This is a genomic window from Clostridium puniceum, from assembly GCF_002006345.1.
Lineage (GTDB): Bacteria > Bacillota > Clostridia > Clostridiales > Clostridiaceae > Clostridium > Clostridium puniceum.
Window position 1 is genome coordinate 1 of record NZ_LZZM01000174.1, and the last position, 57,671, is coordinate 57,671.

Annotated in this window: 35 protein-coding genes (1 of these 35 running past the window's edge); 5 read left to right on the top strand and 30 right to left on the bottom strand. The window is 28.2% G+C overall.

What is annotated here, in order from left to right:
• Positions 1 to 754: 754 nt before the first annotated feature.
• The 14 genes from CLPUN_RS13625 to rfbA form a co-directional block, all read right to left on the bottom strand.
• Entirely contained in the window at positions 755 to 1,891 is a 1,137-nt protein-coding gene (locus tag CLPUN_RS13625) for an acyltransferase family protein (protein WP_077847811.1), read from the bottom strand.
• Between the two features lie 398 nt (positions 1,892 to 2,289).
• Positions 2,290 to 3,222: a glycosyltransferase family 2 protein gene (locus CLPUN_RS13630; RefSeq protein WP_077847812.1), complete on the bottom strand. Its 933-nt coding sequence runs from the start codon at positions 3,220 to 3,222 to the stop codon at positions 2,290 to 2,292.
• A 26-nt stretch (positions 3,223 to 3,248) separates the two neighbouring features.
• Positions 3,249 to 4,316: an acyltransferase family protein gene (locus CLPUN_RS13635; protein WP_158078770.1), complete on the bottom strand. Its 1,068-nt coding sequence runs from the start codon at positions 4,314 to 4,316 to the stop codon at positions 3,249 to 3,251.
• Positions 4,317 to 4,338: 22 nt separating this feature from the next.
• A complete protein-coding gene (locus tag CLPUN_RS13640; RefSeq protein WP_077847814.1) occupies positions 4,339 to 6,132 on the bottom strand; it encodes a DUF6056 family protein in 1,794 nt (597 codons plus the stop codon).
• Positions 6,133 to 6,222: 90 nt separating this feature from the next.
• On the bottom strand, positions 6,223 to 7,110 hold the full coding sequence (locus CLPUN_RS13645; protein WP_077847815.1) for a glycosyltransferase family 2 protein: 888 nt from the start codon (positions 7,108 to 7,110) through the stop codon (positions 6,223 to 6,225).
• 11 nt (positions 7,111 to 7,121) lie between these two features.
• Entirely contained in the window at positions 7,122 to 9,272 is a 2,151-nt protein-coding gene (locus CLPUN_RS13650; RefSeq protein WP_077847816.1) for a glycosyltransferase WbsX family protein, read from the bottom strand.
• 21 nt (positions 9,273 to 9,293) lie between these two features.
• A complete protein-coding gene (locus tag CLPUN_RS28105) occupies positions 9,294 to 11,630 on the bottom strand; it encodes a class I SAM-dependent methyltransferase (protein ID WP_198944341.1) in 2,337 nt (778 codons plus the stop codon).
• A 24-nt stretch (positions 11,631 to 11,654) separates the two neighbouring features.
• On the bottom strand, positions 11,655 to 12,914 hold the full coding sequence (locus CLPUN_RS13660; RefSeq protein ID WP_077847817.1) for an ABC transporter ATP-binding protein: 1,260 nt from the start codon (positions 12,912 to 12,914) through the stop codon (positions 11,655 to 11,657).
• Between the two features lie 12 nt (positions 12,915 to 12,926).
• Positions 12,927 to 14,303, bottom strand: coding sequence for an ABC transporter permease (locus CLPUN_RS13665; protein WP_077847818.1), 1,377 nt, complete (start codon positions 14,301 to 14,303; stop codon positions 12,927 to 12,929).
• A gap of 15 nt (positions 14,304 to 14,318) precedes the next feature.
• A complete protein-coding gene (gene rfbD, locus CLPUN_RS13670; protein WP_077847819.1) occupies positions 14,319 to 15,158 on the bottom strand; it encodes a dTDP-4-dehydrorhamnose reductase in 840 nt (279 codons plus the stop codon).
• An 11-nt stretch (positions 15,159 to 15,169) separates the two neighbouring features.
• Positions 15,170 to 16,111, bottom strand: coding sequence for a glycosyltransferase (locus CLPUN_RS13675; RefSeq protein ID WP_077847846.1), 942 nt, complete (start codon positions 16,109 to 16,111; stop codon positions 15,170 to 15,172).
• Positions 16,098 to 17,117 (bottom strand): dTDP-glucose 4,6-dehydratase, encoded by a 1,020-nt coding sequence (gene rfbB, locus CLPUN_RS13680; RefSeq protein ID WP_077847820.1) that lies wholly within the window; start codon positions 17,115 to 17,117, stop codon positions 16,098 to 16,100. The genes CLPUN_RS13675 and rfbB overlap by 14 nt, the downstream gene beginning before the upstream one ends.
• Positions 17,118 to 17,175: 58 nt before the next feature.
• A complete protein-coding gene (gene rfbC / locus CLPUN_RS13685; protein WP_077847821.1) occupies positions 17,176 to 17,724 on the bottom strand; it encodes a dTDP-4-dehydrorhamnose 3,5-epimerase in 549 nt (182 codons plus the stop codon).
• Between the two features lie 160 nt (positions 17,725 to 17,884).
• On the bottom strand, positions 17,885 to 18,766 hold the full coding sequence (rfbA, locus tag CLPUN_RS13690; RefSeq protein ID WP_077847822.1) for a glucose-1-phosphate thymidylyltransferase RfbA: 882 nt from the start codon (positions 18,764 to 18,766) through the stop codon (positions 17,885 to 17,887).
• Between the two features lie 412 nt (positions 18,767 to 19,178).
• Here rfbA and CLPUN_RS13695 point away from each other — a divergent pair, with 412 nt between their 5' ends.
• From CLPUN_RS13695 to CLPUN_RS13705, 3 genes are all read left to right on the top strand, one after another.
• On the top strand, positions 19,179 to 20,561 hold the full coding sequence (locus tag CLPUN_RS13695) for an undecaprenyl-phosphate glucose phosphotransferase (protein ID WP_077847823.1): 1,383 nt from the start codon (positions 19,179 to 19,181) through the stop codon (positions 20,559 to 20,561).
• Positions 20,562 to 20,750: 189 nt separating this feature from the next.
• The gene (locus tag CLPUN_RS13700; RefSeq protein WP_077847824.1) at positions 20,751 to 21,887 is read left to right on the top strand and encodes a glycosyltransferase; all 1,137 of its coding nucleotides are present in this window, start codon (positions 20,751 to 20,753) and stop codon (positions 21,885 to 21,887) included.
• 504 nt (positions 21,888 to 22,391) lie between these two features.
• Positions 22,392 to 24,224, top strand: coding sequence for an O-antigen ligase family protein (locus CLPUN_RS13705; RefSeq protein ID WP_077847825.1), 1,833 nt, complete (start codon positions 22,392 to 22,394; stop codon positions 24,222 to 24,224).
• A gap of 285 nt (positions 24,225 to 24,509) precedes the next feature.
• Here CLPUN_RS13705 and CLPUN_RS13710 read toward each other — a convergent pair whose 3' ends face one another.
• The 6 genes from CLPUN_RS13710 to CLPUN_RS13735 form a co-directional block, all read right to left on the bottom strand.
• Positions 24,510 to 26,084, bottom strand: coding sequence for a cadherin-like beta sandwich domain-containing protein (locus CLPUN_RS13710; protein WP_077847826.1), 1,575 nt, complete (start codon positions 26,082 to 26,084; stop codon positions 24,510 to 24,512).
• A 126-nt stretch (positions 26,085 to 26,210) separates the two neighbouring features.
• Positions 26,211 to 28,058, bottom strand: a complete 1,848-nt coding sequence (locus CLPUN_RS13715) for an N-acetylmuramoyl-L-alanine amidase family protein (RefSeq protein WP_077847827.1) — start codon at positions 28,056 to 28,058, stop codon at positions 26,211 to 26,213.
• Between the two features lie 820 nt (positions 28,059 to 28,878).
• Entirely contained in the window at positions 28,879 to 30,006 is a 1,128-nt protein-coding gene (locus tag CLPUN_RS13720; protein WP_077847828.1) for a cadherin-like beta sandwich domain-containing protein, read from the bottom strand.
• A gap of 131 nt (positions 30,007 to 30,137) precedes the next feature.
• Positions 30,138 to 31,085 (bottom strand): N-acetylmuramoyl-L-alanine amidase family protein, encoded by a 948-nt coding sequence (locus CLPUN_RS13725; protein WP_077847829.1) that lies wholly within the window; start codon positions 31,083 to 31,085, stop codon positions 30,138 to 30,140.
• Between the two features lie 593 nt (positions 31,086 to 31,678).
• Positions 31,679 to 33,406 carry an N-acetylmuramoyl-L-alanine amidase family protein gene (locus CLPUN_RS13730; protein ID WP_077847830.1) on the bottom strand — a complete coding sequence of 576 codons (1,728 nt, stop codon included), beginning with the start codon at positions 33,404 to 33,406 and terminating at the stop codon, positions 31,679 to 31,681.
• A 164-nt stretch (positions 33,407 to 33,570) separates the two neighbouring features.
• Positions 33,571 to 34,017, bottom strand: a complete 447-nt coding sequence (locus CLPUN_RS13735) for a hypothetical protein (RefSeq protein WP_077847831.1) — start codon at positions 34,015 to 34,017, stop codon at positions 33,571 to 33,573.
• Positions 34,018 to 34,261: 244 nt separating this feature from the next.
• On the opposite strand from CLPUN_RS13735, the gene CLPUN_RS13740 reads away from it, so the two are divergent.
• Positions 34,262 to 34,495 (top strand): hypothetical protein, encoded by a 234-nt coding sequence (locus tag CLPUN_RS13740; protein ID WP_077847832.1) that lies wholly within the window; start codon positions 34,262 to 34,264, stop codon positions 34,493 to 34,495.
• 380 nt (positions 34,496 to 34,875) lie between these two features.
• Here CLPUN_RS13740 and CLPUN_RS13745 read toward each other — a convergent pair whose 3' ends face one another.
• The 4 genes from CLPUN_RS13745 to dapA all read right to left on the bottom strand — a co-directional run bounded on the left by CLPUN_RS13745 (position 34,876) and on the right by dapA (position 47,619).
• The gene (locus CLPUN_RS13745; RefSeq protein ID WP_242954131.1) at positions 34,876 to 44,391 is read right to left on the bottom strand and encodes a glycoside hydrolase family 94 protein; all 9,516 of its coding nucleotides are present in this window, start codon (positions 44,389 to 44,391) and stop codon (positions 34,876 to 34,878) included.
• Between the two features lie 201 nt (positions 44,392 to 44,592).
• On the bottom strand, positions 44,593 to 45,879 hold the full coding sequence (locus CLPUN_RS13750; protein ID WP_077847833.1) for a M18 family aminopeptidase: 1,287 nt from the start codon (positions 45,877 to 45,879) through the stop codon (positions 44,593 to 44,595).
• A gap of 179 nt (positions 45,880 to 46,058) precedes the next feature.
• A complete protein-coding gene (locus CLPUN_RS13755; RefSeq protein WP_077847834.1) occupies positions 46,059 to 46,436 on the bottom strand; it encodes a DUF4351 domain-containing protein in 378 nt (125 codons plus the stop codon).
• A gap of 310 nt (positions 46,437 to 46,746) precedes the next feature.
• Entirely contained in the window at positions 46,747 to 47,619 is an 873-nt protein-coding gene (gene dapA / locus CLPUN_RS13760; RefSeq protein WP_198944342.1) for a 4-hydroxy-tetrahydrodipicolinate synthase, read from the bottom strand.
• A gap of 502 nt (positions 47,620 to 48,121) precedes the next feature.
• Between dapA and CLPUN_RS13765 the strand changes: the two genes are divergently transcribed.
• Complete coding sequence (locus CLPUN_RS13765; RefSeq protein ID WP_077847836.1) at positions 48,122 to 49,297, top strand: cation diffusion facilitator family transporter; 1,176 nt, start codon at positions 48,122 to 48,124, stop codon at positions 49,295 to 49,297.
• 273 nt (positions 49,298 to 49,570) lie between these two features.
• Here CLPUN_RS13765 and CLPUN_RS13770 read toward each other — a convergent pair whose 3' ends face one another.
• The 6 genes from CLPUN_RS13770 to ftsH all read right to left on the bottom strand — a co-directional run.
• Positions 49,571 to 50,293: an amino acid ABC transporter ATP-binding protein gene (locus CLPUN_RS13770; RefSeq protein ID WP_077847837.1), complete on the bottom strand. Its 723-nt coding sequence runs from the start codon at positions 50,291 to 50,293 to the stop codon at positions 49,571 to 49,573.
• Positions 50,280 to 50,939 carry an amino acid ABC transporter permease gene (locus tag CLPUN_RS13775; RefSeq protein WP_077847838.1) on the bottom strand — a complete coding sequence of 220 codons (660 nt, stop codon included), beginning with the start codon at positions 50,937 to 50,939 and terminating at the stop codon, positions 50,280 to 50,282. Before CLPUN_RS13775 ends, CLPUN_RS13770 begins: the two co-directional genes overlap by 14 nt.
• Positions 50,940 to 51,000: 61 nt before the next feature.
• A complete protein-coding gene (locus tag CLPUN_RS13780; RefSeq protein ID WP_077847839.1) occupies positions 51,001 to 52,200 on the bottom strand; it encodes a M20 metallopeptidase family protein in 1,200 nt (399 codons plus the stop codon).
• A gap of 198 nt (positions 52,201 to 52,398) precedes the next feature.
• A complete protein-coding gene (locus CLPUN_RS13785) occupies positions 52,399 to 53,250 on the bottom strand; it encodes a transporter substrate-binding domain-containing protein (RefSeq protein ID WP_077847840.1) in 852 nt (283 codons plus the stop codon).
• Positions 53,251 to 53,647: 397 nt separating this feature from the next.
• A complete protein-coding gene (gene helD, locus CLPUN_RS13790) occupies positions 53,648 to 55,894 on the bottom strand; it encodes an RNA polymerase recycling motor HelD (protein WP_077847841.1) in 2,247 nt (748 codons plus the stop codon).
• 336 nt (positions 55,895 to 56,230) lie between these two features.
• On the bottom strand, positions 56,231 to 57,671 hold the 3' portion of the coding sequence (ftsH, locus tag CLPUN_RS13795) for an ATP-dependent zinc metalloprotease FtsH (RefSeq protein WP_077847842.1). 677 nt of this gene lie beyond the right edge of the window; only the last 1,441 of its 2,118 coding nucleotides appear in the window; its start codon lies beyond the right edge, outside the window — the gene reads right to left on this strand; it ends in the stop codon at positions 56,231 to 56,233.

Here is a 57,671-nt window from a genome sequence, read left to right on the forward strand (position 1 = left end):
TAAATTAAAGGTAATTAAGCGCATTATGTATGGCAGATGTAGTTTTGCTTTGTTAAGAAGCAAAATTCTAAATCTCGAATACCTAAAATTCAACTAACATTGGAAAGAACCACTTTCATATTAACATGTACATTTACAAAAGAAGATCTTATAAATTTAGAGAAAAATAATAATATTCTTAGAGTTACTAAACATCAATAACATATACAGATTAATTTAAAAGACTCTTTATTGAAGGAACATGAGTGGGAAATTTCCTATAGAAATATTCTCTAAAAATAAATTTGATATTAGCATCTTATGGTTAAAAAAATTTAGCAATCAGCTGACAAATGTAACGACTTATATAAGAAAGATGGAATTATAAGCTTAAATGATAGCCGAAAATGCCTTCATCCATTCCAGGTAGTGATGCCATTATACAAGCCTTATTTTTCAGGCTTACCCAAAAAAGTCACTTAGCACAATCAATGTCTCATCGTGAAAACCGTTGCACCCCTCAGAATGCTTTGGTGAACACGTGAAGGGCTGTGTTAAAACAAAAATATGCAAAGCCTTTGAAGAACTCAAAAAGTAAAATATACAAGTATATAATATATTACAATAATTATATTATAGATATAATTGGAATCAAAAAAAGATGACTCCTGTTCACAATGAAGAAATCATCTTTTATGTACCTAACACTCTTTTTTATATTATCCTTAAGACATAGGGGTAAGATTATTCTAACACCACTCATTTTATAATGTCTTTATTCATTCATCCAATAATCAAATTTTTTTAATATATGTTTATATTTTGATTCTAATACCTTATTAATTGTTGCATTAAATATTCTTTGGCGAATTAAATCGATTAAAACACCAAAAATAAGTATTAGAACAACTTCTGAAAAATAAAACATAGGCATGTACCACATTTGATTTAATTCTTGACAGCCAGTCCAATCTTTGAATAAAGTTACTGTTAAGTCACGCAACTTTAGATAATCATATTCATGAAACAAATATATTCCTAATGTAGTGCTTGAAATTAAATTTATAGTTTTAGAATAATTAATTTTAATATTTTTAAACATATTAAAGAGGAACAATGCGTCTAATAACATAATCGCCGAATGCCTTCCAGTATTAGCTACTGTATAATAATAAAACTCCATTCCAATGCTAATGTGAATTTCAGGTGCAATATACATTGAAAAAAATATTATAAAAGTGCATGTAAAAAAGCCTATTTTAGCGTATTTTTCAAACCAATTATTATTTTTTTGAGATAAATAAAATTGCAATATATATATATATACTACATAAGCATAATCTTCTATTACACTATATCCAACTTTTGTCATACCATATATCGGTATTATTATTGTTAGAATAATTATAAATTTATGCAATTTATCCTTTGATAATGACAAAAGAAATATATTAAGAAAAGGAACACTTAAATAAAGAAATAAATATGCAGTTATAAACCAATAAAGGTTCGAAAACAAAGGATTAAGGAATAATCCTATATAAAATTGTTTAATAACTGTATTTACTATATTCTGATCGTGAACATAATAGGCTTGATAAATTATAAAGAATATAAAGAATGGAATAGCATAAAATGCCACTTGCAAAATAAGTTCAAATAATTTTCTACTCTTAAACTTACCATCTTTCAAAAAATATGCACTAACTAAAAAGAAACAATCTACCCCCAGAATCCCCCAAGAACCTGTTGATGTTAATACAAATCTATTTAAAGATAACTTATTGGGAGAACCAATAGCCCCAGTACAATGGTATAATACAATAAGTATTATACAAATAATCCGTAATAATTCAAAATTAGAACTTCGCTGTTTTTTATCTGTTGTAATTAAATTTTCTTCTTTTAGCATTCTTATAATTCCTCCACATTCACTTTCTACCCATATTCCACACTTTTCATTCTAGAAAAGCTAACATAAATATTAATAAATAAATTTATCTAAATTTCTTCTTAATTTGGTTAGTAATTTCAAACCTTAGTAGGACAATGTAAGCTAAATTGATTCATAGCCATCTATACCAATATGATTGAATTTAACAATATTCATTTTATCAGCTAAATCATAATTTTGGTTTAAATAGTTTCCTAAACACCTTAATGTTATCTCTTTCTTTTATATCTCACACATAATTATGCTCACTTAAAATATTAACAAAGGTCATTAACAACCCCAAATTATACATTTGATTAATTCATTGTTAATAATATCTTTATTTTATACATAATATCATCATTCTACCAGTTACTTTAATCTATATTAGTCTCTTTAATGATATATATTGGTCTATTTTTAGTTTCAATATAAGTTTTAGCAAGATATTGTCCCAATATTCCTGTGCAAAATAGTTGAATTCCACCAACAAAAAATATAATACAAACTAGTGATGGCCAACCTGCTACGGGATCACCTGATAAGATTGTCCTTAAAATAATAAAGCATATCATTATTAGAGATATTATGAAAAATAGCATCCCAATAAAAGATGAAATTAATAGTGGCATAGTTGAAAATGCTACAATTCCCTCAATGGAATATATGAACAACTTCCAAAATGACCATTTTGTTTCTCCTGCCACTCTTTCTACATTTTCATAAGCTAACCACTTTGTATTGAACCCTACCCATCCAAATATTCCTTTAGAAAACCTATTATATTCTTTCATCTTCAAAATAGCATCTACCATTCCACGCTTCATAAGTCTAAAGTCTCTTGCACCGTCTACTATATCTGTATTAGAAACTTTATTTATTATCTTATAAAAACATTTTGCAAAAAAAGAACGTATTGGTGGTTCGCCTTTTCTATCTACTCTTCTTGTTGCTATACAATCATACTCTTCATTTATTAAATCATTATACATTTTCTCTAATAATTCAGGAGGATCTTGCAAATCTGCATCCATAACTGCAACATAATTACCTGTTGAATTTTCTAATCCAGCATACAATGCTGATTCCTTTCCAAAATTCCTACTTAATGATATGTATTTTACTCTTTTATCTGCATGAGCATAATCTTTCATTATACCTAATGTTCCATCTGTTGAACCATCATTAACAAATATTAATTCAAACTCTACATTATTCATTTTCTCAGATATCCTGCTTATTTCTTTATAGAAGAATGGTAGAGATTTTTCTTCATAATAGCACGGTACCACTATAGATATCTTTTCCATATTAATTTCTCCTTTAATCTAAAAAATCAGATTCTTTTTAAATACCTTTTGCCCTTCTCCACCCAATAACGTTCTACATATCGTGTTACAAAATGTGCTAATATACAAGTAAATAATACTACAAGTGTGCCTACAACTACATATCTTATATATACATTTGAAATACAACGTGATATAGCTTGTATAACCCCAAATTTACTCAACACTTGAACTACAATCATATGCAACAGATACATAGGATAACTTATGCTTCCTAAAAACCTAGTAATTTTATTTTCTATTATACATGAATATCCATATATAGCTCCACATATAATTAATGAAAATGCTATTAACATGCCAATATCTCTACTAAATAATTTAGTTATTAATATACCTAACATCAACGAAGTTATTAAAAATGGTATTTCTATTATGTTCCATGCTTTACCCTTCTTTATTTTACTTATTAATGGTATTATTCTATATAAAACACCACCCATGAAAAAATATGATAAATATATTAATATATTCATATGTGAATTGGGTATTCCATTCCCTATCAATGAACTATAATTATAAGTTATTATTAAGCTTAAAATTAATGAAACAATTAAATAATATTTGTTTTTTGCAATTAATACAAATAATGGGAATACAAGATAAAATATACACTCTATTCCTACAGCCCATGATGCCCAAACAATTAACTCTTGATTTACTGGTAAAAATCCAAACAAAAGTGTGGCCGACATAATTATACTTGTAATACTATATAAGTGATTTTGAAAAAAATAGCTTATAAGAACCTGAATAATTACTACTAAATAGAAAACTGGTGCAATCTTAAAAAATCTTTTTATATAAAAATTTTTTAAGGAAACTTCACTGCTAAATAAACTTTTCTCATATCCACATAGTAAAGCAAAACCACTCAATAAAAAAAACATTCTTACAGATGAATCGAAATTACTTACTATACTATCTAATACTACGGAACCACCTGCAAATCCACACAATGCCCAAACATGAAAGTATACAATCAAACATGCTGAAATTCCTCTTACTGATTCTAGTCCCGAAATAAAAATTTTATCATTTTTATTATTAGTCACATTATCACTCTTTCTATTATAATTAATTTATTTCAAGTTCCTTCTGAGTATACATAACAAAGTTACCATTACTTGTATTATCCTTAATACATATCCCTATCTTATATTTACCTTTCTCCACTATATTATCTAAATCAGATAAGTCCAATGAAAATCCTGTATCATCATAATATCTATTATTATAATACTCTGAAACATCTTTTCTCTTATTTCTATCAGTTGGAAATTCATATGTCTTGTTATCAGATTTTAATAATATACTAATACCATTGTTCTTAGAATCTTTATCTTGAATTGCTGCCCACCCTATTATTTTTAATTGCTGCTTGTTTTGATTATAATCTACATAATCCATCCCATTCATAATTTCTATGTATTTTGCTTCTAACTGTGCTTCATCTATTAAATACTTATCTTCCATAGAATATAATACTTTTATTCCAAAATATCCCTCCAAGTGCTTTAAATTGGACTGTAGATAGTCTTCTCTGGTATTCAGGATTCTATTATTTATATAATTATAAGGTGAAATTTTAACACTACTTTCATTATTATTTTTAGCCTCTTCAATAATATTATAATTATGTTTTATGAATTTATTATAGTCATTATATGTATTTAAAATTATTATATCTTGTTTTATAGTAAACAATAATAATATACCTATTAATGCATATAAAGTAACTTTTATAAATTTATTATTTTCGTTAAGCAATTGTATACTAAAATAAATAACGCATCCCATCATAAAAAAGTCTATTAAAAAGAATGCTCTTGTTTCAATATACGGAGCACCAATTAACGCGCCTGCTGATAATGAAGATGAAAGTAAAAGCATTATATTTATACATGCTATTTTATGAGTATACATATATTTTTTGAACTTCACTTCTTTTATTTTCTTATAATTTAATGTTATATATAATACAAGAATACTTAAAAGTATAATTACTAAACATGCATTTTCAGTAAAAAATCTATGAATTATATTTAATGCCCTATAAATATAATCTTTAATACTTACATTATCAATTCCAAATATCTTTTTATATGTTTGCATTCTAATTGCAGTAGATGGTGCAAAAATCATTATAAAGAAACCTGCTGTTAGTGATATAAATGAACTCCATATCCACAAGTAAACTTCTTGTTTCTTCTTGATTCTATATATAATAGTACACACGTATATTACTATAAAAGTAATTACCGTATTTTCATTTGTTAATCCTGCAAAAAAACCTAATAAAGTATGTACTACAATAAATACTTTTTTATTTTCAAATATATTTTTATTTTCAATTATCATTCTTAAAGGAATAATAAATACTAATAAAATAAATACAGCCCATAAGTAGTTGCCACTTCCAGCTCTCCAAAAAAATATTTCTCCTAATACTGGTTGAAACAACATAATTAAGCAAAAACTCATTATTATGCTTATAATATCATCTCTTTTAGTTAGCCTTAGCTTTCTTCCAAATGCATATATAGGTATTAACAATACATATAATACACTTATAATTGTATTTCCAATATAGTAATATATTTCATCAATACTGCAAAAAATAATGGTAATTTGTTCCCCAATTCTTATGTTCCAATTGCAAGCTTGCTTGACAATCCTATTTACAATCAAACTTATGTGATCTCCTATTGAAACTGGTTCATAATAATGCGAAAAACTAATTAAAGCAAAATCCTCTCCCATCATAGGAGTATTCATATTCATAATCAAAAAGAATAAAGATATCCCTAGTAGTATTAATATTGATACTATTAATAAATATCTATTTTTATATATACGTTCTCTGCTCATTGCTATCTCCTTCATAATCATAACAAGTTATAAAATTAGAGGAAATAGCAGCTAAATATACTGCAATAATTCCCTCATCTTTAATAACAATTAACTTCCTAACTTTTTCATAATTTTCTTTAGGATTATTTTTAATAGGTTATCGTTGGTCCAATATTTATATAAATATGTATTCTTAATAAACAATTCTACACTATCCTTCGATAGATTTTGATTAGTGACATTCTTTGCCTTAATTTGATTAAAGAAATTACTTAAAACTAAATTTACTTCTTGATCTGCAATATCACCCAATTCCCTAAAACTATTATCATTATGTAATCTATAGTAATATTTAGTTTCTTCTAAGTATAAAGGTTCTTGAATAAGTGCAGCTCTTAAAATAAAATCCCAATCATGAATATATTTATACTTTTCAAAGCCTATTAACCTATTATATAATTCTTTAGTAAATACCATATTCCCTGTTGATATAGCAACATTCTGAATCATTAATGCATGAGATACTTGTCCACATTCGTTAATACGAATTTGTATATCTCTAAAATTCTGCGCTTCTTCCCCTTGTGCAATAATTGATTTTCCATCTATCACCTCAACACTTGAGAATGCAATATTAACATCCTTTTCCTTCATCTTAGGTATAATTGCAGAAAACCTATTGCTTTCATATAGGTCATCTGCATTTATTACAGCAATGTATTTTCCTTTAGCTTGTTGAATTCCCTTATTAATAGTGTAATGTGCACCTTCATTCTGAATATTTTCAATATATTTTATCTGTATAAATCTTTTATTCTCACTATATTGCTTTATAAATTCTTTTATTAAATTCCTACTATTATCTTTTGAAAAATCATCTACTATAATCAACTCTATATTTCTATAATCTTGATTTGCAATTGATTGCAAGCATTCAATTATATATTTTTCATAGTTATATGATGGAACTATTACACTTACTAAATCATCTATCATTATTGGTCCTCCTAATAATTCGAATATAGACTATCTTTAGTTTTTTGTAAATATTCTGTACCATACTTTTCATCTGGCTCTAAATGTGTTCCTTCTGCCCATTCGTTCCAAGCATTTATAAATACATATTGATATTCATCATCATTAAAATTAGTAGTATAATCAATAATTCCTGTTAACCATTTACTATATTCTTCGGGATTAGCATAATTAAATATATTGGAATTAGCTCCTCGTCTTGCTGTATTATCCCAACTTAACATAGTTCCTCTGAAAATTTTATAATTGTCTGGTCTCTTATTTACATATCTTGCTACTACATCTCTATAATCGAAAATGCTACCTCCAAATTCTTTCACTAAATTTGGCATAGTTTTAGATATTTCCCCTGTAATAACACCATGAGGTGGGAACTCTACTGCTGAATCTCCTCCATAAATATTAGGGTCAGTTAATCCAAATGACTGAACTAAAGAAACATGTAATTTATTAATTCCATTTTCCCTACATATTTTTTTCCATTTCTTAATAGTTCCATCCAAATCAGGAAATAATTCCGATCTATAAATAAGTAATAATGGAGCACCATCAATTTTTATGTATCTTTCATCCTTTAATATTGGAATTACATCTTCTATAAAATTAGTATCTGTTTCTTCATTATGTTCTTGTTTTATAAGAATTTCTTTTTCTTGTCCATCCCATCTTCTGCTCCATGTTTCATTGGCCCAACAAATACAGAATGGAAAGTCTAATCCCTTATCTGCTAATAGATTATCCAACGGCTTTTCTAATAGTCTTTTTCCATTAAACCAATAATAATAATAGCAAAATCCATGTATACCATATTCCTTTGCTAATTCTATCTGTTTATATTGTATAGATTTATCCTCTACTAAATTATAATACCCTAACTCACTAGGGACATGAGGTTGATAATGTCCTTCAAAAAGTGACTCTCCCTTTGTTACATTAGTCCACTCTGTAAATCCTTTTCCCCACCATTCATCATTTTCTGGTATAGCATGATATTGTGGTAGATAAAATGCTATAGGTTTTACATTACTTAGCTTATTAGAATTTTTACTTATTCTATAGTGGTATAAAACATTATTAATAGTATGAATATCTGATATATTAATCTTATTTTCTAAATAATCTTCTATTACACTTTGATGTATCACTAAAGCTTTTCTGAATATAACATTTTTATTTCGCTTTTGATTAATAGCATCTTCTTTATATAATGGCGCTATATAGTCTTCTCGTAATATTCTATCTTCATTAAATGTTATTATTTTAGCATTATTATGGTCTAAAGCCTCTTGAACTCGACCAAGAGTTGAACTAGCTAAACAGTCACCTGATGTAAGGATAATATAATATGCATCTCTACTATCTAAATCATTTGATTTAATGAACTTTAATAGATCATCATTTGTACTTAATATTTTTTCGCATTTTATATTAGTGCAGTTCTTCAATAAATCATTATATTCTAGTACTAACTTCTCATTAGTTGGACTGTATACATTAATAATAGTTTTAATTTGTTGATTTTTAATACTTTTTATTGTTTGTAAGTAATAATCCTTTGATATATTATTTGTAGAATTGATAATTAAAATAATATTGTGATTTTCTGAAGGTTCATATTGATAGCTTTCATCTATAAAGAAATATGGCTCTATAATTTCTTGTTCCAGATTACCTGTTCCTACATTATTAAACTTATTAATAATCTTATTATAGGTAAGTCTTATGCCATCGTTTTTTACACTACGAAATACTTTTTCTAAATTCTTATATGAAATTTTACTATTAAAACCTTCTAAGTTTAATTTTTTAATGTCTACTATATGTTCTCCTAATATGTTTTCTTGTTCATCTAAAAACACTACCATGATTTTCTTTATGTTTTTGTGAATTGAATTTATTTCAAGTATCATTCCACTTTCTAGAGCATTATTATTATTCTCAAAATGTCTAAAAACATCATTTCTTCTACTCTTTTGTAATTTATACTCATGTTTTTTTCCTTTACCATCTATAACCTTTATATTAATTGGTTTCTCTGTATGAAATGCCCAACCTTTTAAAATTAAATTAATCTTCCCGTTATTACTTAATAGTTGATTACTTTCAATATTGTATTTAAACATATAATTTAATAACTCCTTATATTAAATTTGATTTCTAATTTTTTTTATTAAAGACATTTCATTATATTTTTGAATTCGTTCAACCTTATCTTTAAGTTCCATTTGAATGTCTTCTATTTTTTTATTGCATTGAATTATTTCTTTTTCTTTTGCCTTTGATTCCTCTAATTTTCCAATTATTTCTTCCTCTTTGCTTTTTATTTCTTCCTCTTTGCTTTTTATTTCTTCCTCTTTGCTTTTTACTTCTTCTTCTTTATCCTCAATAAATTTACATAACTCTACAGCAAATTTTTTAGATATTATTTGTATCTCAAATGTTAATTCTATCTTATTGGTTTCAGGGTTTAAATTTGTCACTATTATTTGAGGATCATCATTAGCAAACAGCAGCGATTTATTATTTAACTGTATTCCATTTGTGTAGTATTCTGCATCAGAATACTTTATATTATCATACCCCACTACATTATCTATCTTTATTAAACTGTAACTATTACAAGGATCAATTCTAACTTGTTTAATATTAGGTTTTATGTGTATGTCTAATACAACTTTATCCCCATCATTAAATAAAGGATAAATTTTATATGAATTTTTTTCACTAAATCCTTCACCATAATCATAAAATATCTGTATCGCATTATTAACAGAGTTAGTCTTCTGATGTTGGATTAATTGTTGTATATCTACATTAGGCTCTGTAGTTTTACCATGTAAATCATTTAATTTTGCTAATCCACCTAGTACATATTCTTCAAAGCACCTTTCCATGCTACCGTATGCTTGCATTTCCTGATCTGTGATACCTAAAAACTTATATAATCCTAAATTCATTAATTCATTTTTTTTATTTGAATTAAATATATATCCACTTATCGCTCTATAAATAATAAAATTAAATGGGATTGGAAAATCAAATGTCCACTCATAATCTATAACATTCCACCTATTACCGATAATTATATTACTAAAAATAAGATCAATATTAGTAATTTCAGTAGCTTTTAAGTAAGAGGGTAATTTTACATCACCAAACACTTTTATAAAATCTTCTGTCAATTCAAAATTCTTTTTCTTTATCCCTAATTCAATAGTATCTACATAATTTTTTATGTCTTCAAATAATTTCTTATAATTTTTTTCAAATAAAATTTGATCTAGTTCTTCTACCAATGTTTTCCCAGGAATGTATTCAAACTTTAAACCTTTTTCTATTATACTACACTTATTAATACATATCTTTGAATCCTTATACGCTTGTGATAATAGATTATAACTTTTATATATCTTGTTAATATGTTCTTGTGATCCAAGTGTAAGTGCTACCTTTTGAACAAATACATTTCCGTCAGAATCTTTGATTATATCTGTTCTAATTTTAAACTTATCAGCTCTTTCATTCGAATATTTAGAATATATAATATTATCGCTTGAATCTTTCCCTTTTTCTAACATAACTAAATATGAATTAGAATATATGTCGAATATGCCTTCCTTTATTATAGAGTCATACGCTTTGCTTTCATCAAATAAAATCATACGCTCAGCATCAAAATTCCGCATGTTATTGCTTAGTTCACCCTTCTTAGGTAGGTAATCATCTGAATAAATGCTATTTGGTAACTTGTAATCTGGATATGGATAGTAGAACTTGTAATTATCAAATCCACTGGACTGTATAATTCCTTCTAGTTCTTTTTTTGAAAAAGTCTTCACACCATGTGTATTAGGATATCCTTCTATACTTTCAAAATATCTCCCTACATGATCTTCTTTGCACCCTGCCCAATATTTTAGACCTAATTTATTCTCTATTGCAATAATAATCTTTCCATTTTCCTTTAAATGCTTGCTAATTATTTTCAGAAAGTTTTCATAAGGTTTTTCACTTGATATATAAGATTCTCCATATTCAAATACCCCTATAAGAGTAATATAATCATATTTTTCTACAATATCTTTTTCTATATATTCAAAATTACCTACTAGAATTTCTATATTATTTTTATTCTTATTTCTATATGCATTAATAAGACTTCGTTTTTTTGATAAATCTATACATGTTACTTTCTTTGCTTTATCTGCCAACGTTCCTGTAATTGCTCCACATCCTGATCCTATTTCGAGTACTGTTTGTTGCTTGTTAATTGGTACCCATTCTATTATATTAGTCCTTAAATGGGATAAATGATACATTATTGGCCAATTATTACGTTCTTCAATAATTTTATTAAATTCTTCTTCTGTATTATTTTGTACAATATCTAAAAGTTCATCTTCAACTTCCCCATCACTATATAAATCTTCACCTGGATAATATCTATAGTCTAAAAGTACATTTCCTATTTTTTCATTCATATATATTCCTCTCTTAATCCTTTTCTATTTTATTCTTACATCAGAATTCATATCATAATACCCCACTGAATTTTTACTTGCTATAACAGTAATATTACATACATCATAAAGCCTATGATATACAGTAAATTCTCCATTCTTAAACCCAGTACAGCCCAATGATAATAGATGTTCTCTACCTTGTAAATTCATTTTTTGTGTAAATGTAACTTCTTTTACTTGCCCTACCTTTGATACTAAAACATTTATTTTTTCTAGCATTGTATTAGTCCCAGTAATATCAGTTCCTTTTAGGTCCTTGATTGTAAAAGCAAAAATAGGATCTTGAATTATTTCATTAAAAATAACTTTCATTTTAATAGTGAATGTTTCACCTTTAACTATATTATTGGTTATTGTTCCATTATTATCAATTACAGCAAAATCTACTATTTCGGCCAACTTACTTCCATACTCTATTTTACTAGGATTAATATTCATTGATTGCTTCCATATTCCATCTTGCAAATTTTGTTTATTTTCATCATCTTTTTTTATAGGATCATCTAGTTGATTTACTAAAACCTTTTTATATATATCAATAACTTCTTTAGTTTCTCCTTCACTTAGCTTACACCCTTTATTTAACAATATAGCTCTATCACAATATTTGCTAATGCTTCCCAAGTCATGACTTACAAATAGAATTGTTTTTCCTTGCTTCTTAAACTCTTCAAACTTTCTATAACATTTAGCCTGAAAAAAAACATCACCCACTGAAAGTGCTTCATCAACAATTAATATTTCTGGTTCGATGTTAATAGCTACTGCAAATGCCAACCTTACAAACATACCACTTGAATAAGTTTTAACGGGTTGATTGATGAATTCTCCTATGTCTGCAAATTCTATAATACTGCTTAATTTTTCATCAATCTCCTCTTTTGTAAAACCCAACATAGTTCCATTTAGATAAATATTTTGCATGCCAGTATATTCTTGATTGAAACCTGCACCTAACTCTAATAAAGCTGATATTCTTCCATTAACTATTACATTTCCTTTACTAGAATTTAATACACCTGTTATAATTTTTAATATTGTTGACTTACCTGAACCATTGGTTCCTATTATTCCTACCGTTTCACCTTTTTTTATTTCAAATGATATATTATTTAATGCATAATGTTCTCTACTATATATTTTTTTTGTTAAGCTTAATGATTCTTTCATTCTATCCGCTGGTTTATCATATAACTTATACATTTTACTTAATTGTTCTACTTTTATAGCTATATTATTCATTCTTTTCTCTCCCTACAGTACATCTGCAAAATGTGGTTTTAATTTCTTAAATATCATTGCTCCAACAATAAATAATCCCAATGTTATTACCCAAAAATATACTGTTTGAAAATATCTTTGGAAGAACCAAATATGATTTATAATTGTATCTCTATATCCTTCTACTACATAATACATTGGATTCAACTTTACTATCCATTGCAACTGTTTAGGCATTATTGTATAACTCCACATTATTGGAGTCATCCACATACCTATTTGTAAAAATATATTTATTATTTGTCCAAGATCCTTTAAAAATATTACTATTGCTGATGTTGCATATGATATCGCAAGCACCATAAAAAATGTACAAAATGAGTAATATATCAGTTGTATTGTATACTGTGATGGATAAAATCCATATATTCCTGCTACAATGAATAAGAAAACTATAAATACTAAATGCACAAATACTGCCGATACTATTTTTACTATTGGCAGTATACTTATTTTAAATACCACCTTTTTTACTAGATAACTATATTCTAACATGCAATTTGTAGCATTAAGTAATGCTTCTTGAAAGAAAAACCATGGAACTAATCCTGTCATGAACCATACTATAAATGGCACATCTTTTATTGGTGATCCAGATTTCAGTCCAAACTCAAATACAAACCAATAAACCAGTATAGTTACTACCGGTTGTATAAACGCCCAAGTTATACCTAAATATGAACCGGCGTATTTAGTTTTAAAATCATTTTTTGATAAGCTCCATATCAACGTCCTATTATTATTTAATTCTTGAATTAATGAAATAACACTTTTTGATTTTTTTAAAACTATTAATAATAGTATATCTACCATTATACAAATTCCTACTTTAAGTATATTATTTATTATATTTTCATATTCAACAAGTTCCATTACTATATTAGAATCCACATTATATATTATATACGGATCTGTACCTGTTGTTTCAATATCAAAAGATGTCTCAACTTTTTTTATTTGCCCAATTTGAAATTGATTATTTTTATCTAAAATTTGATTTACATCTAAATCTATACTTTTCCCTAATTTTGATAATTTAATGTCTGATATATTTATATGTGACTCTTGATTTCCTAAATCAAATCTCAATTCTTTCATATCTTTTGGAATTGTATACTTTAGTGTTTCTTGTTTTTTTACATCTGAATAATTCGCTTTTTGGGATTGTTCTTCTGTCCATGATGCATCATTTCCATAAAATACTTGATATGTATCCTGCTTATCAGATGTTAGTTTATAACTTAAAGTTATATTTCTATATTCCAAATTACAATATTTAAATACTAATATATTTGATATAATCATTAAAAAAAATAATATTACTAATTTAACAAATTTTTTCTTATTCATATTCTTATTATCCTCTTATCTCAACTCTATTAAATATCTATCCAAAGCATTTTTCCAACTAGGTAACAATTCAAATCCACCATCCGAAAGACTCTTCTTAGAAAGCCTAGAATTAAAAGGTCTAACAGCCTTTGTTGGATACTCGCTTGTAGGAATAGGATTTATCTTACAATTTAAATTTGCCTTCTTCATAATTTCTGCTGCAAATTCTGCCCAAGAACAAAAACCTTCATTAGTTGCATGATATACTCCATACTTTTCAGATACAGCCATATCACATAAAAGTGGCGCTAAATCAAAAGTATATGTAGGGCTTCCTATTTGATCACACACAACATTTAAACTTTCCTTTTCTTCACCTAATCTAAGCATTGTATTAATAAAATTATTCCCATTAAGCCCAAATACCCATGAAATTCTAACTATAAAATATTTATCTAAAATTTCTTTTACTTTTAATTCACCTTCAGATTTAGTTTTTCCATATACTGAAAGTGGCTTTATGTTCCCATCAACCTCAAATGGCTTATCTCGGTGCCCATCAAATACATAATCTGTAGATATGTAAATCATCTTAGAATCCGCTTTTTTACAAGCCCTTGCTATATTTTCTGTTCCATATACGTTTACCTTAGTGCAAATTTCCTCTTCATCTTCTGCTTTATCAACTGCTGTATATGCAGCACAATGTATAACACATTCTGGCTTTAACCTTGAAATATACTCATTAACCGCATTTCTATCTGTTACATCTAATTCAGCTTTACCAATTCCTACACATTCAATATTTCTTTTTTTTAATTCTTTTACAACATCAAACCCCAGCTGTCCATTAACTCCAGTAACAAGTATCATCTTTTATCATCTCACTTTAATTTTTTAATTATTCTTTTAAATACACAATTAGGCATATACTTCAATATAACTTCAAAATATGCTTCTTTTTTACTTAAATAACTGTATTTTAAAATTCTAAATATTCTTTTATTTGTTCTAGCCTCATAAAACTTTTCAATACTCTTTAAATTTTCACCTTTTAAGACCTCTTTAAATTCGGCTAACCTCTGCTTTAAAGGCTTTAATCTTATATTATAATAATCTTTTTTAGTATAAATACCTGTTAAAATTCCTGTCTGGTTATTCCCATGTATTCTATATCTTACAAGTTGTTTTTCTACAAAAACTATTTTACCATAAAAACCAGCTATCATAGCAATCCACTGGTCATGAACTGTAACTTTTGAAAATGGAATAGTACTTTTTGCGATTTTATTAGATACCAGCATACTACAACCTGCAATACAGTTACTAAAGAATAATTTATCAAACAATTTTTCTCCATATATGTATTCTAATCTAGGTCTAACTGTTCTTAAACTTTCAGCCGAAGTTTTAGAATCTTTATCTATAACTGACATATCACTGTAAGCAAGTACTGCATTTTCTTTTTGAATCAATTTTATTAAAATTTCTAACTTATCAGCTTCCCAAATATCATCTTGATCACAATATGCAGAAAAATCACCTTCTGCAACCTTGGTAAGCTCTTCAAAGGCTTTATTTGAACCTTTATTTTCAGTCCCTCTTATTAATTTATATGAAAACTTTGTAATATAATTTTTTATAATCTCTTCATTTATAGGACAATCAGGGCAGTCATCATAAACTAATAATTCTATATTTTCATATGTTTGTTCATTCAACGAAATCAGCTGTTCTATAAGCCAAGATTCCTTTGGCTTATAGACAGCTAATAATATAGATACTAATGGTTTATCACCTACTATTAGAGAACTATCTATCTTCATACATGTTCTTATAGTAGTTTTGATATTCACCACTAATTATATTTTCCCACCAAGATTTATTATCTAAATACCACTTAATAGTCTTTTTTATTCCTTCATCAAAGGTTGTTGTAGGAAGCCATCCAAGTTCATTATGAATCTTTGCAGGATCTATAGCATAACGCATATCATGTCCTTTTCTGTCCCCAACATATTTAATAAGTTCTTCTGATTTCCCTAATTCATGAATTATTGTTTTTACAACTTCTAAATTTGTTCTTTCATTATGTCCACCAATATTATAAACTTCACCAACTCTGCCCTTATGAATGATCAAATCAATTGCACTACAATGATCCTCTACATATAACCAGTCACGTACGTTTTCACCTGTTCCATATACAGGCAGCTCTTTATCCTTTAATGCATTTGCTATCATAAGAGGAATTAACTTTTCTGGAAAATGATATGGTCCATAATTATTAGAACATCTTGAAATTGTAACTGGCAATCCGTATGTTCTATAATATGCACCAACTAAAAGATCAGCAGATGCTTTACTTGATGAATATGGACTCGAGGTGTGTATTGGAGTTTCTTCTGTAAAGAAAAGGTCTAGTCTATCAATAGGTAAATCTCCATATACTTCGTCAGTTGATACTTGATGATATCTCTTAATACCATATTTTCTGCAACCATCCATAAGCACAGCCGTACCAATAATATTAGTCTTTAAGAATATTTCTGGATTTTCAATAGAACGATCTACATGACTTTCCGCAGCAAAATTAATTACCATATCTGGATGTTCTTTTTCAAACATATCATATACAGCATCTCTATCTGCTATATCTAGCTTATAAAATGAAAAATTCGGATTATCTTGTACTTCCGCTAAAGTCTCCATATTTCCTGCATATGTTAAAGCATCAACAACTATTATTTTATAATCTTCGTATTTATTAAGCATATAATGAACAAAATTTCCACCAATAAATCCTGCTCCACCTGTTACTACAATTTTCATTTTTCCACACTCCCTTTATTCAATGGACGATTGATAATTGTCACCTGTCAATTGACAATTATCTATAAATATAAGTACAATCACTATCCTTAAGTAATGGTGCCTTTTTATCTTTTTCTGAAAGAATTGGATTTTCTATTCCCCATTCAACACCAATTTCTGGATCATCGAACTTAATGCTTCTATCACTTTCATAATTATAATAATTATCTGTTTTGTAAACAAACTCAACATCATTTGTCAAAGTTACAAAACCATGTCCAAATCCTCTTGGAATAAAAAACTGCTTTTTATTTTCTGCTGAAAGCTCAACAGCTACCCACTGCTTATATGTTGGTGATTCTTTTCTTAAATCAACTGCAACGTCTAACACTGCACCTCTAACACAACGTACTAATTTTGCTTGAGCATGTTCACCGTTTTGAAAATGAATTCCTCTAAGTATCCCTTTTCCCTTTGAATATGATTGATTGTCTTGTATAAAATCACAAGCTATTTCTGGCGTTTTAATTTTAGAATAAGTTTCCATAAACCAGCCTCTTTCATCTCCAAAAACTTGAGGCTCAACAATGTACACACCTTCTAATTTTGTTTTTGTTAGTTTCATATATACTCTCCTTTTTCAAGTGATCATCCAAATAGATATTTGACAATTAAATATGAAATATCTATAGGAATTTCTTAAAATCTCTTCTATCAAGAAAAACTTTTATATTTTCTCACTTAATTATCTCTGCCAATTATTAAATTCTCCTATCAATTGTCAATTAATAAATAACTTTTCCTTCAGCAACATTTTTTAAATGCTGTCCATAAGGACTTTTCCCATATTGCTCTGCACTTTCCAGTAGTGTTTCTTTATCAATCCAGCCATTTTTGTAAGAGATCTCTTCTAAACACGCAATTTTAAGCCCTTGCCTAGTTTCAATAACTTTTACATATTCAGCCGCTTCTGTTAAACTATCAACTGTTCCTGTATCAAGCCAGCCATATCCACGACCAAGGGTTATCACATCTAACTTTTCATTTTCAAGATAAACCTTATTTAAATCAGTAATTTCTAGTTCTCCCCTTGGCGATGGTTTTAGTTTCTTTGCGTATTCACATACCTTATTATCATAAAAATAAAGTCCTGTAACTGCATAATTAGATTTTGGCTTTACTGGCTTTTCTTCTAAGGATATAGCTTTTCCATTTTCATCAAACTCTACTACTCCAAAACGCTCTGGATCATCTACATAATAACCAAAAACTGTTGCGCGTCCTTTATTTTCTACAGCTTTTTTCAAATGTTTTGTAAGTCCATTTCCATGGAATATGTTATCTCCAAGTATCATAGCACAATTATCATTACCAATGAACTCTTCTCCTAATATAAAAGCTTGTGCAAGTCCATCTGGAGATGGCTGCTCCTTATAAGATAAATTTATACCATATCTAGAACCATCACCTAATAACTTTTTAAAATTAGGTAAATCCTGTGGTGTTGAGATTATTAATATATCTCTAATTCCTGCTAACATCAACGTTGATAATGGATAATAAATCATGGGTTTATCATATACTGGCAAAAGCTGCTTTGAAGTTACCATAGTTAAAGGATAAAGTCTTGTTCCACTTCCGCCTGCTAGTATTATTCCCTTCGTCAAAAATATCACTTCTTTCTAGTATATTTAAAATTTACAAATCATTACTTACAATGTTTATACTTTTATAATCCAACACTAAAATAATACATAGATAAATATAAAATTAACTTTAAATACTTATATGCATTATTTAATACATTATTTTTGCATTCTACCTATAATTTTACCATATTCTAAAAAATAAATAAATGAATTTCATAATATTTGTCTATGGCAGTTATTTCAGCTACAGGAAAATAGCTATTAAATTTGTTATATTAAATCACAATGTTATTCACTTATAAATATCCAAATCAAGTCAATGAAAATCACATAACTATAACTTCAATTTATTGCAAAATTCCTTCTAAAATGATATTATACAGCTAGTTAAGTTAGAAATATTTAATCTCATAATGGGAGGCTTATATTAATGATAAAAGAAAATCAAACTTTGCTAAATAAATTTAATGCTGTTTCAGATATTATAATCTTATTTTTATCAATGATTTTTGCATATATAATTCGTTTTCATATATTTTCAGCAGATACCGATTATATTAAAATAACTACCTATATTAAATTTTCAGTTATTATAGTTCCTATAAATCTTATTATCTTTAACTTTTTTAATCTTTATCATTCTTTTAGAACTACCACCTTCATTAAAGAGTGTACTCAAATTATTAAAGCAAACACTATACTTACAGCAGTTTTACTTTCTTTATTATTTATTTTTAGACTTGTTGATATCTCCAGATGGGTTCTTATTATTTTTTATTTTGTAAACATTACTTTAATTATAACTAAGCGATTTATTTTAAGAAAAACTTTATCAAAATATCGTTCTAAAGGTTTAAATTTAAAGCATGTAATAATTGTTGGTGGTGGCGAGGTTGCAAATGAATATTTAGAAGTCATTAAAGGTAATAGACATTATGGTTACAATTATTCTGGATATGTTGCAAATAATTCAAATTTTAAAGGTGAAAAGCTTGGTAATTATGATGATTTATATGAGGTTTTAAATAAAAATAAACCTGATGAAGTGGTTTGCGCCCTTGACGTATCTGATGCAAAATTTATAGAAAATATAGTTTCAGATTGTGAAAAGACTGGTACTAAGATTTCTATAATTCCATTTTGTTATAAATACATTCCAAGTCAGCCTTATATTGATCAAATTGGAAATATTCCTATTATTAATGTTAGAAGAATTCCTTTAGATAATTTAGGCAATGCATTTACCAAAAGAGCTATAGATATATTAGGTTCTCTTATTTTAATTATCTGTACAAGCCCTATAATGGTCGTTACTGCCATAATTATCAAATGCACTTCAAAAGGTCCTGTTATCTTTAAACAAAACCGTGTAGGTTTAAATAAGACTATATTTACTATGTATAAATTTAGATCCATGAAAATTAACACTAAAGAAGAAACTGGTTGGAGCACCAATGTTGATCCTAGAAAAACTAAATTTGGTTCTTTTATTCGTAAATTTTCTATAGATGAATTACCTCAATTTTTTAATGTATTAAAAGGTGATATGAGTTTAATAGGCCCTAGACCAGAGCTTCCTCACTTTGTTGATAATTTCAAAGATGAAATCCCTCTTTATATGGTAAAACATCAAATAAAACCAGGAATAACTGGGCTAGCCCAGGTTAATGGTTATAGAGGTGACACTTCAATTAAAAAGAGAATTGAATTTGATATATATTATATTGAAAATTGGAGTTTACTAATGGATATAAGTATATTGTTTAAAACAGTTTTTAAAGGTCTTAAAAACAATGAACAACTTATTAAGTAATATTATAATACTTAATCCTATTCAAATATATAAACTCTGATTAATTCATTCTGTTAAAAACATATATAAATTTTTAATTTTATAGTTCAAATAAAAATAGACTATCAGAGTATAGAAGTGAAAACTTATATTAATATATATATTAAATCTGTTTATTTTTTAATCATTTTCTTACTGGAGGATAATAATATGAAGAAAATACTTTTTTCAGCTTCAACCTTATCACATATAGAAAATTTTCATATTCCTTACCTAGAACAATTTAAGAAACAAGGATACATTATACATATTATGGGTAAACCTAATAATAAATCTGCCATTCCATATGTTGATAAGATCATCCCTATTTCCTTTGAAAAAAATATGTTTTCAATTAAAAATATTATTATTTCATTTAGAATTTCTAAAGTAATAAAAGCTGAAAACTACGATATTATAAACCTTCATACAGCACTTGCAGCTTTTTTTACAAGGCTTGGAATAATATTATCGTTCAAAAAGCCTAAATTAGTTATTAATACTGTTCATGGTTATTTATTTGATAGGAAGAGTTCTTTTTTAAAGAAAACAATTATGCTCTTAGCTGAAAAATTCACCAAGTGCGTTACTAACACTATAATTGTAATGAATTCTGAGGATTATGACATTGCCGCAAAACACAAATTTTATAAAGACAATCTATATAAAATAGATGGAATGGGCATAGATTTATCCTCCTTCCAACCAACATCACTTGAAGATAAAATTGCACTTAGAAAAGAACATTCTTTTAAAGATGATGATTTTCTGCTAGTTTATGTGGCTGAATTTTCTAAACGTAAAAACCAAAGATTTTTAATATCTTCAGTTAAAAGACTAATATCAGATGGTTTTACAAATATAAAACTAGTTTTACTTGGTGATGGGGCATTGCTAGAGGAATTAAAAAACTACGTTAAGGAGTTAGGTATTAGCAATAACGTAGTTTTTACTGGTTATACAAAAGATACTTGTACATACTATCAATTATCTGATATATGCGTCTCCTCAAGCCGAAGTGAAGGCTTACCCTTTAATATTATGGAAGCTATGAGTGTTGGATTACCTATAGTTGCATCTAATGTGAAAGGTCACTCTGATTTAGTTGTCCCTAATGAAAATGGATTTTTATTTCAATATAATGATATTGATGAATTTTGCTGTTATATTAAAACCATATATGAAGATAAAAATTTATTAAGTAAAATGAATATTAAAAGCCAACAACTGGCAAAGTGTTACTCATTAGACACCGTTTTACCAAATACAGTTGATATTATTTGTAACGAATATAAATCTCATTTATAATAAGCATGTTTATATTTTAAATGTTCACTGTATATTTTAGAAATACAGTGAACATTTGAAATTTAGCCAAATATTATATCCTACAAGCCATCTCTTAAAACATATAAATCAACTTTTATTACTCCTAAAATATCTTTCATATGCATATTAAATAAATATATTTTACTTAATATGTTGAAATCTGAAATTTTCCTTAGTATTAATGTTAATCTACTAATAGTAATATCCTAATTTATTGCAATAGCTTACTTACAATGCTATAATATTAAATATTTGTATACTAATCTGATTAATTTACAAGAAGCTATAAAATAAAACAATTTTAACCTATGAATATTTTATAAATATTCATTTTGCAACCTAGTTTTACAAAAGCATTATAACTTTTTGTAAGTTAATCACAAATTGGTGATATTCAATAAATAGCAAGTCTACAAACTTATATAATAGGCTTATTATTTTTAATATTTTGTACAAAAATAATAATTAGGATGTGTAAAAGAATTGGAAAGTATTAAAAATACTCAAAACAAAAAAAACATTAATTTTTTCTTTCCCGTTGCATTTATTTTGGCAATCGTACCTTTAATTGTTCGTATGACACCATTAACACCTGACCAAGATACTCTTAATCTATTTGGAGCAAATTCTAAAAGTGATTTGTTTTCTCAAAGGAAAGCTTTTCTGTTACTAATTTTTTGTGTTATTTTGCTTGGTATCAGTGTAGTATTCTTCAAAAGAATATTTGAAAAAAGAGACAAGGTTATTAATTCAATTTTAATTGCAGCTAGTATATTCTTAATTTTTACTTTTCTTTCTACAGTGTTTTCTTCATATAGAGAAGTAGCTATTTGGGGAATGTTTGATAGAGCAGAAGGACTTATTACAATTATTTGTTATTTGATTTTGCTCATATACTCAATTTATGCTTTCAAAACTACAAATGATTATAAATATGTAATTACTCCCATTCTCATTTTAGTTGCTATTAATGCTTTTTTAGGAATTTTCCAATATGCTGGTCAAGATTTAATTAAAACTAATTTAGGTACTAAAATTGTTATTCCTAGTGAATATCAAACTCCTAATTCGAAAATGAATTTACTTTATGAAGCAGGAAAATTATATGGTACTCTATTCCATTACAACTATGTTGGCAGCTTTGTAGCTATTACTTTACCTATATTATTTTGTTTAACAATATTTGAAGATGAAGATATTATGCATAAATTATCTTTAGGAATTGGCACTTTACTTTCTGTATGGTTATTATTCGGAAGTACTTCCCGTGCTGGTATTATTGGTATTTTTGCTGCAACTGTTTTAGGAGTTGTTATATTTTGGAAATTAATTATTCAAAAATGGAAACCACTTTTAATATTTTTCGTTTCTATATTAGTCATAGCTACGGGTCTTAACTTTGCAACTAAAGGTTCTATTTTCGAGAGAATACCAACTTTAGCAAGTGATATATTAAGTGTTTTTAAAGATACTAGTGATTTTGATTATAAAGAACATACTCCAGTTAAGGATATAGTATATACCGATAAAGATGCACAAGTTATATTACAAAATGATACTTTAAAAATGTCTTATGAAAACAATCAATTTATATTTAAAAATTCAAAAGATGAAATTGTACCTTACGTAAAAACTGATAAAGTATATACCACCACTAATGAAAACTTTAAAAACATTACTCTTACCATTGCTAAAATGACTAATAAATCAACTAGAGCAGATGGTATTATTTTAAATATCAACAATCAGCCTACGTTTACCTTTGCTTTAAAAGATAATAACAGCATACATATGTTTAATATAAATATTAATAAAGATGTTGATATAGAATATCCCGAAACTTTTGGTTTCAATGGTAAGGAAAAGCTCGGTTCTGCTAGAGGATATATTTGGTCAAGATCAATTCCTATGATTAAGAATAATCTAATCTTAGGCGGCGGACCTGATACTTTTGCTTTTAGATTCCCTCAAAATGATCTTATAGGCAAATATTATGCATATGATGTCCCTAATATGGTGGTAGATAAACCACATAATCTTTATCTGCAAATTGCCTTAAATAATGGTTTTATTGCATTGTTGGCATTTTTAGCTATTATGATTATTTATATTGCTGATAGTGTTAAATTATACGCTTTCAAAAAATATTATGAGAAACCTCAAGTATTTGGTTCTGTAACCTGTCTTGGTGTTGTAGGATATTTATTTGCTGGACTTTTCAACGATTCAGTTGTCAGTGTGGCTCCCGTATTTTGGATAGTCTTAGGCATTGGAATTGCACTTAACTATATGAATAGAAAATCTTTAAAAGCATAAATATTTCACTCTGTAACTTTTACCGAATTAGTCTATAAACAGGAATCTAATACAAGTTTTAATTAATAAATTTTATAGTTTGCATTATTAAAGCTGTATAGTAAATTTGAATCAATAAACTTTTGAGAATGTATATTAAATTGTTAATTATTCATACTATAAAATAAGTTTTATAGATTTTTGATACTTCAAAATTTCTATACTTTGCTATATATATTAATAAAAAAGGAGTTATATCAAAATAGAATTTCCATTTTGATATAACTCTTTTCCTTATTCTTTTTACTATACCATAGCTCCATCTTCCCCTAAGCGATATCCACTTACCTTTATATTCGAAGCCATTACACCACCTGGATAGAAGTAATACCATTTCCCATCATTGTTTTGGAACCATCCTGTTTTTATAGTTCCATTAGCATTGAAATAGTACCACGAGTTGCCTATATATTTCCAACCTATTTGCATAGATCCATCTTCATTTAAATAATAGGTATTTGCACCTTCATATTGCCAGCCTGTACGCATACTTCCATCAAATCCAAGTTTATACCACTTACCATAACTTTTATCAAAAAACCAACTATTTGTCATAGGTTTTCCTAGGTCGTCATTGTATGTCCATTGACCATTGCTATTTTTTACCCATTGATTGGCTTTAGCTGCTGAATTTGCAGTATTAGTATTTCCTGAATTAGAATTACTGCTATTGTCAGTAGTAGTATTTGTGTTATTGGCATTAGTACTATTAGTCGTGTCTGTAAAAGTTCCTCTATTTACAACAATAGTATATGTTCTTTCTTCGTAATCATCATCATCACTATCTTCATCGTTATTAACTTTTACCTTAATGATATTTTTACCTTTTTGTAAATATACTCTTGAATTATAATTAGCATCTTTAACTTTATTACCGTTAACGCGAACAACATCATCATCATCATCTGGTTCTGCTTTAACTATAACGTTATCATAATCTTCTTTGACATTTACCTCATAATAAGTAACCTTAGGTCTATAGTTTATGTCAATTCCAGAGTCATATAATTCTAAATTATCTAAATAAATAGAATCTTGACTTTCATCAATTTCGCCAGCTCCAGTATTTGTTGAAGGTGCTTTTACACCTCTGTATATATTTAAAGTATATGTTCTCTCATTATCATCATCATCTTCCACTGTTATTTTAATTACATTTTTCCCTTTATCTAAAGTTACCCATCTTTTGTAACTATCATCGTCATCTACTTCTGTTCCATCAATTTCTACAGTATCATCATCATCATCTGGTTCTGCTTTAATTCTCACTTCATCAACAGAATCAGCTACTTCAATATTATACGTTCTTGTATTTCTAGAAAATGAAATGTCAGTTCCACTTACAGTTATATCATCTAAGTAAACATCATCATCGTCATCATCATCGTCATCGCTACTTGAGGAAGTTCCTCTAGTTATATATAAATAATATGTTGCTGAAGTCTTATCTCCACTTGGGTCTTTTACAGTTATTTTTATTTTATTTCTTCCTTTATCTAAGTCTACAGTTTTTTCACTTTCTCCTGTATCTGCAGTGTCTCCATCGATAGAAATCTCGTAATCACTTTCTTTACCTTCAGCTGTAATTTTAACTTCATCAACACTACTTTTTACCTTTACAGTAGCACTTGATTTTGTACTTGAAAATTTTACAGATCCTTTACTTGTATCTAATGATTTAAGAAGTGCATCATCACTAGACTTAAAAGATGCTGCATATGCTTCTTCTGTAATCAAATTAATATGACTTGCTGGTTCTATTGCTGCAAAAGCAGAAATTACAAGTAAAGATGAAATTATTCGTTTAATTATTTTACTCATATTATTGTCCCCCTCTTAAATATAATTGTGATTTATGTCTTTATATACAAAAAGGATGAGGCTTAGCCTCATCCTTTCTTAAATTGATAAACTATATTAATATATAGCTTGTCAATTATTTAAATACTATTGAATCCAAGCTCCTGAAGCTCCTAATTGATAACCATCAACAGTTGTGTTAGCTAACATTGCTCCTGATCCTGCTAAGTAGTACCAAGTACCGTTGTCATTGTACCAACCAGTAGCCATAGCTCCATTACCTTTTAAGAAGTACCAAGTACCATTGTCATTGTACCAACCAGTAGCCATGATTCCATCAGCTTTGATGTAGTACCAAGTACCGTTGTCATTTACCCATTTGCTAGCAACTTTAGCACCATTTACATCGTAGAATGTCCAACCTGTTGCTTCTTGCTTCCAACCTACTGTAGCTGGAGTAGTTACTCTTGGTTCGATAGTGTCACCATCAGAAACTGTTTGGTCTTTACCTTCTTGAACAGTTGTGTAAGCATCTTCTCCATCTTCCCAAGCTATTAATGAATCCTTGTTGTATACATCAAGTCTGTCGAATGATCTGTCAGTCTTGTATTGAACCTTGAATTCATCTCCATCAAACATAGAGATTTCTCCATCATCAATTGTCCAAGTGTTTCCATCAACATCTATAGATACTGATTCAAATCCTAATGATGCATCTGCATCATCATCTTCATCTAAAGTTACGATAGTCATATCGATATCTTCACCTAATTTAGATTTTAATTCTGTAAGATCTGAACCTGTAAGTTTAGTATCTTTAGCAAGATCACGCTTATCTTTTCCTAATTTTAATTTATAAACATGTACAGTATCTTTATCTTCCATAAGTGTTACATAAAGAACTCCGTCTTTTACTGCATATTTAGATGGTTCAGTTTGACCATCAATTTGGCTTGTTAAAGCTTTGAATGCTACATCGTTGTCGTCATCTACATCAAATATAGAACCATCATCTACTTGCCAAGAATCAACACTCTTTGGAACGTAAGCTCCATCTTCTTTTGAACTGTCTCTTTCTTTAGAAATCTTTTGAATGAAGTATTGAGGTGTAACTACTTTTGCAGCATCCTCACTAAAATCAAATGCTCCATTTACTACTGGATAATAAGTAACATCTACTGTAGCAAGAGCATAGATATAATCTTTATCTTGAGCTAATGACTTAAGACCTTTTAAGTCAACTTTTAAAGCTTCATCTTTGTATATTTTTCCGAATTGTTCTATTACTGTAGCTTTATTTTTTCTTGCATTGTATACTTTTAAGTTAGCTAAGTAAGAAGCATCAATGTATTTTCCAGATGTATTAGTGAATCCAGTAAATACTGAACCACCAAAATAAGAAGCTCCACCAGCAGTTGTTGTAATTACAGCTCCATCAACATCATCTAATGTAGAATTTGCTGAAGTTGTAGTATATTGATACCAAAGTTCACCAAATTGGTTTTTGAATAATCTTTCTGTACTTACATCACTGTCAGTAATTTTATGGTCATCATCTGAAGTGTTATTGTATCTTTCAGCTTTCTTTAATGCTGAAATTAATTTAGCTTTAGCTGAAGCTTCTTGATCTTCTGGAGTATCTTCATCAGCAATTTTACCATTTGATAAATCTACTAAGTATTCATCACTGTTACCATTTTCAGTAACATAAGCATACTTTTCTCCATATTTTGTAGAGTTAGTGTGTAATTCATAATCTTCTAAATCTTCGATAGCTTTATCTTTTTCACCTTTTCCGCCATTGTACCAGATTCCAGTATCATCATCATCAGTTCTGTAACCATAGTAAGCATAGTTACCGTTGTCGAAAGCAACACCTTCTGTAACAGTACCATCTTTAGTTCCTAATTTTTCTACTGCCATAGCTGGTACTACTGACATGATTGATGCAGCAGCTACTACTAAAGCTGTAATTTTATTTGCTCTTTTAAACATAAATTTCTTTCCTCCTAAAATTTTAAATTCAGATAAATTATAGCATTATTGTACAACCCTGTAAAGTTATATAATACTATCAAATTCATATTTTTATATAAATGGTATATTAAACTATTATTTTAATATGCAATTTATATAAAATTTTATTCGTCATGATAGTATACCATATTACATATGGCATGTACATAAAATACCATTACATCTTATAATTTTCTATATTTCCTAGACGACCCTAAGTTGTCATTAAATAATACAAACTTAAATTTTGTTTTTGGTACTTTTTTAAAATTATTTTTAGATATTTTAGAAATTAATTTATTAATTTCCTATGTATCCTTTAATTACTACATCATATAATACAACCTAGTAATTTATTTTTGGTACTTTTTTTAGATATTTTAGAAATTTATTTTATTTATTCCTGTAATTCCTTTAATATCCTCTATTGACACTATATAATACAGTAGTCCAATTTATTTTGGGTACCTTTTTTAATCAAACAGAATTTATTTTTATTATTTTTTATTCTAATATTTTTAGTTATATACATATGTTTTTATAAACAAACTGCATACACGCATTTACTGGATATAGATTTAATTTGTTATTACTAAAATACATACGAATTAAATGTACATAAATTGTACGTATTTTTATTAGAGCATATATAAAAAAATTAAGAAGCATTTAAATAAGTGCTTCCTAATCTTTTATTTAGTAAATACTATGATTAAATTTTAAATTTTATTCTACAACAAAACTATAGATAATTTTATGGTAGTCCAAAATTTATATAGTCTTGTCCTACTTAATAAATCTATTTAGTAACCCAAGCTCCACTTGCGTCTACTTTGTATCCATCAATTATAGTACTAGCTGCCATTGATCCATCGCTATATAAGTAATAGTATTTGCCTCCTGTTAATATCCATCCTGTTTGCATATTGCCATCTACTCCTAAGAAGTACCATTTTCCATAGTTTCTATCGAAGAACCATGTATTTTTTAATGAGTTTCCTTGAGAATCATTATATTGCCATCTTCCATTTACTTGTACCCATTGGTCCGCTTTTTTAGTCACAACAGGAGTAGTAGCAACTCCGTCTGTAACAGTTCCTGTTTGTGTTGCTGCTGCTCTAGTTATCTTTAAAGTATAATCTCTTTCATCATCATCGTCTTCAAGTTCTATTTTTATTTCATTTACACCAGTTTTTAAAGTTACTGTCTTTTTATAATTATCATCACTATCTACATCAGTTCCATCAATTGAAACATCATAATCATCATCCTCTGGCTCTGCTTTAATTACTACTTTATCAACGTTACTCGCAACATTATAGTTGTAAGCAACCTTTGAATTAGATAAAGCGATACTTTCACCATCTACAGTAAGTTTATCTAAATAGATATCATCATAGTCATCAGCGTCGTTATCATCTGAATCACTATCACCTTTATATTCTATTTCGATTTCATACTCACCTATTGAATTAAAATCATCATCATCATATGTTACCTTTTCACCTGATACATCTTCATCATATATTTTTATATAAATAGTTTTATCACCTGATATAGAAATTTCTTCATCTACATCTTTACCCTTAGCGTTATCTGAATCTGATGTAAACACTTTAACATACTTATCCTTTACTCCATCGATGTCAATATTAATCTTACTTGATGAAGTTTTAGCATAATAAGTTTCTCCTTCTTCTACGTCATCATCATTTACTTTTTCATCGTAATCATCATCTTCATAAAGTCTTATCTTAGATCCACTTCCATCTTTTAAATTTAAGCTATCAAATTTATCATCATCATTTTCATCAGATGATGCATAAGCTTTTGTAGTTAATAAGTTAAAATTTGTGGCTGGTGCTATTGCTGAAACTGATCCTAAAACTAATGCTAATGCTATTATTTTCTTTATATTCTTATTCATATATACTCCTCCATTTTGAACCTAATGTTCCATTTTTTCTTTAATAATATATTATATTTTACCACTAAAATCATAATTATACACTTAAATTATTATTAATTTTTCCTTAAATTAAGCGGCTATGTGATTTTTTAGTTTGCTAAAACTCCGTCATTATTCAATTGATACCCATTGACAGTTGAATTCTTAATCATTTTTCCTGTTGAATCTAGATAATACCATTTACCATTTGAACCATCAATCCATCCTGTTTTCATAGCTCCATTATTATCAAGGTAGTACCAATTTCCATCAGAATCTTCAAGCCAACCCATTTTCATTGCTCCGCTTTTGTTTAAATAATACCAATTTTTATTTATAGAAACCCACCCTGTTTTCATTTCGCCATTGTCATTAAAATAATACCAATTGCCGTTATTTTGGAACCAGCCTGTAGCTCTAGCTCCATCTTCTTTTAAATAATAGTTTATTCCTGTACTTTTATCAAACCACCACATATTTTTTAGAACTTGTCCTGTTCCATCCAAATATTTTAATTTTCCGTCAATACGATCCCATGTATTAAATTTATTTGTTGAATTGTTTATTGTAAAGGTTTGAGCGCTTGTTGCAGTTGTATTTTTGTTAGTATCAACTACCTTTGCTACATCACCTCTATATATGTTTAATACATAAGTTTCATCGTCATCATCACTTTTAACATATATTTTTACAGTATTGTTGCCTTCTTTTAATTTTACAGTTGCTTCATAGTCATCTTTTTCTTCTACATAAGTATTGCCAACTTCAACTATATAATCATCATCTTCTGGTTTTGCTTTAATAGTGATTTCAGAGGTATCTTTTTTAACACTTATATTATATTCAGTATTATCTTTGTCAAAATCAATATCCCCTTCGCTTAAATATATTCCAGATAAGACTGCCTCTTCATAATAGTCATCGTCGTCATCGTCATCATCATGAGATGATGCATAAGCTTTAGTAGTTCCTAATACAAAATCATTTGTTGGTAATATTCCTGAAACTGCGCCTAATATAAGACTTGTGGCAATTATAAGTTTAATCTTTTTATGCATATTCTTCCTCCTTAAATATCTTTCTATTATTATATATTTTTCTCAATTTTCATAAGTTTTAATGTATTGCTATATGAAGCCTGTTAACTTATATATAGTTATATATTATAAAAATACTCTAAATTCAAATAAGCATCTAAGCTTAATTTGCTAAAGAATTTATCTTACAATATATATAGCAAAATAACCTCTATATATTTTTTCTTCATTTATATATACTCAATAAATGGCATAAATTTCAAAATACTTATGAATATATAACTATTATACTACATATTTCTAAGTATACTATATAGTTCTAAATAATTTGTTAGCGAATTATTAATTTTTTATAAATCTTTTTACTCTAAAGTTCATATAACTTTGGGATTATGTATAACGCTATAATAATATTTAAAGTGCATAAAAATAACTTATTGCCCTGAGGTTTGTTGTAGCTAAAGAAAATTTTTATAAAATCACTAAATTGTAAAAAATAGTAGTTTTTAATTAAATTTAATATATAAGCGGGAAAGCATGACAAAGCCTTCCCGCTTATATATTTTTTTACTCTTTAATAATCCATTATAACTCTTGCTTAATTAAATTATTAGTTAATTTATTAAAACTCCATTAATATTAAATTTATATACTTTTCCATCAATTGTTTTAGTTCCTGTTGCCATTGATCCATCTGAATTCAAATAATATTTTAAAGTAGAACTGATTAACCAGCCCTTTTGCATTACGCCATTTGTATTTAAAAAGTACCATTTTCCATCCTCATTAAACCAGTCTGTCTTCATTGATCCATCTGAGTTCAAATAATACCAGTTTTCAATAGTTTCAGTATTAGCACTTGTCCCACCATTTGAATCAGTTGTATTGTTTTGGGTTACAACTTCCTTATACCAGCCTGTCTTCATTGCACCGCTTTGAGAATCTAGATAATATTTCTTTCCATCTACTTCTTGCCATCCTGTTAGCATAGCTCCTCTATTATCTAATAGGTACCATTTTTCTTTATCTTTAAACCAGCCAGTTTTTCTAAGCCCATTTTCATCTAAATAACAATATACATTGGCCTGCTTATCAAAAAGCCATGAATTTTTTAATACCTCTCCATTTTCATCATTATACTTCCAGCCTTCTGAAGTCTCGACCCAGCCACTTTTTACACTTGATGAATCATCTGTGTTTTCAGTGTCTTCTACTTTACCTCTATTTATAGTTAAGGTATATGTTCTTTTTTTATCATTAACTTCATCTTCAACTACAACTTTTACAGTGTTTTTTCCTTTTGATAAAGAAATCTCCTTTTCATAATCATCACTGGATTTTATTTGTTTATCATTAATGGTTACTAAGTATTGATCATCTTCTGGCTCTGCACCTATTGTTATTTTACTTACTGCTTCATCTAAATCTACTTTATAGCTTGTATCATCTTCTGAAAAATCTAAATCTCCTTTACTTATTGTAAGATCATTTAAATATACATCATCTTGATTACTTGAAGAGCTGCCTCTTGTTATATTTAAGGTATAAGTTCTTTGATTATCATCTTCATCTGTAACCTTTACTTTTATTTCATTTTTACCAGACTTTAAGTCTACAGTTTTTTTATAGCTATCACTTTTCTCTACTAAAGCTCCATCTATTCTAACTCTATCATCTTCTGATTCTGGCGATGCTGTGATTTTTATTTCATCAACAGCTTCAGCCACCTTTACATCATAGGAAGTTCTTTGTTTTAAAAAGTTTATGCTTCCTTTACTTAGTTCAAGCTTTTCTAAATATATTTTATCCTGATTATTATCTTCATCAGAGCTTTCTGTTGTTTTCAGTACATTTATTGTGTACTCTTCTTTACATACTCTCACATCTTTTTTATCATCCTTAGCTTTTCTATAATCTGATAAAGATGCATAAGCTCTTATATAAATAGTTGTATTTCCTTTTCCAAGTGAAATTTCTTCTCCTGGCTTTATTCCTGTCGCATCAGATTTATCTGATGTAAAGATCCTAACTATATAATCGCTATCTTCTGGTGCTGCATTTATTTTTATTCCGTCACTGTCATCTGTGAGTTTTACGTAATATTCCTTATCATCACTTAATTTTACATTATCACCATTAAAGCCATCTCTTAAATTAAGAGTATCTCCATCAGTTGACTTTATAACTAATGTCTTTAATTCTTCATCACTTGGATTATATGAAGCTGCATAGACCGTTTTAGTTGTAATATCTAAATTACCACCTGGTACTATGGCTGAAACTGCTTCATAACCACTAAGAATAAGTGTAAGTGCAATTATTCGTTTTAAATTTTTATTCATGAAACTCCTCCTAATTTATTAAGTTATTAAATTCTCTATTTAAATTATATTATACCTCTTAATATCTGCACATGAAATATAGATAATATTTTTTTATTTAAAATAAGCTAAATATACCTTAGAGAAATCTCCAAGGTATATTAAAAAATTCATTTAGGTATGCCTTACTTAACTTTAACAGCAGAACTTGTAGTAGTTGTAGTAGTTTTGCCATCTAAATCATTAGAAATTATATATGTTGGCTGACTAAAATTATATTCTCTTTCCCCAATAGTAGTTTTATTATATGCCATTTTACCATCCGCTTCAAAATAATACCAGCTACCCTTGTTTTCTAACCAAGCATCATGAGCCATAACTCCATTAGACCATAAATAATACCAATTTCCATTATCTTGAACCCAGCTTACTTGCATTACTCCATCATTTCTAAAATTATACCATTCCCCGTCTACTGATTTCCAACCTTGTGCTTTTACGCCATTTTCTATCCAATAGTATTGCTTTTCAGCATCTTGCTTCCATTCTGCTGAAGCTGCTACTGGCATAACTCCCATTACAGACATAGCAAGTAATGAAGTCATTACTAATTTTTTTACCATCTTTTTCATTATTATCTCCTCCTGTGCAGTATTTGTATTCTTTTACAAAATCAATTATATCATAAATTATGCCATTTATCTCGTAATTAATTGCCATTTTTCGTTTATTTATCCTAACTTTTTATCATTGATTGGTGTATTAATAATATTATTTTTTCAAACAATATTATTGTCTATATATTTTTCTTATTTAATTTTGAAAATACATGAGAAAAAATATATATTTAATTTGTAAACAGTTAGGAGTGATATTATGAATAAAGAAAAAACATCCTATGACGAAACCTTAAAGAATAATTCTGATGAAAAATTAACTGATCCATCTTCATCAAAGGATTCCTATATGGAAAAAATGAAGAAGGTTTATTTACCTAAATCACAAGATGATTTTCATCCAAGTGAAGAAAGTATAGAACAGGTAAATGGCTTAACCTCTGCTAAATCAAATCCTGTAGCAGATGCTATTTCTAGAGATAATCGTAACTAATTAATTTATCCATTAGAAACCAATAGAAATTTATTATTTTCTTGAATAATTTTTCTGTTATTGGTCAGAATTATAATGTACCCCATAATACTGTTGCACTAAAGTTTATCATTTTAATTTAGTGCTTATAAGAAATTTCCCATAAGAGTTATTCTTATGGGAAATTTTGTTTAATTAAAGAAAAGTTATATGTACTTCAATAAAAAATCTACATAAAAATAAAAGAAGAAGAAGATATCTAAATTACTCTATCCTCTTCTTCTCTTAATGTTAAATTATTCTTATTTTTACTATATATTATGTTTTCATAATTGAATTTTGAAGTCCACCATTAACTTATCCTCTTAACTTACTTTAACCTTAGTTAATTTTGTTTAGCTTTAAATTAAATATACATTAATATTAAGCTTTCCTGCATTTCTTGGAATTATTCCATCTTCAATTTCCTTTCCATTTATGAATATTTTTATTTGGTTTCCATCCTTTTCTCCTCTTGAGTGTACATCTTCTTCATTTTCTTTCTTTTCTTTTTTGATTTTATTCTCTCCATTATTGTTAAATTGCTTTACATTATCTTCTTCGTTTACTCTACATTGTTTTGCTTTTGCATCATATTCTTCTTTACTCATTCTAGATACCTTTATATTATATTCTTCACTTTCATTTGTAATCTTAAGCTCAAATTCTTGCCATTCCTTTGGTACACAAGGATTTATAATATATCCCTTATCTTTAAATCTTCTAAGCCCTAAAATATTTTCAATTCCAACCCTATACATCCATCCTGATGCTCCAGTATACCAACTCCATCCGCCACGACCTGCATGAGGCTCTTTTATATAGACATCCGCCGCCATTACATAAGGCTCTACTTTATAGGTCATACATTCTAATTCTGTTCTTGTGTGATTTATTGGATTTATCATATTAAAATATTTTACTGCCTTGTCACCAAGACCAAGCTTAGTTAAAGCTAAGATTACCCAAACAGCTGCATGAGTATATTGTCCTCCATTTTCTCTTACCCCAGGCACATAACCTTTTATATAACCTGGTTCTAAATATGAATTATTAAATGGTGGAGCAAGTAATAATATCATACCCTTATCTTTTTTAACTAAATTTCTATCAACTGCTTCCATAGCTTCAATTGCTCTTTTTCTTGAATTTACTGTTATTCTGTCTTTCGCTGTATTGTTATATATTTCATCTATTTTTTCCTCATTATCCTTTTCAAAAGCGCCTGAAATTATTGACCAGCTTTGAGCTAAGGAATCAATTTGACATTCTGGATTTTCTCTTGAACCTAAAGGTACTCCATCATCAAAATATGCTCTTCTATACCAGCCACCATCCCATGCATTCTTTTCTAAATTTTCTCTTATAAATTCTTTTCTTTCATCAAAATGATTTTTTGTTTTTGTATCCTTTTGAATTTCTGCGATTTCAATAAAGCTGTTTAAAATTGAATATAGAAACCATCCAAGCCATACACTTTCTCCTTTTCCTTCATTTCCAACTGTACTCATTCCGTCATTCCAATCTCCACTTCCCATAAGTGGAATATTGTGAACACCAAATTTCAAAGACTTCTCTATAGCTTTTAAACAATGTTCATATATAGTACCTTCCTTTGAAGATTGATTTACTATTGTATATCTTTCATCTTCACCTTCTCTTAAAGGTTCATCTTCAAGATATGGAGCTGTTTTATTCAAAATTTCATAATCACCTGTAGAATTTATGTATTCTGCTGTTACATAAGGCAGCCATAATAAATCATCACTAAACCTAGTTCTTATTCCTGAATTTACAACTGGATGCCACCAATGCTGTACATCACCTTCCACATATTGCCTCGATGCACTCCTTAATATTTGAGATTTTGGTATTTCGGAATCTACAATGCCAAGTGCCATAGAATCTTGAAGCTGATCTCTAAAACCATAAGCTCCGCCACTTTGATAAAACGCACTTCTACTCAAATATCTACAGCTCAAGGTTTGATATAAAAGCCATCCATTTAAAAGATAATCTAGTGATTTGTCCGGTGTCTTAACTTGTATATTTCCTAGGAAATGACTCCAATATTGTTTTACCTTATCTAATTCAGCTTCTACATTATTGAAATTTTTATATTTATTTATAACTTTTTCTATATTATCTCTTTCTTCTTGGCCAAATAGAATTATTAATTCTTTCTTTTCTCCTTTTTTCAATTTAATACTTGTTTGCGCGGCTAAGCAAGGATCATAAATTCCACCACACCTATTACTCAAATCATCACATTTTAGACCTTTAGGCTTAGAAATTTCACCACCAATACCTATGAATTCTTTATTATCACCAGTAAAACTTAACCTTTCTCCACCTAGAATAGTTAAATAAGCGTCTAATTCACCAAAATATTCACTGTATGGATTCCTTCCACCTATAAAACTACTATTGATTCCGCCCCGCTCTGCATCTTGAATTCTTTCGTAGTCATTATATAAATCTCCATTTATATTATTATATAAATTTCCGCTTATATACGTGGAAATATATCTTGAACTATCATACTCATAAACTCCTAAGACAAGCTTCGCATAATAAAATAATGAAATACTTCTCTCCTCATTGCTTAAGTTTTCCAAGGTAACTCTTTGAATTTTTAATTTTTCTCCTTTAGGTGCAAAAATTTCAAGCTTTCCTTTTAAATCATAAGCTATATGGGTAAATTCAGAATATCCAAAGCTATGTTTTATTAAATAATCGCCTGAATCTCTAACTGGTTTTGGGGATATTGAAAAATAGTCTCCAGAAATCTTATCCTTAATATAAAGAGCTTCACCTTGAGCATCTCTAATGTAATCATTGCTCCAAGGTGTTAACTTATTTTCTCTAGAATTTCCACACCAGGTATACCCTGCCCCTGTTTCAGATATGTGAAAACCAAAATCTTCATTTGAAATAACGTTAATCCAAGGTGCTGGAGTATTTTTCAAATCAGATAATTTAATTATGTAGCTTTTATCTTTTTTACTAAAACCACCATACCCATTAAAGAAATCTAAATTTTCCATGTCATCATTTGTTTCATTAGAATTATCTTCTTCCTTTATTTCTTTATTCTTCTCTAATATTTCTTTATTTTTTTCTAATTGACTTCTTTCTTCTATCCCATCTATCGCTTCTATTTCTTCTATATTTGGCGTATCTTCTGATTTATTAGTTGCTTTCATTCCCTTAAGCAAATCATCACCATTTATTAAATCTTCATCGTGATCATATTCTGAATAAATCACATTGGAATTTACCTTAGTCTTTTCATGTTCCTCTTTAATCTTAGAATTATTTCTCAAAGCTATTTGTGAATTTAATCCCTCTTCTTTTAATTGCATATCCATATATGCATTTAAATTTTTCTCTGAATATATATATGAATTTAAATTATTTTTACAATCTACGTATATTCTTGAAATTCCTATTAATAAATTTTTAACTTCAACGTCCATAGTTGCTTTATTATGAATAAATATTCCACCTGGTTTATTCAAGAAATTTCTTTCATTTGATATTCTTATAGCTTCAACAATATTCTTTTGAAGTGGTTCATCATAAGAAATCTCCTCATTATTATATATAACAAAATCTAATTTAACTCCTTTGAGCTGTAAATAATAATGGAATTTTATCATGTTAAATACCAAGTTTAAGTTCTCTTGCTTTTCGATAACAGCCATTATAATGGGTAGATCTCCTGAAATCCCATAAGCCCATAAATCTTTTTGGTGCTTTTTAATATTTGTAATATGTTCTTCTCTATTTTTCCTGTTATTGCTTAAAAAGAATATGTCACTTGCAGCACTTTGGAATACATTAGCCTTGCCACTTCTTATTCCTAGGTTTTTAAGTTCAAGCTGCGTACTTATACTATAATTTTTAAACACTTTATTAAGATTATTGTAATCATCATTTTCTCTGCACATATCTAAAATTTGCTTTTTAGAATCACATATTCCTGTTATAAAGTAAATTTCTCTTTTTGAATGTGGCTCTAATCTAATTCTAACTCGCATACTCATTATAGGATCTAAGACTGTTCCAACTGTATTATTTAAAGCTTTATCATTATCCATAGCTAAAGGTGATTTCAACTCTCTATTCCTGCCAATAAAATTTATTCTAGAAGTTTCATATGTAATACTTCCCTCTAATTCACCTTCTGCCACTATCTTATTAAATATGTATGGAACCTTTGCACCTTTAACTCTTCCTCTTCTGCTTCCTATTAAAATATTTTCTATTTCATCATATTCTGTTTGGATAAATAAATTAGAAAAGGCTGGATGTACTGCATCAGCACTAAATGCTGCTAAAGTTATTTCCATATAACTCGTTATTTCAATACTTCTTCCTTTATCGCTCAAGTTACTTAAACTTAATTTTCTAACTTCAAAATTTTCTTCTGAAGATATAACCAGTTCCATTTCTGTTTCAATGTTACCATCTTTTCTAGAAAACTTTGCTTTGTCTAAATTAAATTCTGCTTTATAACTATCACCTAAGGTTTTACAAGGTTCAAATGTTGAACTCCAGTAATCATTTGAATTTAAATTCTTTATATAAAAGAACATCCCACTATCATCACTTGTAGAATTCCCCTTCCACCTATAAAGCATGATATCATTTTTTTTCGAATAACCACTTCCACTTGCAGTAATCATAGTTGAATATTCACCATTAGATAACAATAAAAGCTGTGGACTATCTTGATTTACTTCTTCAAATATCCTTGGAACCATGATTTCTCCTTCAAAATATCTATTTTTTACAGAGAAATCTTCATTTCTTTCAAAAATTACATTTTGCGGAATTTTTTCTTTTAATAAAAGTTCTGTTGCTTTTACTTCTGGTAAACTATGAAATCTATTTATTAGAATATTATCCTGTAGAATATTATCTAAAGCCATAAGAGACATTCCTAAATGATGCACCATATAATTAACAACTTTATTAATCTTCTGTGGATTATTTATTGTTTCAAACTTATTGCTATTATCATTATCTACATATTTGTCGTAACTTTGCGCAAAGTTATCCACATTATCCACATCATCCACACTATATTTGTTAATATAACCTATATATTTATCCATTGATTTATCCACTTTTTTTGCATACTTATCCACATAATCCAAGTTGTTATCCACATTTTGTGTATAGTTTTCCCCTATTAATGTGTTATTGTAAAAATCATCATTGCTATTACGTAAGTTTTCTATATATTCCTTCTTATTTGACTTCATATAACTCTCATCTAATATTTGAGTCGAAGATGAGCTTTCAAAACCATTATTATCAGTATTAGTATTAATAGCTTCAGTATATCTACCACTCGATGTTTTAATAATAGATGAATCATCAAAATCTTTATTGCTCTTTGTTTCTTCTAAAAATTCACCTTGTTTTTTATCTAAGTGATGCTCTTGCTTTCCTCCTTTAGGAAGCTTCATTATATATTTTCCCTGTCTTGCCTTAGTATAATCTATAGCTTCAATAAATCCATATCTCCCTAAAGCACCTATTTTTTCAAGTCTTTTAAGATTTTTAATTGCAGTATTTTTAGCAAAAGGCAATGTCATTAAAGTTGAATACGGAGATATTACAAGTTCATCTTCAAGTCCTCTCTTTAAACCAAGTCCAGGTACACCAAAAGCCTTGTATTGATAATTTTCTGATGCATCAAATTCATAAAAAGCAGATTCTGATATACCCCAAGGCATTTTCTTCTGTTTTGCAAAACTTATTTGAGCCTTTATTACAGATTTATAAGTTTGACTAAATAAGGTCTTAGGATAATTTCTCATTATTAGCGAAGGCATGAAATACTCAAACATTGTTCCACTCCAAGATACAAGCGCGTGAGTATGAAAAGCATTAGTCATTGCCCTGCTTAATTTAAAATAATGAGCTGAAGGCACATCATTTTTCGCTATAGCAACAAAAGAAGCTATTCTAGATTCTGATGCCAACAAATCATAATAAGAATTTCCAAGTGAATTTTCTTCTACATTATATCCAATAGAAAATAATTCCCTTGTCTTATCATAAAGAAATTCAAAATTCATTTCTCTTGAAAATTGTTCAATATCCTCTATTATCTTATCTATTTTATCCTCATAACTTTTAAACATATTAATTTTTTGACCTAAAGTTTCTCTAAAGTTATCCCCATTTTTTCTCCTATAATTTTCACACCTGTGGATCAATTCAGTAAGATTTGGGATTCCCTCAAAAAATTCTTTGCTATATAACTTTTCTAAACCTTCAAAGATGCTATCGTAATATTTGATTTTCTTTTTGATTTCATCTATAAGTTTATAAAACCAATAATTTGCCTCTTCATTATCTAATTTTAATATACTTTTATTCCATACATCTTCATATAGATTTCTTTCCACATAACTAAGATGACTTTTTTCTTCATTTAACTGTTGTAATTTATTTATTTTCTCATTATCTTTAAATTCCTCAAGCTTATACAATGCTTCTTTTAAAATATTTATATATTCTCCAATATTAAGCTGCGAAACAAATTTAATTTTAATCGATGAATCTTCCTCTTCAATTATCTTATAAATATCATTTAATGCTACTAATTCTTTTAATCTTATTACTTTATTATCTTTAAGCTCAATCATAGCTTGTTTTAACACCCATAAATCACTTAATAAATTTCCACTATCAACTGTTGATACATATCTTGGCCATAGAGGTTTCTTTGTTTTTGTATCATACCAATTTAAATAGTGACCATTCACTTTTTCTAAACTTTTCATACTATTTAAAGTTTGTTCTATCCTATCAATAAACTCCCACATAGTTATATGACCTAAATCGTATGCTACAACATTTGAAATAAGCCCCATTCCTATATTAGTTGGAGAAGTTCTATAAGCCACACCTTTAAATGGCTTTTCTTGATAATTATCTGGTGCTAAATAATTATTTTCCTCATTAATAAAATCTTCATAGTAAGCATATATTCTTCTTGCTATTTTCCTTAAATAATTATTTTCTTCACCTCTTAATATATTCTTATTATCCGAAAGTTTTATACTTATGCAGTATGCAAAATAAGGACTTACTATCCAAAGGGCTGCAACTACTAAATTATATGCAATAACTCCAAATGAATTATTAAAAGATAAATAAATTACTAGCAAACCCATTGCTGGTGAAATCCACATTCTCTTTAAATAAGCTGAAAAGTCATTGCTTGAATTCTTTTCTACAGAATCTGCCGACTGCCATTCCAATAGATTCTTTTTAGAAATGCACACTCTAAATAGCGTTGTAAGTATAGCATCAAGCATTAATAATGCTTGATAAGGAATAAAACTTACTATTAATACTATTTGTTCAAAGTTTTTAAAGGTTCCCATTAATTTATTTTTAGGAGTTACAACAAAATCTGTTATTGTAAATACTAAAGAACTTATTAAACCAAGAAAACAAAGTGCTGCAATTTGATTTCCGCCTGCTAAAATAGTTAATGATAAAATAAGAGCAATAAGCAAATTAGGAGCCAAAAGGCTTCTTCTTAAATTATCAAATATCTTCCACTTATATAATAAAGTCAACTTATTAGAAAATAGCCAGCCTATTAACTGCCAATCACCTCTAACCCATCTATGAAGCCGTTTGCAGCTAGATTCATAAAAACCAGGGTAACCATCAATAAATTCTATGTCACTAACTAGTGCACATCTTGCAATTCCACCTTCTAAGAGATCATGACTCAATATTTTGTTATCTTTTATTGTATCCTTTAGTACCTCATAAAATTTCTCTATGTTGATTATTCCCTTACCAGTAAAGGAACCTTCACCAAATAAATCTTGATATGTATCAGAATAAGCTACTGAATATCCATCAACTCCTTCTTCCCCTCCAAATATTCTTGAGAAGTAAGTTTGATTTTTAGCTTCTAAACTTATAGTAACCTTAGGCTGCATTACTCCATACCCTCTAATAACACGATTATCCTTTATATTAGGTATGTTTAAAACATGACTCATAGCACCTACTAACTTTGAAGCACTCTCTCTTGGCATAAAGGTGTCTTCATCTAATGTAATTAAATATTTAATATCTTTTAATATTTTAATATCTGAACTAAAAACATTATAAGTGTGTTGATTGCTGCCTTTAATGAGAGCCATAAACTCCATAAGCTTACCACGTTTTCTTTCCTTGCCCATATATATTTTTTGCTTCTTATTATAAATTCTAGCTCTGCTAAAAAAGAAAAATCTATTATGAGAGTATTTTTCATTTAATCTTCTGGCACATTCTATGCCACACTTAATTATTTGATCATCATTTTCTTCTACCTCATATCTTGAATCTGAAAAGTCACAAAGCAAAGCAAAATATAAATTTCCATCCTTATTTCCGCAGTAAGCAACTTCTAACTTTTTCATAAGTTCTTTGACTTTTTCTTTAGAGTTTATAATTGCTGGTATTACAACTACAGTCTTGTTTTCATCTGGAATTCCTCTACTAAAATTTAGCTTTGGAACTAGCCTAATTTTCACAATTTTATTTACAATCCAGTTAGTAAGGCCTAATATTATTTCATTTATAGGAATTAAAATAATTAAAAATGAAATTATGTATTGAATTCTTGTATATGAAACTCCTAAGAGACTGGTTATAAGCAAAATAAGAAAACTTATTATAAGAGTTCCAAAAACATTTAAAGCTAAATATATATTTTGTGAAGTCATAAATTTTATATTATTATATCCTTTTAGCTCCTTTACTCCCTCATCAATTAAATAATAGCCCACATGACATTTATAATCTTCCTTATTACTATTTTTGCTAATTTCAGCAAGTTCTAAAACATTGTTTGCTAAATCAATTTCATTTATTGTAAGATTTTTGGCTATTTTTTCAAGCTTATGCCTATAATAATCTTTGGATTGAAAATCCATATTACTGTAGACATTTTCGGGATCTCTTTTTAGGATTTTTTCGACTAAAGACGTATTATCAAAAAACTTCCTCCAGCTTATGCCTTCAATTTTTCTAATATGAGTTATATATTCACCAATATGTCTTTCTAAAAATTCTTCTCTTAATTGACTTTTAATATTATTATTTTCATAATCTAAATTTACTTTCCACTTGGTTTCCATAAATTTATTAAGTCTTTTATCATCTATGGAATTATCTCTTAAAACTCTGAAAAACTCTCTTAAGAATAAGGAACTCATATGTTCAAAATCAACATCAATATTGCTTAATTCTTTATAAATAGTATCAACCTGATTTATATCATCAGACTCATTAATATGGCATTCTGGATTTTTATTGATGATATCTATAACCTTGTCAGCTGTATTTTTTCCTTTTATAATTTCCTTTTGAATAGAAGCAAGTTCATCAGTATATTTAGCTAAATTTATTATAATAGCTGTTTTAAGCATAAGTGGGAAAGCCCATAATTCGCCCATGGTAAAAATAATTTCTTGTTTATTTAATTTAGAATTCAAACTTTTTTCTTGAAGCATATTCATGTAATTTATAAATTTATCACATTCAATTTCATTTTCATTTTTTATATAATCCTTAGCCACTAAAAAAATACGTGGCACTTGTTCACTTGAGCCCATCAAAGTTAAGCTCTTAAAATAATCTATAGGCATCTCCATTTTTATTGCTTTATATTCTTTTTCAATCAAATATATATTATCAAGAAGCCATTCTGAAGCTCCAAGAACCTTGTAACCCTCTTTATATAATTTGCTAAAATACTTGAAATTTTCACGCATGCAAAAAAAGCCATCTGCAAGTTCTCTTAACACATTCTTTCTTACGCCATAAGAATTATTCTTCTTCAAGTAAAAAACTCCCTTCTACATTATGAATAGAGTTATTTTTACCAAAATTACGAAAAATATTCTCACAAACTACTCAATATAAAAAATAACTATCCCTTGCTGAAAATCTTCCAGCCTATTGGATAGTTATTTTAATAATATATAAGATTTAATTAATTTTTTACATTAAATCCATATATGTATATTTAATAGTTAAAAATATTAATTAAAAAATTCAGTGAACGCTTTAATTGTATATTCATTATCCTTAACTGAGGCTAATTCTCTTATTGAATGCATGCTAAGCACAGGCGCTCCCATATCTATTACTGGTATATTTAATTTACTTGCAGTAATTGGTCCTATTGTTGTCCCACCTCTTAAGTCTGATCTATTTACAAAGGTTTGGCATGGAACTCCGGCTTTTTCGCATATTCCTTTAAATACGGCACTTGCATAGCTGTCTGTTGAATAACTGCCTCCTGCTGCAATCTTTAAAACTGGCCCTTTACCTAACATTGGCGTGTTTGTTGGATCACATTTTTCTTGATAGTTTGGATGCATTGCATGGGCTAAATCTGCTGAAATCATTACTGAATTGCTTAACGCTCTTCTAAACTCTTCCCTATCCTTTTTAAGACCTAAAGTTATTCTTTCTAAAATATTTTCTAAAATAGAAGAATTTGCCCCTTGAGCTGTTAAACTTCCTATTTCCTCATTGTCTAAAGCTACTAAAACTTTAGTTTCTTTAATTTTATTGCTGTTTAACAGCGCCTTTAATCCTGCAAATACCATCCAAAGGTCATCTAATCTTCCACAAGATATAAGTTCTTCGTCAGGCCCTACTAACATTCCTTCTGCATATTCATATAAAAATAAATCAAAATCCAATATATCACTAGGTTTTACATTTAAACTTTCTGAAATTAAATTGATTAGATAACCATCTTTTTCTAGTTTATCTTCAACTATTGTAACTAATGGTAATGTATCCTTTTGCTTATTGAACTTATAACCTTCATTTACTTCTCTGTTCATATGTATAGCTAAATTAGGAATTATTAAAATTGGCTTATTAATATCAACTAACTCAACCTTAGGTTTAAATGGATTTTCTCCTTTTAATGTAACTCTTCCGGCTACCCCTAATGGTCTATCAAACCAAGTACTTAGTATTGGTCCACCATAAACTTCAGTATTTAACTTTAAATATTTCCCTTCAACTAACATTTCAGGATTTGGTTTTATTCTAAAGCCTGGCGAATCAGTATGTGCTCCAATTAATCTAAAGCCATCCTTTTCAATATCTCCAGCTCCGATTTCAAATGCAATTACTGCAGAATCATTTTTCGTAATATAATACTTTCCGCCTTTTTCTAAATCCCAATTGTCTTCTTCTTTAATTTCAGTATATCCTTGATTATCTAAAATAGATTTAATCTCAGCTGCACTTTGAAATGCAGTTTTACTCTTATTTATAAAATTTAATAATTCTTGTGTATTAGTCATGTCTTTCTACCTCTTTTTTCTGCCAATCAATTTATTTTCAAATTATAATTAGCTTATTTATATAAATTAACATAATATATGTTGCAAAATAATTATTTTTAAGTTTATAATTTCTATTATTTATTCTATGTCTAACCGTAACTCTAATATATCTATATTTACTTTTATTTTCAAATACATTATGAATTAAAATATTTCTTTAATTCTTCAATTGAATCCATATCAAACATTTCTGTACCTATAATCTCTATTGTTTCTTGTGGTAAAATCATAAGCTGCTTTTTATAGTCCTCTGGTACTATTTTAAATTTTTTTATTAGCTGTCTTATTAATAAATCTTCTTTCTTTTTTGTAGTTTGAAATTCAAAATGCAAATATTCATCATTATCTGTATAAAATAAATAATCCATTGCATTAGTTTTAATATCAATATTTTTTATTTCAGTTTCTGCTTGTGCACTTATTTTAACATTTAATCCAAAAAATTCTGCAGCGCCCTCTTTAAATACCTCCATTGCTTTCTTAAAAACTGCATCTTCCACCTTATTATAATCCATCTAACGTCTCCTTCCAAGTTTTATTACCTATATATTAACCATTTGGAAGAATTTTATGAGAATATATGTTTACAAATACTCATTTTTAATATTATTCTAAAACATAAAAAAACCATGCATAAATAGAGAAAATGCATGGTTTCTAACTATGTATCTGCAAGTATCAACCTAAATATATGGTTAATATATGCATTTATTTTATTTACAAAATCTATAAATATTGGCTTTTAATAACCTAACTGAATTCTTTAAATTTTAAAAATTTGATTTCTAACATGAAATTGTAGTTTGCACATTGTAAATTATCAATTTATATAAGCTTGTTATTTTTAAGCTCAATTTTTAATTTCTCTAAGTTTTTATCTTCCATAGGAAATAGTGGCATTCTAAGTGGACCTACATTATATCCCATAAGTCCAAGTGCTGTTTTTACTGGAATTGGATTTACTTCTATAAATAATGAATTAATAATATCTAAATATTTTGTTTGAAGCTCACAGCTTTCTTTTACTTTTCCCTCAAAGTAAAGACTGCATATCTCGTGAGTTTCCTTTGGCATAATATTTGATAAAACTGAAATTACTCCCTTTCCACCAAGAGATAAAATCGGAACTATTTGATCATCATTCCCTGAATAAATACTAAGATGATCTTTGCAAAGAGATTTTATTCTTGCAATAGCTGAAAGATCTCCACTAGCTTCTTTTGTAGCAACTATACGTGGGTGTTTAGCTAATTCGACATAAGTTTCAGGAGCTATATTAACACCTGTTCTTGACGGTACATTATATAAAATAATAGGAATATTAACTCTATCTGCAATGTAATTATAATGTTTTACTAAACCATTTTGAGTAGTTTTATTATAATATGGTGTAACTAATAAAAGTGCATCAGCTCCAACACTTTCAGCATATTTAGAAAGCTCTACTGCATAAATAGTATCATTAGAACCTGTTCCCGCAATAACTGGTACCCTTTTATTTACATACTCAACTGTAAATCTTATAATTTCTCTATGTTCTTCATCAGTCATTGTTGAAGACTCACCTGTAGTTCCTGCAATTACAATTGCATCACTGCCATTATCAATATTAAAGTCAATTAACTTTTTTAATTCACAGAAATTAATTCCTTCTTCTGTAAAAGGTGTAACAATAGCAACTGCTGCACCTGTAAATATAATATCCTTCATAAAATTTTGCCCCCTTGAATATTTTCTATATAAATTATAACACAGTAAAGTTATAGTATAAACTTAGAATATTTTAAAACTTAAAATATTATCCTTCTAAGTATTAGATTATTTCATATGAATAGTTTGAGCATATATTGCATATGAATAGTTTGGACTGAATTTAATGGTCTAAAGTTTAAATTACAATATATATATTACAATTAGATTTTTCATTTACATAGGATTATAATTACAAGTTTTTAGATGCATATTTATTATTTTAACTTACTATATACATTCTAATAAATAAACTACATACACTTGGCTAACATTCATCTAAGGTACATGAGAGTTTAATGTATTAAATTAATTAGAACTTATATATAAATAATATTTATATGAATATTATTAAAGTGGAAAAAAGTGTTTTATTAAGAAAGAATATTTACTATAATGAATATATTGCATAATTCTAGGTAATTATTTATAAAAGATTGGAGTGTATTTTATGTTTTTTCAACGTGTCGTTAATATATTTATAAAAAATAATTCTAACGTTAAAGATGAAAAAGTCAGAAATTCTTATGGTGTCTTTGGCGGAATCGTTGGAATCCTTATAAATTTTATATTATTCGTTATAAAATTTTGTGTTGGAGTCATTGTTTCAAGTATAGCTATTATGGCAGATGCCTTTAATAATCTTTCTGATGCAGCTTCTTCACTCGTAACTATTTTAGGCTTTAAGCTTTCAAGCAAGCCAGCAGATAGGGAGCATCCCTTCGGCCATGGAAGAATCGAATACCTTTCTGCCTTAATTGTTGCCTTTATGGTAATGTTAGTTGGTGTTCAGTTTATTAAGTCTTCCTTCGAGAGAATAATAAATCCAGCACCTGTGACTTTTGAGTTAATTCCATTTATATTGCTTTTTGTATCTATATTTCTTAAAGTACTGCTTTCCAGATTCAATAAATTTATTGGTGAAAAGATTGATTCTTCTGCTTTAAAAGCGTCTTCTGTTGATGCTCTAGGAGATGTATTCACTTCAACTTGTGTTGTAATTTCATTTTTAGCTGCAAATTTCACCACCTTCCCTATTGACGGATATATTGGAATGATTGTTGCATTATTTATAGTTTATTCTGGCTTCACCTTAGTTAAAGATACTATAAGTCCTCTTCTAGGAGAAGCTCCTGATCCTGAGCTTGTTAATTCAATTAAGGAAATGGTTTTATCTTATGACAATATATTAGGAGCTCATGACTTAATAATTCATAATTATGGTCCTGGTAAATGTATGGCTTCAATTCATGCTGAAATTCCAAGTGATATTAGTGTTGTTACCATCCATGAAATAATTGATAAAGCAGAAAGAGAAATCTCTACAGCACTAAAGATATATTTAGTAATACATATAGACCCTATTTGTATTATTGAAGGAGAAGTTAAAGAAGCTTATGATGAAATCTTATCTTTAATTGAGAAATATGATTATATTGAATCAATACATGATTTCAGAATCGTCGGAGAAGGTAAAATTAAAAATTTAATTTTTGATGTAGTTGTTACGCCACCAAAAGGATTTAATATGGATGATAATGAATTAATCACAAAAATATCTGAAGGTGTAAAAAAATATCATCCTCATTATAATTGCATAATTACTATTGATAAACACTTTGTATAAATAAAAAAACTTTTAATTAAATAAGTAGAGGATAATTTGTTATTTCAGATATAACAAATTATCCTCTATTTAAGTACAATCAAAAAAATAATAGACCAGTATGCTTACCTATTTTTTGTCATACTGCGTCAGCAAGTTCTGCTAACCAAATAAAAATTCACTATGTGAAAGTTTGAAGAAAGAAATTTAAAATTTCGATTCTCACTTTTAGAGCATTACTTTTGGTATATTTGCTTAGTGATTCACAACAAATCATAAATTTGAATTCTCTACTTATAAAACCTTAGATAAAAAGTCTATTGTACGTGGGTTTTTAGGTTTTTTAAATACTTCTTCTGGAGTACCTGACTCTTTAATTTGTCCTCCGTCCATAAAAAGTATTCTATCTCCAACTTCTCTTGCAAAGCCCATTTCATGAGTAACAACTACCATTGTCATTCCTTCTTTTGCAAGGTCCTTCATAACAGTTAAAACTTCCCCAACCATTTCAGGGTCTAAGGCAGAGGTTGGTTCATCAAAAAGCATAACATCTGGCTGCATAGCTAAAGCTCTAGCTATAGCTATTCTTTGCTTTTGTCCACCTGATAACGAAGCTGGATAAGCATCTATTTTATCTAATAAACCTACTTTTTCTAATAAAGCTACTGCAATCTTTCTTGCTTCTTCTTTTGAAAGCCCTTTTACTTTTATAGGCGCTAAACATATATTCTCACAAACAGTTTTATGAGGGAATAAATTAAAGTGTTGGAAAACCATTCCCATTTTTTCTCTCATTTTATCTATATTAGTTGATTTTGAAGTTATATCCTTATCTTCAAAAGTAATTTGGCCAGAGGTAGGCACTTCTAACAAGTTAAGGCATCTTAAAAATGTACTTTTACCTGAACCTGATGGTCCAATTACAACTACAACTTCGCCCTTTGTGATATGCTCATCTATACCGTTTAGTACTTCATTTTTCCCAAAGCTTTTATGTAAATCCTTAACGTATATCACTTGCCTTCATCCTCCTTTCAACATAACCTAATATTCTTGTTAATGTAAAAGTTAATATAAAGTAAACTATTGCTGCCACTATTATAGGTTCTAAACCTAAAGCTGTATTACTTCTTACAATTCCTGCATTATACATAAGCTCTGCAACTCCAATAACAGAAACCATTGAAGATTCCTTAATTATTGAAACAAACTCGTTCCCAAGTGCAGGTAGAATATTCTTAAATGCTTGTGGTATTATAATCTCAAACATTGCTAATCTCTGACTCATCCCTAAACTTCTAGCGGCTTCCATTTGTCCTTTATCTACAGCATCAATACCTGCCCTGATTATCTCAGATATATATGCTCCTGAATTTAACGCTAAAGCAACTGCACCTACCGTCATGTCAGGCATGTCTATACCTATTAATTTAGGTAATCCTATATATATTATATATATTTGAACTAGAAGTGGTGTACCTCTTACAAATTCTACGTAAGCTGTTGCTATATAACTTATTGGCTTAATTTTTGAGCGTCTTAAAAGAGTTAATGCAAGACCTAAAAGAGTACCAAATAACACTGCAAAAAATGCTAATACAATAGTTATTTCTGTTCCCTTTATATAATATTCAGAGTATTTTCCCAAAAATGAAAAATTCAATACGTTCCCTCCTAATTTTTAAATAGTAAAACTACAATTCACTATTATAAATTATTAAATGTTAATTATCAACTTCTATTAAATAATCTATAGCAGCTTGTAAAAATAAAGCAACTCCTTTATGTAATACTGAATCATCCATAACGTATTTTGAATTATGAAGTGGATATACTATTCCATCTTCAAAAGCCATAGGATTGTATAAATAAAAATAACATCCTTTAACCTTATCAAAGAAAAATCCAGCATCTTCTGCTCCCATAAGACAATCATTCTTTCTAATATGAATTTCATCTTCTTTTAATATTTTCTTAGATGATTTTACAAATCTGTCTACCATATCATCATCATTAACAACACCTAAGCAGCCACCATCAAAATTCAATTCAAAATCTGCTCTCATCATTTTAGTTAAACCTGCTACAATTTCTTCTATTCTTTTTAATACATATTTTCTTGTTTCAGCATCTGTATTTCTTGCAGTTCCTTTTATCTCTACTACATCTGGAATAATATTATTAGAATTTCTTCCTCCTTGAATACTACTAAAACTTATTACCGTTGGTATAGTTTGTTTTATTTCTCTCGTTAAAATATACTGAATATTGTTAATAACTAAGGTCGCAATAGAAATTGGATCTATACATAAATCAGGAGTAGATGCATGACCACCCTTTCCAATTATCTTTATGTTAATTGGATCTTCAAAAGCACTTAAACTTCCATATTTAGCTATTACATCTCCATTTTTACAATTATCTGTGTAATTATCAACATGTAGGGCCAATATTGCATCTACCTTAGGCTTTTCTAATACCCCATCTTCAATCATTGCTAATGCCCCACCAGGTGCACATTCTTCTGAAGGTTGAAATATTAATTTGATTTTCCCATTTATTAAATGTTCATTTTTTTTAAGTATCTTAGCTACACCAAGTAATATTGCCATATGTCCATCATGACCACAAGCATGCATATTCCCATTTTCAGATTTGAAATCTAAATTTGTTTCTTCTTCAATTTCTAGAGCATCCATATCTGCTCTTATTGCAATAGTTTTTCCTTCTTTATTACCTAAAACAGCACATATTCCAGAATGATTTTTATATGTAACATATTCCACACCCATTTCATCTAATTTATTTTTTACATATTCAGATGTCCTTGGCAAAACCATTCCTATTTCTGGTATTTTATGAAGATCTCTTCTCCATTTTATTAATTCATTATTAATATCTAAAGCTTCATTTATTATATTCATTTTATTATCACGCCTCTATCTGTATTGAGTTCTAATAAGTTAAGGCATCACATTCTTAATATTTTAAGAAGTGTTGCCTTAATTTATAAGTTAAATATGTTCTAAATTTTTTTATATAATCATACTCACTATTTTAGATATATACTATCTTTATTTTCTTTACAATATTATATATTTAAATAATTAATATTAATTATATTATTGTTCCATTGCTATTTTGTTTGCTTCTACAAAAAATTTATTAATCTTATCTTCGTCTTTTAATTTCTTTAATGTTTTATTAATTTCTGTTTGTAACTCAGTTGAACCTTTTTTCATTGCTATTGCACATCCACCATCTGGATCTTTAATTTCTAAACCTTTGGCAACTGCAACTCCTTCATTCTTTTGAACAGTTAAATCTGCAACTGTTGACTCAACTAAAACTGCATCTACTTTTTTATTTTTTAAATCTAATACTAAATCAGGAACTTTCTCTAATGATTTAATATCCCCTGCCTCAAAATTAGTTTTTGCTATACCTTCTTGAATTGATCCCTTTTGAACTCCAATCTTCTTTCCTTTTAAATCTTCTATTTTAGTTATTGAAGCTTCTTCTCCTGCTCTAAGTATAAATTTATGTGTTGCAGTGAAGTATATATCTGAGAAATCAGCATTTTGTTTTCTTTCCTCTGTTGGCGTCATACCTGAAAATATCATATCAACTTTATCTGCTTGAAGTGCTACAAGTAAACCGTCAAAAGCCATATCTTTTACTTCAAGTTCTACTCCTAAGTCTTGAGCAAATTGTCTTGCAATTTCAATATCAAAACCAACTATTTTATCTTTTCCATCTACTTGTGTATGGAATTCATATGGTGCATAATCTGCACTTGTACCAACAACAAGTTTTCCTTTTGATTTTATTGCTTCTATTCCTGTAGCTTTAGCTGTAGTACCTTCTTTTTTTTCAGCATTTCCCCCGTTTGTACTTCCACAACCTACCACGCTTATGGCTATAGTTGCCACTGCTGCTATAGCTATTAACTTTTTAACAATTCCTTTTTTCATATATTAATACCTCCACAATAATTTTTCCATTTATAAACTAGTATAATTATACACATTTTTTTATATTTACTCAATAGAAATATATTAATTTTTTAACTTTTTCTTATTAAAATTAAATTTTTATTAGCTTTTATTAGTATATCTACTAATTTATTTTTTATGTGTGAACTTTACAATTAACAATGCGCAATTTACAATTAATGTTAGAAGCATAGATTTCTAAAAAATAAAAAAGCCCGTAGGCTTTTTTATTAATTTTCACTCGTTAATTACTAATCATAAATTATCAATTAACTTTCCTGCTATTTATTTTTTCACATCTGAATATTTTGTGAAAAATTATTCACTTAAACACATAAAAGAAAATAATAGAACAAAGCTGCAATATATATTTGCCTTAAAGCACTAGGGTTTCAATTACAGATAATCTATGCAAAGCTCTAGTACACATTATATATTTTAACAAAGGTTGAATCTCTTTATTATCGACTACTACTACGCCATCAAATTCTAAACCTTTTGCTAAATAAGCTGGCAACAGTACTTTTCCCCCTTTATAAACAACATCTTCGTTATCTAAGCTTTGTATACTAATTTTTTCTTTAACAAGAGGTGCATATTCAGCTAATTCCCTCTTATCCTTAAAAATCACTGCAATGTTTTCAAGCCCCTCTTCTTCATAGTCTTCGACTATTGATAACAGTGTATCTATAAAATCCTCTTTTGAAGAAACCTTTTCCTCAATAACAGGTTCTCCATTTCTAACTAAAGGAACTATTCTATCTTCATCTACAAATTGATTTGCATATTCCATTATTTCTTGAGTTGATCTATAACTTTTATTTAAGTCATAAGGTTTAATTTCTGCCTTAGAATCTTTAAATATTTCATCTAAATGAAGCATTGCAGGTTCTTCATCAATTGTAATTAATCTTTGATTAGAATCCCCAACTATTGTATAACTATTGCAGCCTGTCATACCTTTAATTATTTCAAATTGTATAAAGCTATAATCTTGTGCTTCGTCAATTACAACATGTTTTATCTCTGATTTTACCTTTAAACCTTGTAATTTTATACTTAAATAAAGTACTCCTACTAAATCTAAATATCCTAAATTTATTATGCTTTCATCTATAACATTATAATTCTTCTCTTTTTCAAGAGGAAAGTCTACTCCCATTCGTTCACTTAAAATTTTACTTAAGCTATTCATGTCCATTTTTTCAAAAGCTTCTTTTTTACCATTGCAGATTCCTGAACCTATAATCTTCTTATAAATATCCATTACTGGTTCAACCTTAAGCCAAGCATCTAGCTCGTTACGAGAATTTATAACTTCTCTTATGGTTTCTCTTATTTTTATTTTTCTTAGATATTCTATATTACCCTTTTCTATTTCTAACTCTTCTTCTGATAGATTATTTATCTTTTCCTTCATTTCTGCATTTATCTTGTAAACTTCTTCATCTCTTTTATCCTTAATCTTCGAAGTTAAGATTCTTCTTATCTTTTCACTTCTTCTAAATAAAGGCATATCCTTATAATAAACAGTAAACAACTCTATTATGTCTTTAATAGAAACTATTTCTTCATCCTTAAATTTAACTGACTTTATTTTAAAATATTCTTTTTCTAAAGTTTCTATTATTAAGTCTAACAATTGAACAAACTTTTTAGAAGTTTTATATTGATATTCTTTTAAAACTTCTTCATTTCCATTCATAGCATCTTCAATATAACTCTCAAAGCTCTTTAGCTTTTCATGTTCTAATCCAAGCTCTTTCTTTACAAAGTTTTCAAAGGTAGTTTGTTTTATATTTCCTTCTCCAAGGGATGGAAGTACTTGGGCTATATAATCCATAAAGATATCATTAGGTCCGAATATTAATACTTTATCTCCAAATTGCTTTCTAAAATTATAAAGCAAATAAGAAATTCTATGAAGTGCAATAGTTGTTTTACCTGAACCCGCAACTCCATTTACAACAACTATTTTGTTTCTATCTTCTCTTATGATTTCATCTTGTTCCTTTTGAATAGTCATTACTATATCTTTTAGCTTATCAGAAGAATTTTCAGTTAAAACCATTTGAAGTATTTCATCCTTAACATCTAATGCTGAATCAAATACACCTTTTAACTGGCCCTTCTTAATTATAAGCTGCTTCCTACTTAATATATCTGCTGTTCTTTCCCCTGATGGTGGATTATAAGAGGCTTCTCCAAGTGTTCCCTTATAAAATAAGGCTGCAATTGGAGCTCTCCAATCAACAATTAATGGCTCATAACTATCTTCCAAGGTTAAACCATATCTCCCTATGTACATGTCTTCTGGAACATCTTCATCTTCCTTAAAAGTAATCTTACCAAAGTAAGGAACTTCCTTAAGCTTAGTATATTCCATAAGCCTTTTATCAATTGTCTTATATGCTTCTTCTTGAACATAATTTTCATGATCAAAATAATCTATAACTTGATCTTCATCATCCTTATAATCTTCAATATATTTCTTTCTTGAGTCAAGGATATACTTTGTAACATTTTTTCTTCTATCTAAATAACTTAAAATTTCTTTATTTAATATCTCTAAAATTTCATTTAATTTATTTTCTTCTCTTAAGAAATCTAATTGTGTATCCAAATATTCCAACCCCTTTAATTTCGTTAACAATTACGCGTTAACTGTTAATATTTGATAATTATTAATAAATACTCATTGTGGTTTATAAAAATTTATTTTTTATTACCACAGGATTCGTCTCATAATTGTACCTTGTGTATTGTTCCTTGTCAATTGCTTACATATAACATTAAAAATACATGGTTAATACAAGCTGAAACTTTCTTTATTGCTTCTGCAATTCAACTGTAAAATGCACAATGTGGGAGTAAAGCTTAATTTTAGTCTTATCCCCCATTGTGCATTAGTAATTTTTCATTTTAACTTAATTAATAATTTTCAGATGAAGCTTTATGATTATATTTCTTTATTTATTTCATCAACTATAACTTCATTATTTTCCACAGCTTCACCCTTAGTTCCACTTTCATTTTTAACTGGTTCTTCATTATTAGAAGTTATAACTTTGTCAGCTGGATTAATAACATCAGTTTCAACTCTTCCATCAATCTTTGCTGTCTTATCACCTATAGTAATATCTAAAGAATGCTTTCTAGCTCTTCTTTCTTCTAATTCTTTCACTCGCTTTTCATTTTCTGATTTTTCTTTTTCCTTTTCTTCCTTCATTTCAGGATATTTCTCATAAACAATTTCAAAGAATTCATCCCCAAATATGGTTTCCTTCTCTAAAAGAACTTCAGATATCTTATCTAATAAATCTCTATTTTCTTTAAGAATTTTTCTAGCATTTTGGTGAGCTTCTCTTATTATCTTTAGTGTTTCTTCATCCAAAATAGTTGAAGTTTCTTCACTACAGTTTCTCACAGCTCTACCATCTAAGTATCTATTTTGTATTGACTCTAAGGCCATCATATCAAATCTGTCACTCATACCATAAATAGAAACCATACTTCTAGCTGATGCAGTGGCTCTTTCTATATCATTTGAAGCACCTGTTGAAACTAAATCAAAAACTTCTTCTTCTGCTGATCTACCACCAAGCATTACTATTATTTGATTCATCATTTCTTCTCTAGAAGTTAAATATTTTTCTTCTTCTGGTAATTGCATAGTGTAACCTAAAGCACCCATAGTTCTAGGAACTATAGTTATTTTATGAACTGGATCTGCTCCCTTAAGCATTGCTGCAACAAGCGCATGCCCTACTTCATGGAAAGCAACCACCTCTCTTTCCTTAGGTGATAAAATTCTATCTTTCTTTTCCTTACCTGCTATTATAACTTCAACAGCTTCTCTTAAATCTTCTTGAAGAACAGTTTTTCTTCTTCTTCTTACAGCTCTTAAAGCCCCTTCATTAATAATATTAGCAAGGTCAGCCCCTACAGCTCCTGGAGTACTTCTAGCAATTTCAGTTAAATCTACATCTTCACCCAAGATTACATCTTTAGCATGAACTCCAAGAATTGCTTCTCTTCCTTTAAAATCTGGTCTATCAACTATAACTCTTCTATCAAATCTACCTGGTCTAAGCAAAGCCTTATCAAGTATTTCTGGTCTATTTGTAGCTCCAAGTAAAACTACACCCTTAGATGAATCAAATCCATCCATTTCAGAAAGTAATTGATTTAAAGTCTGCTCTCTTTCATCATTACTTTGCATTTGATTATCTCTACTCTTACCTATTGCATCAATTTCATCTATAAAGATAATACATGGTGCTTTTGCAACAGCATCTTTAAATAATTCTCTAACTCTTGAAGCTCCAACTCCCACAAACATTTCAACAAAGCTTGAACCTGAAAGAGAGAAGAATGGTACTTTCGCTTCTCCTGCTACA

Coding starts and splice junctions, on each gene's coding strand:
- CLPUN_RS13625 (WP_077847811.1), bottom strand. CDS start 1,891: ATGCTAAAAGAAGAAAATTTAATTACAACAGATAAAAAACAGCGAAGT.
- CLPUN_RS13630 (WP_077847812.1), bottom strand. CDS start 3,222: ATGGAAAAGATATCTATAGTGGTACCGTGCTATTATGAAGAAAAATCT.
- CLPUN_RS13640 (WP_077847814.1), bottom strand. CDS start 6,132: ATGAGCAGAGAACGTATATATAAAAATAGATATTTATTAATAGTATCA.
- CLPUN_RS13645 (WP_077847815.1), bottom strand. CDS start 7,110: ATGATAGATGATTTAGTAAGTGTAATAGTTCCATCATATAACTATGAA.
- CLPUN_RS13650 (WP_077847816.1), bottom strand. CDS start 9,272: ATGTTTAAATACAATATTGAAAGTAATCAACTATTAAGTAATAACGGG.
- CLPUN_RS28105 (WP_198944341.1), bottom strand. CDS start 11,630: ATGAATGAAAAAATAGGAAATGTACTTTTAGACTATAGATATTATCCA.
- CLPUN_RS13660 (WP_077847817.1), bottom strand. CDS start 12,914: ATGAATAATATAGCTATAAAAGTAGAACAATTAAGTAAAATGTATAAG.
- CLPUN_RS13665 (WP_077847818.1), bottom strand. CDS start 14,303: ATGAATAAGAAAAAATTTGTTAAATTAGTAATATTATTTTTTTTAATG.
- rfbD (WP_077847819.1), bottom strand. CDS start 15,158: ATGATACTTGTTACTGGAGTTAATGGACAGCTGGGGTTTGATGTTGTA.
- CLPUN_RS13675 (WP_077847846.1), bottom strand. CDS start 16,111: ATGAAGATAGATAGTTCTCTAATAGTAGGTGATAAACCATTAGTATCT.
- rfbB (WP_077847820.1), bottom strand. CDS start 17,117: ATGAAAATTGTAGTAACAGGTGGAGCAGGATTTATTGGTGGAAATTTT.
- rfbC (WP_077847821.1), bottom strand. CDS start 17,724: ATGAAACTAACAAAAACAAAATTAGAAGGTGTGTACATTGTTGAGCCT.
- CLPUN_RS13695 (WP_077847823.1), top strand. CDS start 19,179: ATGATAAAAGAAAATCAAACTTTGCTAAATAAATTTAATGCTGTTTCA.
- CLPUN_RS13700 (WP_077847824.1), top strand. CDS start 20,751: ATGAAGAAAATACTTTTTTCAGCTTCAACCTTATCACATATAGAAAAT.
- CLPUN_RS13710 (WP_077847826.1), bottom strand. CDS start 26,084: ATGAGTAAAATAATTAAACGAATAATTTCATCTTTACTTGTAATTTCT.
- CLPUN_RS13715 (WP_077847827.1), bottom strand. CDS start 28,058: ATGTTTAAAAGAGCAAATAAAATTACAGCTTTAGTAGTAGCTGCTGCA.
- CLPUN_RS13720 (WP_077847828.1), bottom strand. CDS start 30,006: ATGAATAAGAATATAAAGAAAATAATAGCATTAGCATTAGTTTTAGGA.
- CLPUN_RS13725 (WP_077847829.1), bottom strand. CDS start 31,085: ATGCATAAAAAGATTAAACTTATAATTGCCACAAGTCTTATATTAGGC.
- CLPUN_RS13730 (WP_077847830.1), bottom strand. CDS start 33,406: ATGAATAAAAATTTAAAACGAATAATTGCACTTACACTTATTCTTAGT.
- CLPUN_RS13735 (WP_077847831.1), bottom strand. CDS start 34,017: ATGAAAAAGATGGTAAAAAAATTAGTAATGACTTCATTACTTGCTATG.
- CLPUN_RS13740 (WP_077847832.1), top strand. CDS start 34,262: ATGAATAAAGAAAAAACATCCTATGACGAAACCTTAAAGAATAATTCT.
- CLPUN_RS13750 (WP_077847833.1), bottom strand. CDS start 45,879: ATGACTAATACACAAGAATTATTAAATTTTATAAATAAGAGTAAAACT.
- CLPUN_RS13755 (WP_077847834.1), bottom strand. CDS start 46,436: ATGGATTATAATAAGGTGGAAGATGCAGTTTTTAAGAAAGCAATGGAG.
- CLPUN_RS13765 (WP_077847836.1), top strand. CDS start 48,122: ATGTTTTTTCAACGTGTCGTTAATATATTTATAAAAAATAATTCTAAC.
- CLPUN_RS13780 (WP_077847839.1), bottom strand. CDS start 52,200: ATGAATATAATAAATGAAGCTTTAGATATTAATAATGAATTAATAAAA.
- CLPUN_RS13785 (WP_077847840.1), bottom strand. CDS start 53,250: ATGAAAAAAGGAATTGTTAAAAAGTTAATAGCTATAGCAGCAGTGGCA.